Raw genomic sequence first — 57,373 nt, 5'->3', positions numbered from 1 at the left:
GCACGCGCACGAGGCGGGCGCGGACGCGCTGGTGCTGGAGGCGGCCATGGGCGGGCGGTCTGACGAGGCGGCGCTGTTCGCCCCGGCGGTCGTCGCGATCACCCCGATCTTCGGGGAGCACCTGGGCGTGCTCGGCGACACGGTCGAGGCGATCGCCGCCGAGAAGGCGGGGGCGGTCGCCCCGGGCACGCGGGCGGTCGTGTCGGCGCCACAGGAGCCCGCGGTCGCCGAGGTGCTGGACGGCGTGGTGGCCGCACGCACCGGCGGGGGCGCCGCCGTCGAGTACATGACCGGGGACGGCGTCGACGCGCCCGCCGCGGCGCTGCCGGACGGGCTGGGACGCGTGAGCGCCCTGGTCGGCGTCGCGGCCGGGCTGCGGCTGCTGCGGGCGGTCGGCGCGCCCGGGCCGCCGCGGACGCGGCTGCGCGACGTCCTGGCGTCGGTGCGGCTGCCGGGCCGCCTGTCGTGGCACCGGCTGCCCGGCGCGGACACCGACGTCCTGGCCGACGCGGCGATCGACGGCGTCGGCGTCGCCGCCGCCGTGGACGCCGCGCGCGCCCGCTGGGGCGGAATCGACCACGCCCTGGTCTGCCTGCCCGACCACAAGGACCTGGACGGCGCCGCGGCCGCGCTCGGATCGCTGCCGGTCACGTTCGTGCGGCTGCCTTACGCGCACCTGCGGTTCACCCGGCCGCTCCCGCCGCACTGGACGGTGATCGACGCGTCCGCCCTCACCCGCCGGCGCGTCGCGGCCCTGGGGCGGCGCGTCGTCGCCGTCGGCACCGTCTACTTCGTCGGCCTCGTGCTCGACCTGGTGGACGCCGACACCGAGCGGCTCTTCACCGCCGGCTGATCACTTCTCCAGGTCGGCGCGCATGCGGCGCATCAGCTCGGCCATCCGGGGGATCTCGTCGCCCACGGTCGGCAGGTTGGACGCCACGAACCCGAACGAGGACGGCGTCGCCCACGAGCAGTACACGTGCACGTCGGACAGGACGGCGAACGTGCCGCACATGCCGCGGCCGCCGCCCCGCCCCGGCCGCACCTCCCGCGTCGTGAGCACGGTGCTGGGGCGGGCCTTGCGCAGGAACGCGGCGGGATCGCCGATCTGGCCGGTGCCGCCGATGAACACCACGTTCTGCGTGCGCGCCGGCAGATCGGCGTACACGGCCGACACGTTGCCCGGCCGCTCCGCGCCGCCCGCGCGCACCGCCGCCGCGATGAACGGGTAGGCCGCGCTGGCGGCGGGCAGGCCGGGAGCGCGCTGGAGGCCGCCCGCGGACGCCGCCGCCGTGACGCGGTGCTTGGGGGCCTTCTGCCCGCCGGTGCGCTGCGCGGTGCCGCCGCCCGAGTTCAGCATGAACGCCCCGACGCCCAGTGCGGCCACGATCCCGACGGCCGCGGCCAACGCCAGGATCACGCCGGCGCGGCGCGCCGTGCGCCCTTTCGCCTGCGCCGCGGCGGGCTGCGGCCCCGTCGACACCACGGGATGCGCGCCGGACGTCACGGCGCCGTGCCCGCCCGTCGTCACCGCCGGGTGCGGACCGGACGTCACCGCGGGGTGCGCGCCGGACGTCACCGACGCCCCGTGCGCCATGGGAATGGCGTGCGGGCCGGTCGAGACGTCTTCGGCCGTCCCGGCCAGATCGGGAACGCGCTGGGGACCGGTGCCCGCCTCGGCGGGCGCCTGCATCCACCACGGTTGGGCCGGGGGCGCCACGGCGGGCTCCGGTCTCGTCGGCGCCGGGCCCGCCGCCGCGCCGTCGAGAGCGGGCATCTCCATGTCGACGGCCGTGGTGGGGACGGCGGACGCCACGGGAGGGGCGGACGCTCCCACGGGAGGAGGGGACGCGGGGACCGAACCGTCACCCGCCTCATCCGACGCATCGGAGCGATGCGGCGATTCAGCCAACGACCCTCCCGACAGTCACATCCAGCCCCGAAGTACGCGGATCACCACAACGATCACACGGGATGGTAACGCCGCCGGGCCGGGCGCGCCCCGCGTTCGGCACACCCGGCCCGGCGTCGCGTCCCGTCCGCGGGCGGCGCCTCAGGCGGCGGGCAGCGCGGCCAGCTGCGCCTCCAGACGCGCGATCTCGGCCTCGGCCTGGCTGAGCCGGTCGCGGGTCTTGGCGACCACGGCCTCGGGCGCCTTGGCGACGAACGACTCGTTGCCGAGCTTGCGGCGGGCCTGCTCGGCCTCCTTGCGGGCGTTGGCCAGGTCCTTCTCCAGGCGCTTGCGCTCGGCGGCCACGTCGATGGCCCCGTGGGTGTCCAGCCGGACGGTCACGCCCTCCACCGGCAGCGACGCGGTGGCCGAGAAGCCCTCGCCCGGCGCGTCCAGGCGCAGCAGCATCCGCACGCCCGGCTCGTGGGCGGCCAGCGGCGACTCGCCCCACTCCAGGGCGGCGGCGACCCGCTGCCCCGGCTTGAGGCCCTGGTCGGCACGGAACCGCCGGACCTCGGTGACCAGCCGCTGCAGCGACGCCACCAGCGCCTCGGCGTCCTCGTCGCGCCGCGCCCGGTCCGGCTGCGGCCACTCGGCCCGCACGATCGTCTCCCGGCCCGTCAGCGACGTCCACAGCTCCTCGGTGACGAACGGGACGACCGGGTGCAGCAGTCGCAGCAGGTTGTCCAGCACCTCGCCGAGGACGCGGCGCGTGGACTCGGCGGTCGCGGGGTCGTCGAGCTGGACCTTGGACAGCTCGACGTACCAGTCGCACACCTCGTCCCACGCGAAGTGGTACAGCGTCTCGCACGCCTTGGCGAACTCGAAGGACTCCAGGTGCCCGTCGACCTCGGCGATCACCTTCTGCAGCCGCGACAGCACCCACCGGTCGACGGTCGTCAGCCCCTCGGAGGGCAGCTCGCCGCGCACGTGCGCGCCGTTCATCAACGCGAACCGGGTCGCGTTCCACAGCTTGTTGCAGAAGTTGCGCGAGCCCTGCGCCCACTCGTCGGCCACCGGCACGTCGCCGCCGGGGTTGGCGCCGCGCAGCAGCGTGAACCGGGTGGCGTCGGCGCCGTACCGGTCGATCCAGTCCAGCGGGTCGACGACGTTGCCGAACGACTTGGACATCTTCTTGCCGTGCTGGTCGCGCACCATGCCGTGCAGCGCGATCACCTTGAACGGCTCGACCCCGTCCATCGCGTACAGCCCGAACATCATCATCCGGGCGACCCAGAAGAACAGGATGTCGTAGCCGGTGACCAGCACCGACGTCGGGTAGAAGCGCTCCAGGTCGGGGGTGCGCTCCGGCCAGCCGAAGGTGGAGAACGGCCACAGCGCCGAGGAGAACCAGGTGTCGAGGACGTCGGTGTCCTGGGTCCACCCGGCGGGCGGCTCCTCGTCCGGGCCCGGGCACATCGTCTGCCCGTCCGGCCCGTACCACACCGGGATGCGGTGCCCCCACCACAGCTGGCGGCTGATGCACCAGTCGTGCATGTTGTCGACCCACTCGAAGTAGCGGGCCGCCATCTCCGGCGGGTGGATCTTCACGCGGCCCTCGCGGACGGCGTCGCCGGCGGCCTTGGCCAGCGGCGCGACCTTGACGAACCACTGCAGCGACACCCGCGGCTCGACGACGGTGGAGCAGCGCTGGCAGTGCCCCACCGAGTGCACGTACGGGCGGACCTCCTTGACGATCCGGCCCTGCTGGCGCAGCGCGGCCACCACGGCGGGCCGCGCCTCGAACCGGTCGAGGCCCTCGAACGGGCCGTGCGCGGTGATGACGCCGCGCTCGTCCATGATCGTCAGCGAGGGCAGATCGTGCCGCCGCCCGATCTCGAAGTCGTTGGGGTCGTGCGCCGGGGTGACCTTCACCGCGCCGGTGCCGAACTCCGGGTCGACGTGCTCGTCGGCCACCACCGGGATGCGCCGCCCGGTCAGCGGCAGCTCGATCTCCCGGCCCACCATGTGCCGGTAGCGCTCGTCGTCGGGGTGCACGGCCACCGCGGTGTCGCCGAGCATCGTCTCGGCCCGGGTGGTCGCCACGACGATCTCGTCCTCGCCGGACCCGTACCGGATCGACACGAGCTCGCCCTCGCGCTCGGCGTGCTCGACCTCGATGTCCGACAGCGCGGTCAGGCAGCGCGGGCACCAGTTGATGATCCGCTCGGCCCGGTAGATCAGACCGTCGTCGAACAGCCGCTTGAAGATCGTGCGGACGGCGCGGGCGCGGGCCTCGTCCATGGTGAACGCCTCGCGGCCCCAGTCCACGCTGTCGCCGAGGCGGCGCATCTGCCCGAGGATCCGGCCGCCGGACTCGGCCTTCCACGCCCAGACCCGCTCCACGAACGCCTCGCGGCCCAGGTCGTGCCGGGACTTGCCCTCCTTGGCCAGCTCCCGCTCCACGACGTTCTGGGTGGCGATCCCGGCGTGGTCCATGCCGGGCACCCACACGGTCTCGTAGCCCTGCATGCGGCGGCGCCGCACCAGCGCGTCCTGGATGGAGTGGTCCAGGGCGTGCCCCATGTGCAGCGACCCGGTCACGTTGGGCGGCGGGATGACGATCGAGTAGGCCGGTCGGTCCGGGTACCGCGCCGGATCGGCGGCGAAGTACCCTGCCGATACCCAGCGCTCGTAGAGCCTGCCCTCGACGTCGGCCGGTTGATACTTGGTGGGCAGATCGACGTGGGCGGCCGTCCGGCCGCGCTCAGTGCTGGGCGTTGTCACGGGCCCAGATTCTACGGGCCCCGGGACGGTAGAACGCGCGGCCCTCGTGATGCGTCCAACTATCAGCCCCCTGCGGGCGGACGTCCGCGCCGTCCGGACTCTTCGAGGAGTGACATGAGCGGTTGGAACCCCCCACCCGCGCCGGGAGGCCCTCCCGGCGGAGGCATCCCCTACGGGCCCGGCCCGCAACCCCCCGGCTACCCGCCCGGCCCGATGCCCGGACCGTACGCGCCGCCGCCCCCGCGGCGGTCCTCCTCCGCGCCCCTGGTGATCGGGCTTCTCGCCGTGCTGGCCGTGGCGGTGGTCGCCGTCGTGGTGGTGGCCGTCGTCATGGTCGGCGGCGGTCCCAGCTCCATCAGCACCCCGGCCACGGCCGGCGGGTTGACCCGCAACTACTCCGCCGAGAGCCAGCTGGGCACGCAGATCAGCGCCCAGCGGTCGAGCCTGAGCAGGCTGGGCGGCTCGGACGTCGACGAGATCAAGACCGCGGTCTACGGCACGGGCACCGATCGGTACCTGTTCATCGGCGGCACCGGCAGCTTCGACCCCGACCGGCTGCAGAGCGACTTCCGGAACGCCATGAACGCCGTCGGCACCGGCAGCGTGTCCGTGATCACGATCCCGCTGGCCGACCCGGGCGGGGACGGCGAGGCGGTCTGCGCGTCGATCCGCGCCAGCGTGCCCGGCAGCTCCCTGTCGTACTCGACGGCCAGCTGCGTGTGGATGACCAAGAAGACCTTCGGGATGGTCACCCCCGCCCCGCAGACCACCACGACGCTGGGCGGCACGCGCAGCTACTCCTACGGCACCGTCGCCGATCAGATGCGCCGCATGCGCAAGGACGTGGAGAGCTGACCCGAAAATCCCGCCGGGATCGGGACACGGGTCCCCTGACGCCGGGTCGTCCCACCCGCGAGGCTGACCGCGGAGGTTCTGCCTCCGCGGTCCGCGGGCGCCGGGACGACGGGCACGACGGCAGGAGGTGTGATGGCGGCGGGAGTGGGGCGCGTCGCCGCCCTCGCCGCGGCGTTCGCCGCCGGTGCGGCGGCCGCGCACCTGGCCAGCATCCCCCGCCTGCACCGGCTCACCCACGACCTGCAGCGCTCGCGCCAACGCATCCTGGCCGCCCGCGAGGAGGAGCGGCGGCGGCTGCGGCACGACCTGCACGACGGGCTCGGCCCCACCCTGGCCAGCCTGGCCGTCTCCCTGGACGCCGCCCGCCTCACCCTGAACGGAGAGCCCGAACGCGTCGCGCCGCTGCTGTCGGAGCTGCGCGACCGGCTGGCCACGACCGTCGCCCAGATCCGGGAACTGGCGCACGGGCTGCGTCCGCCCGCGCTGGACGACCTGGGCCTCGCCGGGGCGGTCGAGGCGCTGGCCGCGGGCTGCTGCGAACGCGTCGACGTGCGGGTGGAAGGCCTCGGCAAGGACGCCGAGGTCCTGCCCGCCGCGGTGGAGGTCGCCGCCTACCGCATCGCGCGCGAGGCGTTGGCGAACGTCCGCGCCCACGCCCGCGCCGACGCGGTGCTGGTGCTGCTGAACCGGGACGCCGCCCTGCACCTGATGATCGCCGACTCGGGCGTCGGCCTGCCCGACCAGGCCGCCCGGGACGCCTCCGACGACCACCGCCCGCGGCGCCGCGGCGGCCTCGCCGCGATGCGCGAGTGGGCCGCCGAGGTCGGCGGCACCTGCCTCATCACCTCGCGGCCGGGCGCGGGCACCATCGTCTCGGCCCGCCTCCCCCTGGCCGTCCCCGACTACCATCGGCCTTCCGGCGAGTGAAGGCGAGCGGAGCGCGACGATGACCGAGCCGGAGCGGACCGGCGAGCCCATCCGGGTGCTGATCACCGACGACCACCCGATCTACCGGCAGGGCCTGCGGAGCCTGCTGCAGGCCCTCGGCGTCGAGGTGGTCGCCGAGGCCGAGAACGGCCCCGACGCGGTGCGGCTGGCCGCCGAACTGCAGCCCGACGTGGTCGTGATGGACCTGCAGATGCCCGGCGGCAACGGCATCGAGGCCACCCGCACCATCACCCGCACCAGCCCGCGCATCGGCGTGCTGGTGCTCACGATGTTCCGCGACGACGACTCGGTGTTCGCCGCCATGCGCGCCGGCGCCCGCGGCTACCTGCTCAAGGAGTCCGGCGCCGAGGAGATCGCCCGCGCCGTCCGCGCCGTCGCCGCGGGCGAGGCCATCTACGGCCCGGAGATCGCCCGCCGGGTGCTGGCGTACTTCACCGAGATGCCCGACCCCCGCCAGGCGGCCTTCCCGCAGCTCACCGAGCGCGAACGCGAGGTCCTGGAACTGATCGCCCAGGGCCGCAGCAACGCCGAGATCGCCGCCACCCTCTTCCTCAGCCAGAAGACCGTGCGCAACCACGTGTCGAACATCTTCATGAAACTCCACGTCGCCGACCGCGCCCAGGCCATCGTCGTGGCGCGCGAGGCCGGCCTGGGCGACCCCAACCGCCACACCACCCCCCGCTGACCCCCCGCGGCTGCACCCCCACAACGACGCCACCTCCCCAGTCGGCATCCCCAGAGCAGCCTCTGACGGGGACGCTTTGAAGACCGTTCAGGGCGGCGGCACGGCCCACCGCCGCTCCACCTGCCGGACGCCCCGGAGATCTTCCGGGCACAGGCCGGGGAAGCGGACTGCGGCGGCATCGCGGCCGCCGAACGGGCGCGGCCCTGCGCGCCGGTGCGGTCGCCGTCGGCCTCATCGCTCGGCGGCGGGCGCTGTCGGCAGCAATCTGATCGAGCTGGAGCTCTCGGAACTCCGACGAAGAGGCCCGAGCGAAATCGGCCGGCGCGTTCACGCGGCCTCAGCGGCGGGCCTTTGCGCACTGGCGCACGCACGGCGGCCCGAGGGCGACTCGCCCGCCTCGATCACTCCGCAGGGCGGGAATCAGGCACCGCGCGGCCCGTCAGGGCGAACGTCAAGCCGACTGAGCCGTGGCCGCACAGGGGTTCTGGGCACGCGCCAACCCGCCAAGACGTGGGTCCCAGGATGAAGAACGGCCAGTGACCGGCCGCAACCACCGCTTCGCTGGAGCCCTCAGGAATTCCCTGGAGCCCTCAGGAAGCAGCACGGGCACGGCGGAGGCGAGGTCAGCTCACCGAGCCGGGGTGCCCCGCCCCGCGTGCCCGGGTGCTACGCGGACTTCTCGCGGGGTTCGCGCTTGGCGCGTTCGCGCGGGACGAGGGTGGGGTTGACGTGCTCCAGCACGGCCTCGCGGGTGATGACGACGCGGGCGACGTCCTGGCGGCTCGGCACCTCGTACATCACCGAGAGGAGGACCTCCTCCATGATCGCGCGCAGGCCGCGGGCGCCGGTGCCGCGCAGGATCGCCTGGTCGGCGATGGCCTCCAGCGCGTCGGGGGTGAACTCCAGGTCCACGCCGTCCAGCTCGAACAGCCGGTGGTACTGCTTGACCAGCGCGTTCTTGGGCTCGGTGAGGATGTTGATCAGCGCCTGCCGGTCCAGGTTGTGGACGCTGGTGATGATCGGGAGGCGGCCGATGAACTCGGGGATCATCCCGAACTTCAGCAGGTCCTCGGGCATCACCTCGGCCAGCAGATTGCTGGTCTCGGCGTAGTCGTCCTTGGAGCGGATGACCGCGCCGAAGCCCATGCCCTGCTTCCCCACCCGGGACTCGATGATCTTCTCGAGCCCCGCGAAGGCGCCGCCGCAGATGAACAGCACGTTGGTGGTGTCGATCTGGATGAACTCCTGGTGAGGGTGCTTGCGGCCGCCCTGCGGCGGGACGCTCGCGGTGGTCCCCTCCAGGATCTTCAGCAGCGCCTGCTGGACGCCCTCGCCGGACACGTCGCGAGTGATCGACGGGTTCTCGCTCTTGCGGGCGATCTTGTCGACCTCGTCGATGTAGATGATCCCGGTCTCGGCCTTCTTGACGTCGTAGTCGGCCGCCTGGATCAGCTTGAGCAGGATGTTCTCGACGTCCTCGCCGACGTATCCGGCCTCCGTCAGCGCCGTCGCGTCCGCGATGGCGAACGGCACGTTGAGGAGCTTGGCGAGCGTCTGCGCGAGCAGCGTCTTACCCGAGCCGGTCGGCCCCAGCAGGAGGATGTTCGACTTGGCCAGCTCGACCTGGTCGTCCCGCCCGGTGTCGCCGGACTGGATGCGCTTGTAGTGGTTGTAGACGGCCACCGACAGCGCCTTCTTGGCGGCCTCCTGCCCGATGACGTAGGAGTCCAGGAACTCGTAGATCTCCCGCGGCTTGGGCAGGCTGTCCCACTTGAGGTCGGAGGACTCGGCGAGCTCCTCCTCGATGATCTCGTTGCAGAGGTCGATGCACTCGTCGCAGATGTACACGCCCGGACCCGCGATGAGCTTCTTGACCTGCTTCTGGCTCTTCCCGCAGAACGAGCACTTGAGCAGGTCACCACCGTCGCCGATGCGTGCCACCCAACTGTCTCCTTTTCGTGGGGCCGCCCGCCTGTGAGGATGCGGCGCAGCTCGGTTGCGTGTCCCGAAGGCTCTCGACGTTGGAATCGACGTTACCGTCTCCAACGGACTTGGTAAGCCCCTCGCCCGGAAGAAAGACGACCGGGCTGGGGGCCTCCCAGGTCCAGGTGCCGTCTCAGGACGACACTACCTCGGCCCTGCGCTTCCTGCTGACGAAGACATCGTCGATCAGACCGTACTCCTTCGCCTCGTTGGCGGTGAGGATCTTGTCGCGCTCGATGTCCCGCCGCACCTGCTCGACGCTCTTGCCGCTGTGCCGGGCCAGGATCTCCTCCAGCTGCTCGCGGATGCGCATGATCTCGCGGGCCTGGATCTCGATGTCGCTGGCCTGGCCGTAGGTGCCCTCGGTGGCCGGCTGGTGGATGAAGATCCGCGAGTTCGGCAGCGCCGCGCGCTTGCCCGGGGTGCCGGCCGCCAGCAGCACCGCCGCGGCGGAGGCCGCCTGCCCGATGCAGACCGTCTGGATGTCGGGCTTGACGAACTGCATCGTGTCGTAGATCGCCGTCATGGCGGTGAACGAACCGCCGGGCGAGTTGATGTAGATGCTGATGTCCCGGTCCGGGTCGATCGACTCCAGGGTGATCAGCTGGGCCATCACGTCGTTGGCCGAGGCGTCGTCGATCTGCACGCCGAGGAAGATGATCCGCTCCTCGAAGAGCTTGTTGTACGGGTTCATCTCCTTGACCCCGTACGTGGTGCGCTCGACGAAGGAGGGGACGATGTACCGGTTGTCCACGGGCATCGGCGCGCGCCCGCCCTGGATCAAGTCGTACGCGCCGGGCCGGATGAGCTCGCTCACTGGAAGTGCCTCCGCTTTCGTGCGGGTGATCAGGAGACGGGGCCCTCGGAGGGCACCTGGTTGGCGCTGAGCACCACGTGGTCGACGAAGCCGTAGTCGCGGGCCTCCTCGGCGGTGAACCAGCGGTCCCGGTCGGAGTCCTTCTCGATCTGCTCGACCGTCTGACCGGTGTGCGCGGCGATCCGCTCCGCCAGCGTCTTCTTGACGTAGAGCATCTGCTCCGCCTGGATCTTGATGTCGGAGGCGGTGCCGCCGATGCCGCCGGACGGCTGGTGCATCATGATCCGCGCGTGCGGCAGGGCGTAGCGCTTGCCGCGGGTGCCCGCGCACAGCAGGAACTGCCCCATCGACGCGGCCAGGCCCATGGCGACGGTCACGATGTCGTTCGGCACGTACTGCATGACGTCGTAGATCGCCATGCCGGCGGTGACCGATCCGCCGGGCGAGTTGATGTAGAGGGTGATGTCGCGCTGCCCGTCCTCGGCCGACAGCAGCAGAAGCTCGGCGCAGATGCGGTTGGCGATGTCGTCGTCGACCTGCTGGCCCAGGACGACGATGCGCTCACGCAGGAGGCGCTGGAACAGCTGCTCGCTGAGCGGCAGGAGGGGCGTCTCGGCGACCCTCGAGTGGATCGGCCACTGGTCGTTCGTCGGAGGCATGCTCACCGGTGTGTTCCTCCGGTCCTTTTATCGGTTCGGATGATTGGACATTAACGCGCTGGGGCGACCGTTCACGCCGGGAGGGCTGCCTTTTCGCTGGGGGCGTACCCGCGACGCCCGGAGCCGCCGGGACGCCTCGCCCTCCTGCCTTCCGCACACGGGGATCTTCGCGCACGTTAGGGGCGCTCAGCGCTCCCCTCCCGTTCCCCCTCTGCGGCTCCGCAAGCCACGGTGACGCCCGAACCCTGCCCTTCCGCCGCCCTGCACGCCTCCAACGGCGTCTACGGCCACGCGTCTGCGACCGCAGCTCCCAGTCATACAGTCGCCCGCCCATTGGTCTCGAACGGTCCGCACCTGACCAACTCCTGTAGGTAACGACATGGTCAGGCGAGCGCTTGACCGTTATGGGCGGGTCACAGAAGCAAGATGAGGAAGATGATGCGGCGCCAAATCAAGGCCATTGGGGATCGCGTGACAAGTATGAGCTGAGAGCTACGTCCGCCCCATGCCGGGCGCCCCTGGCGCTATGCGCGGTAACGGCCCGCGCGCGACGCTCTGCTGAGGCAGAAGCGTTGCACGACGCCCGACGAGGGACGCCCCGTTCGACCTGCGTAAGAACGCCGGGGCGCCGAGAGACTCCTCTGAGGTCGCGGCATCCGCCCACACCGGCTCTCTGCTGCTGGCGGTGCGTTCCTTCCCGCCTGCAAGTTAGGTAGCGATCTGGACGCCGGGAGACGCGCCGTCAGCTTGGCGAGGTACACGGTGCGGGCGGGGGACGAGCCGGTGTGGCGGGAGAGGTGATCGGCGCTGGCGATGTGCTGGATGCCCAGGCCTTCGAGGAGGCGATTGGCGACGCCGACGATTACAGGCCGCTCTCATGATCCTCTGCCGCCCGGCGGCGTTGTCGGGTCGATGGATTCACGCACGCTGGACGGCCTGGACTGGGTGTGTTGTTCGGACAGGTGGGTGACTCGGCTGGCTGGGCGGGCGGCGAACCAGGCCGCGGTACGGATCAGGAACGCGGCACAGGTGGCCGCGGTCTCGTCGGCCAGGATCTCGATGTAGGCCAGACGGGTCGTCCAGCGCGGTGTGCAGGTTGGAGGTCGCAGTCGCCGTCGCGGCGTTGGTTGGCACGACCCTGGCACGCCCGACAACCCGTGCCCGCCGCCGTCCGGGGGTTGCGGCCGAGTTCTTGACGTCGAACCAGGCCGCTGGGGCAATGGTGCTATAGCGGCGGATGGGGGCGCCGGCGGCCCAGTCGCACGCCTCCAGGGGCGCCACGCGGCTCCTGCTGGGTAGGCGTCTCCCGTGCAGCGCGGGCTGGGTCAAGGACGTGTGCGAGCCCGAGGCGTCGAGCGGACGGGCATGCTGAACGAGGCGCGGCGGTACGCGTCCAAGCGGATCTTCCACGTGGAGATCGAGGCGCGGCTGTCCACGGACAGCCCTGGCCACGCCTTGGCGGCTGGGAGCGATGCGACGCGCGTCGTGGTCGCTCGCGAGGGCAGGGCGGTTTGAAGGCCGCTGTTCGGCTCGAGGACTGCGCGTCGCCGGGCACGCGCGCCGCCCCGCGCTTGCGCACGATGGCCTGCCCGGCGACGACGGACGCGGCGGCGTGTTGAAACGTGCCGTCCTTGCGGACGTCAGGCGACGCTGGGCCGCCGGGCCCAGCAGTCCGACGGGCCGGGCGGCGCGCGCCGCCTGCCGGCGTCGCCCCGGAGGGCGCGCCGGTCAGGCGGGCGGCCGCACCGGCGTCGTCAGGAGTCAGTCCTTCTTGTCGCCCTGGTCGGCCTCGGCGCTCTCGGAGGAGGAGGTCTCCGCGGACGTCTCCGTCTCGGCGGTCTCCGCGGACTCGTCGGCCTCCTCGGACTCGGCCCGAGGCGGCTCGCCGCTCAGCTCGCGCTGGATCGCCTCGACGTCGAGCTCGTTGCCGGACTCGTCCTTGATCGTGATGTGCTCGACGACCAGGTTGAGGGCCTTGTTGCGCAGCACCTCGTTGACCACCGCCGGCAGCTGGTTGTTCTCGGTGAGGTACTGGGCCAGCTGCTGCGGCGGCACGTTCATCTGCATGGCCTGCGCGACGACGTACTCGCTGAGCTCCTCGTTCTGGACGCTGAGCTCCTCCTGGACGGCGAGCTGGTCGAGCACGAACCCGCCCTTGACCGCCTGGCGGGCCGCCTCGGCGACCTCGGCGTCGAAGTCCTCCTCGGACTTGTCCTCGTTCTTGAGGTAGTCGGCCTTGGTCATGCCCGCCATCTGCAGCTGCTGCTCGAGCTGCTGGTTGCGGCGCTTGATCTCCTCCTCGACCACCCGCTCCGGCAGCGGGATGTCGATCTGCTCGAGCAGGGCCTCGAGGGCGCGGTCGCGGGCCTGGGCGAGCTGCTGCATGCGCATCTGCCGCTCGAGGCGGGTGCGCACGTCCGCGCGCAGCTCCTCCAGCGTGTCGAACTCGCTGGCCAGCTGGGCGAACTCGTCGTCGAGCTCGGGCAGGTTCTTGACCTTGACGCTCTGCACGGTGGCGGTGATCTGGGCCTCCTCGCCGGCCCGCTCGCCGCCCTTGAGCGGGGCGGTGAAGGTGGTGCTCTCGCCCGCCTTCAGGCCGGTCAGGGCGTCGTCCAGGCCCTCCACCGACGCGTTGCTGCCGACCTCGTAGGACAGGCCGGCGGCGGAGGCGTCCTCGACGGCCTCGCCGTCGATCTCGGCCGCCAGGTCGATGACGGCGAAGTCGCCCTCCTGGACGGCGCGGTCGACGGTGGTGAGGGAGGCGAACCGCTCGCGCAGGTTGCCGATGGTCTCCTCGACCTTCTCGTCGGTGACGACCGCGTCGTCGACGACGACCTCCAGGCCGTCGTAGTCGGGGACCTCGAACTTGGGCCGGATGTCCACCTCGGCGGTGAACGCGAACTGCTCGCCGTCGTCGAGCCGGGTCACCTCGACGTCGGGCTGGCCGAGCACGTAGATCTCCGACTGCTCGACGGCGCGGCCGTACAGCTGCGGAAGCGCGTCGTTGACCGCCTCCTGCAGGACCGCGCCCCGGCCGACGTACTTGTCGATCAGCGGGGCGGGGACCTTGCCGGGCCGGAAGCCCTTGATCCGCACCTGACGCGCGATCTCCTTGTACGCCTTGTCGAGGTTCGGCTTGAGCTCGTCGAACGGAACCTCGACGGTGAGCTTGACCCGGGTCGGGGTCAGCTCCTCGACATCGGTCTTCACTGGGGTTGGTCTCCTTGATCGGGCGCTGTCTCGGCCGCGGCGTTCGACGCGTACTCAGCCGCCGGTGTCTCAGGCAGGCGCGGGCACGCCGACGAGGACTCCGCGCCTTCGCGCCGCCAAGTCTATGGGGTCGCGGCGGCGACTGCGGACATCGGACGGCCACTTTCGGCGGCCGGACGCGGCGATCCGCGTGCACCGAGGTCATGAACATATCGCGTACCGGTGGGCGTACCCAGCGGCAGGACGGTCAGTGCGGGGGGTGTGACATGGCGCACTCGACCCTCCATACTCGTGCGGGATGGATGGGACAGCTGCGGCCTTTGGGGCGACGGCGCTCTACTATTTCGGGTTCGCCCTCTTCCGGTTGGCCGCCGTACGGATGGAACGGCTGCGCGGCAACCGGATCCCGCGCATGCTCTGGGTGGTCCTGACCAACTGGATCTTCCTGTGCGGGCTGGCCCTGGTGCTGGGCGGGCTGGCGCTGCAGATCATCGCCATGGGCGAGCTGGCGCTGAACGTCGCCATTCCGATCTTCATGTCCGGGCTGCTGCCGCTGCTGGTCATCGCGACGGTCTTCTTCGGCGAGCGGCTGACCGGGCGGGAGTGGCTGAGCCTGCTGCTGGTCGGCGGGGCGATCGCGCTGCTGGTGGCGTCGGTGCGCGACGTGGCGCCGATCGACACGACCGATCTGCCGCCGTGGCGGCTCGCGGCGGTCGCCGTTCCGGCGCTGCTGGTGCCGCTGCTGATCCTGGTGCTGGAGGACGTGCGCCCGGACGGGCGGCACGCGCGTCCGGTGACGGGCATCGCCTACGGCCTGGGGGCCGGCTTCCCGGTGGGCACCGCCGAGCTGGCGATCAAAGGGTGGAGCGACGCGGGCGGCGCCGCCCCCGACGCGCTGACCACCCCGTACCCGTATCTGACGGTGCTGTCCGCGGCGGTCGGGTTCGGCATCATGGTCGCGGCGTTCCAGCGGTGCCGGGTGTCGATCGTGGCGACGGTGATGACCGTGACCGCCAAGTCGCACCTGCTGCTCATGGGCACGCTGCTGTACGGGGAGCCGTGGCCGCAGGACACGGTCCGCTCCGCGCTGCGGCTGGGGGCGTTGGCGCTGGCGGTGATCGCCGTGGCGCAGTTCCCCCGGCACCGCCCGATCGCCGAACCCGTCGGCGAGCCGGACGAGACGCAGCCCGCCCGCGACCCGTTCGGCGAGGCGCCGCTGTCGCGCGATCCGCTCGGGCAGGCCCATCTGGCCGCGCCGTACCTGCAGCAGCCGCCGGACGCGGCGCCTGCGCGCATCTCGTACGGAATCGATCCGCTCGGGCGCGGTCCGCGGTCCGACCAGGGTCCGACTCCGTCAGCCGATCCCGCGGCCGCCGCCTCCCAGGACGGCGACGCCGACCCGGGCGGCGGCGACACGCGGTTCTAGGGCGTCGCCCCGGCACCGCGGGAGGGCCGGGGCGCGCTCTGCACAGGTCAGCGGCGGCCCTTGCCTGAGCCGCTCATGCCGGGCAGGCCCTTGTCGAGTCCGGCGCGGCGCAGCGCCTCGGCCATCGCGCTGTTGTACACCGGGCCGCCGCCTCGGCGGCCGTCGCCGCGTCCGCCGCCCCGGCCCTGGCGGCGCTGGCGGTCGCCCTGGCCTCCGCGCCTGGCGCCCGCGCCGTTCCCGGCGCCGCCGGAGGGCGGGACCTCGTCGTCCAGGCGCAGGGTCAGCGAGATGCGCTTGCGCTGCAGGTCGACGTCCAGCACCTTCACGCGGACGATGTCGCCGGGCTTGACGACGTCCCGCGGGTCCTCCACGTACTTGTCGGACATGGCGGAGATGTGCACCAGGCCGTCCTGGTGCACGCCGACGTCGACGAACGCGCCGAACGCCGCCACGTTCGTGACCACGCCCTCCAGGATCATGCCGGGCTTGAGGTCCTCGAGCGTGTCGACGCCCTCCTTGAACTCGGCCGTCTTGAACGCCGGGCGCGGGTCGCGGCCGGGCTTCTCCAGCTCGGCGAGGATGTCGGTGACGGTCGGCAGGCCGAAGGTGTCGTCGACGAAGTCCTCGGGCCGCAGCGACCGCAGGACGGCGGTGTTGCCGATGAGCCCCTTGATGTCGGTGCCGGCGGCGTCCAGGATGCGGCGCACCACCGGGTACGCCTCGGGGTGGACGGCGGACGCGTCGAGCGGGTCGTCGCCGCCGGGGATGCGCAGGAAGCCGGCGCACTGCTCGAACGCCTTGGGGCCGAGCCGCGGCACCTCCTTGAGCGCGGCGCGGGTGCGGAACGGGCCGTTGGCGTCGCGGTGGGCGACGATGTTCTCCGCCAGCGTCTCGCCGATGCCCGACACGCGGGTCAGCAGCGGGACCGAGGCGGTGTTGACGTCCACGCCGACGGCGTTCACGCAGTCCTCGACGACGGCGTCCAGCGAGCGCGACAGCTTCACCTCGGACACGTCGTGCTGGTACTGCCCGACGCCGATCGACTTGGGGTCGATCTTGACGAGCTCGGCGAGCGGGTCCTGCAGGCGGCGGGCGATCGACACCGCGCCGCGCAGCGACACGTCCAGGTCGGGCAGCTCGCGGGCGGCGTAGGCGGACGCCGAGTACACCGACGCGCCCGCCTCCGACACCATGACCTTGGTGAGCTTCAGCTCGGGGTGGCGGGCGATCAGGTCGGCGACCAGCTTGTCGGTCTCCCGGGACGCGGTGCCGTTGCCGATGGCGACGAGCTCGACCCGGTGGGCGCGGGCCAGCCGGGCCAGGATCGCGATGGACTCGTCCCACCGGCGGCGCGGCTCGTGCGGGTAGATCGTCTCGGTGGCGACGACCTTGCCGGTGGGGTCGACGACGGCGACCTTGACGCCGGTGCGCAGGCCCGGGTCCAGGCCCATGGTGGCGCGGGTGCCGGCGGGCGCGGCCAGCAGCAGGTCGCGCAGGTTGGCGGCGAACACGCGCACCGCCTCGTCCTCGGCCTCCTGCCGGAGCCGGGTGCGCAGGTCGATGCCCAGGTGGACGAGGATGCGGGTGCGCCAGGCCCAGCGCACCACGTCGTTGAGCCAGCGGTCGGCGGGGCGGCCCTGGTCGGCGATGCCGAAGTGCCGGGCGATCATCGCCTCGTAGGAGCTGCGCTCGGCCGTCTCGCCGTCGGTCTCCTCGGGCTCCAGCTCGAGGTCGAGGACCTCCTCCTTCTCGCCGCGGAACAGCGCGAGGACGCGGTGCGAGGGCAGCTCGTCGAGCGGCTCGGCGAAGTCGAAGTAGTCGGCGAACTTGGCGCCGGCCTCCTCCTTGCCCTCGCGCACCTTCGACACCAGGCGCCCGCGCTCCCACATGCGCTCGCGCAGCGCGCCGATCAGGTCGGCGTCCTCGGCGAACCGCTCGACGAGGATCGCGCGGGCGCCCTCCAGCGCGGCGGCGGCGTCGGCCACCCCCTTGTCCGGGTCGACGTAGGCCGCGGCCGCCTCCCGCGGGTCGTTCGCGGGGTCGTTCAGCAGCAGGTCGGCCAGCGGCTCGAGGCCCGCCTCGCGGGCGATCTGCGCCTTGGTGCGGCGCTTGGGCTTGTAGGGCAGGTAGATGTCCTCCAGCCGGGCCTTGGACTCGGCGGCCATGATCTGCGCGCGCAGCTCGTCGGTGAGCTTGCCCTGCGACTCGATCGACTCCAGGATCGCGGCGCGCCGCTCGTCCAGCTCCCGCAGGTAGCGCAGGCGCTCCTCCAGGGCGCGCAGCTGCCCGTCGTCGAGGCCGCCGGTGGCCTCCTTGCGGTAGCGGGCGATGAACGGCACGGTGGCGCCGCCGTCGAGCAGCTCGACGGCGACGCGCACCTGCCCTTCGCGCACGCCGAGCTCCTCGGCGATGCGCTGGGCGATCGGCCTGGCGCCGGGGACGGCGCGGCCGTCGGCCGCCTGGGCAGGACTGGCTGTTGACGTAGTGGACGCTGTCACGTTCTTGGATTCGCTTTCTCCGCTGGGTTCGCGATGCATTGTCCAGGGAATCGCGCCGCTTGTCGCGCCACACGCACAGATCCCGTCCCGCACGCGGATGGCCCCCGTCACAGGCGCACCGGTGCACCGGTCACGGTCACGCGGGCAGGGCGCGGCGGTCAGGCGGCCCAGGGAGGGACGAGTCGATCGGTGCCCTTGGGGGCCATCGCGCACCCTGTGCCGACGCCGTCCGGGTTGCAGACCCTGGCCCCGCGCGAGCTCGGCGCCGACCGCCTGGCGGCGCTCGAGGAGGACCTGCGCGGCATGACGCCGGCCGGCTTCTTCCGTCTCGACGCCCCCGGCTGGTTCGGAAACGTCTGAACCGAACCCGGCGTCGCTGCGTACCATCGCGCGCCGGCCGGGGGCTGGACGCGCCGCGCGCGACGGGCCGCTCGACGAGCCGCCGCGGGCGCCGAACATACGTCCCCAGGCTGCCGCGCAGACCACCCGACGGGCGCGAACTCGGCGGTCGCAAGCTCTTGATGGCCCGCCCGGCCGGAGCTACCATCCAGCTAATTCTTAGGAAACTTTCCTAAGAGAGGGCCGAACGGACGCGCCGTGGCCTCCCGCTATGACCCCGCACTCACGACACCCGCACACGAATCCCGCACATGACACCCGCACTCCTCGACATCTCGCGCGCCTCGCGCACCCCGGGACATGGCGGCACGGCCCGCGCTCCTCGGCCGATCGGGGGTTCCGACCGGTTTCAGGGGACGAGCTGAACGGAGAACCATGTCCAGATCGGGTGGACGGCGGGCGCTCGCGCTCGCCGGCGCACTGACGATCGCGGCGGCCGGATCGGCGGTCGTCGCTCCCGCCGCCGCGACCGCCGCGGCCGCGGTCACCGCGACCTGTACCAAGACCTCGGACTGGGGCACCGGGTTCGAGGGCAAGTGCACGATCACGAACGGGACGGGCACGGCGATCTCCGGCTGGAGGCTGGAGTTCGACCTGCCGTCGGGCACCTCCATCGGAGCCACCTGGGACGCCAAGAAGAGCGTCTCGGGCGACCACTACACGTTCACCGACGCGGGCTGGAACGCCACCATCCAGGCCGGCGGCACCGCCTCGTTCGGCTTCAACGGGACCGGCTCCGGCTGGATCTCCGGCTGCACGATCAACGGCGCCGCGTGCGACGGCAGCGGGCAGCCCGGGGGCGACACCCAGGCGCCCAGCGCGCCGGGCAACCTGCGCTCGACCGGCAAGACCGCCACGAGCGTGACGCTGGCGTGGAACGCCGCCACCGACGACGTGGGCGTCACCGCGTACGACGTGTACCGGGGCGACACCAAGGCCGCCACCGTCACCGGAACCTCGGCGACCGTGTCGGGGCTGTCGCCCGACACCACCTACACGTTCACCGTCAGGGCCCGGGACGCGGCCGGGAACACCTCCCCCGCGTCCAACGCCGTCTCGGTCACCACCGACGCCGACGACGGCAACCCCGACCCCGGCCCGTCCGACCGCAAGATCATCGGCTACTTCGCGGAGTGGGGCGTCTACCAGCGCAACTACCACGTCAAGAACATCGACACCAGCGGATCGGCGGCCAAGCTCACCCACATCAACTACGCCTTCGGCAACGTGCAGAACGGCCAGTGCACGATCGGCGACAGCTACGCCGCCTACGACCGGTTCTACAGCGCGGCCGAAAGCGTCGACGGCCAGGCCGACACCTGGGACTCCGGCGCCCTGCGCGGCAACTTCAACCAGCTGCGCAAGCTGAAGAAGAAGTACCCGCACCTGAAGGTGCTGTGGTCGTTCGGCGGCTGGAGCTGGTCCGGCGGCTTCGGGCAGGCCGCCAGGAACCCCGCCGCGTTCGCCGACTCCTGCTACAGGCTGGTCGAGGACCCGCGCTGGGCGGACGTGTTCGACGGCATCGACATCGACTGGGAGTACCCCAACGCCTGCGGGGCGACCTGCGACAACAGCGGTCCGGACGCGTTCCGCGAGCTGATGGCGGCGCTGCGGCAGCGGTTCGGTCCGAACAACCTGGTCACCGCCGCGATCACCGCGGACGCCTCGTCCGGCGGCAAGATCGACGCGGCCGACTACGGGGGCGCGGCCCAGTACGTCGACTGGTACCTGCCGATGACGTACGACTTCTTCGGCGCGTTCGACGCCGACGGCCCGACCGCCCCGCACTCGCCGCTCACCTCCTACCCGGGCATCCCGCAGGAGGGCTTCAACTCCGACGCGGCCATCCAGAAGCTGAAGGCCAAGGGCGTCCCGGCGAGCAAGCTGCTGCTGGGCATCGGGTTCTACGGCCGCGGCTGGACGGGCGTCACCCAGAGCGCCCCGGGCGGCTCGGCCACCGGTCCGGCGCCCGGCACCTACGAGCAGGGCATCGAGGACTACAAGGTGCTCAAGGACCGCTGCCCGGCCACCGGCACCGTGGGCGGCACCGCGTACGCCCACTGCGGCAACCAGTGGTGGGGCTACGACACGCCCGCCACGATCGGCGGCAAGATGAACTACGTCAAGAACCAGGGGCTCGCGGGCTCGTTCTTCTGGGAACTGAGCGGCGACACCGGCAACGGCGAGCTCATCTCCGCCATGCGCAACGGCCTCGGCTGACTTTTCCCGGAACAGCCGCCGCACCTCCCGTCGGGTGAGCGTCGCTGCACTCCGCGCTCACCCGATGGGCCGGGCCCCTGACGGTTCCGCGACCGGCCGTCGGGGGCCCTTCCATGTGCGCACGGGACGCACACCGGGAGCGCCGCGCCACGACCGGTCGGAGGCGTCGGGTTCCCTCGCCGTTCCTGCAGGTAGATTCGGCCCTGTGGAAGCGCCGAACACCGTCGAGGCGGTTCTGTTCGACCTCGACGGCACGCTGATGGACCACGACGCGGCGGCGTCGGAGGCGGTCGTGCGGTCGCTCCCCGGATTCGACCCCGAGCGGGTGGCGTGCCGCTGGCGGGAGCTGACCGAGATCGCCATGGAGGGCTATCTGGCGGGCCGGCTCGACTTCATGGAACAGCGCCGGCTGCGGATCACGACGCTCGCCGCCGAACTCGGCCTCGGCGCTTGGGACGCCGACCGCGCCGACGCCTGGATGGCCGAGTACCAGCGGCGTTACCGGGACGCCTGGCGCGCCTACCCCGACGTCCGGCCCGTCCTGGAGGAACTGGGGCGGCGCGACCTGCTGCTGGGCGTCGTCACCAACGGGGACGCCGCCCAGCAGCGCGCCAAGATCCAGCGGATCGGCCTCGGCGCCGCGCTGCCCTACGTGGTGGCGTCCAGCGAGGCCGGAGCCGCCAAGCCCGACCCGGCGATCTTCCGGCGCGCCTGCGCCGGGCTGGGCCTGGCGCCGCACGCGGTGGTGTACGTCGGCGACCGTCTGGACGTCGACGCCCTCGGCGCCGCGTCGGCGGGCCTGCACGGCGTCTGGCTGGACCGCCCCCGCGAGATCGGATGTCCCGGCGGCGGGGCGGGCGACGGCGAGGCCGCCGGACCCGAGTCCGTCCCGGTCCCCCGCATCACCACTCTCACCAAGCTTCCCGATCTGTTCAGTTGGTTTTGAGCACGGCTTCGATGTCCAGCGTGATGTCGATGGCGTGGGCCAGCACCACCGCACCGCTCGCGACGGTCCCCTCGTCACCGACGCCGAAGTCGAGCCGGTCGATCCGGCCGGTGGCGGTGAACCCGGCGCGGGCGCCCTGGCTCGGATCCTTCAGGTAGTAGTCGGGACCGAAGCCGCCGAGCTCCAGGCTCAGCGTCACCGGCCTGGTCACGTCCTTGATGGTCAGCTCGCCGTCCAGCGCGAACGCCTCCCCGTCGGGCCGCACCCCGGTGGACCGGAAGGCGATCGTCGGGTACCGGTCGGTCTCCAGGAAGTCGGCGGTGCGCAGATGGGCGTCGCGATCGGCGTTGCCGGTGTCGACCGAGGCGGTCGCGATGGAGGCGGTCACCGTGGACCGCAGCGGGTCCTCCGCGGTGACGATCTCGCCGGAGAAGTCGGTGAAGCGCCCGCGGACCCGGGCGACCATGAGGTGCCGGACCGAGAAGCCCACGCTGGAGTGGACGGGATCGATGACCCACGTCCCGGCGATGTACCCGGGGATCTCGACAAGGTCGGCCGTCATCGTGTCTCCTTGAGTTCTCGACGGTAAGCCAGTTCCCATCCATATCCGACTTACGGAAGGGAACTGGAGCCATCCTGCGGAAAGGCGCAGCGGGCGCACAAGAAGGCACTTTTTTCTGCCGTGGTCACAGGGAGGGAACCATGGAGGTCGCACCGGACCCGAAAGAGTGCGGCGGGAAGGTCGCGACCCACGCGCGGGAGATCCTCGGCCGCGTGGGCGACAAGTGGTCGCTGTACGTGATCGCGCATCTGGGCACGGAGAGCAAACGGTTCACCCAGCTGAAGAAGGAGATCGACGGCATCAGCCAGCGGATGCTCACCGTCACGCTGCGCGGCCTCGAACGCGACGGGCTGGTGTCCCGCACCGTCTACCCGGTGATGCCGCCCCGCGTCGACTACGCCCTCACCCCGCTCGGCCGCACCCTGCTGGACGCCGTCGGCACCCTCGTCGCCTGGGTGGAGACGCATGTGGACGAGGTCATCGAGGCACGCGCCCGCTACGACGCCCGCGCCCGCGAAGAAGCCGCCCTGACCGCACGCTGAGGATGCGAGGGGGCGGGGGTCGGCCATCGCGTCCACGGTGATCTCGGCTCCAGGGTCAGCGCGGCCGCCCGCGGCCATGTCGGCGACGACACACGGCCGGCGACCGTATGCCGTCTGGCGCGGGCCTTGACGAACGTGGCAGGCAGCGCGTCGACGCTCAGCTGCCAGGCGACCACCGCGACGGCGAGCGGCTCCGCCGGGGCTGCAGTTGCGGCGCGCCCATCACCGACGAGCATCGCGACGTTCGCGACCCGTGCGCCGCGCGGCGCGGCATTCTCCCGGTTGTCAGACGAACCGGTTAGAACGGTCGCATGGCACACGTTCCACCGCTGGTCCACTCGGCCACCGCGGCGGGTCCGGCGTACCTGCTGGCCTGGGAGCGGCTCCCCGACGGCGCCTGGGGCGCCCGCATCGCCTGGATCGAGATGGAGGGCGAGTCGTGGAGGGGCCGGACCGCCCACGTCACCGCCGACGACATCGCCAAACTGGACGGCCAGGACTACTCCGCGGTCCCCCGCCGCGCCTCCTGACGCCGACCATCTCGCAGGCCGGGGGGCAGACGACCCTCGTCTCGGCAGCGCATTGCTGGGAGCAGCAACGCGGCCGTCTCGTGCGGGACGTGCCTGGAAGGTCGTGACGCATTCGATCATGACGTCCCGTCAGAGCCGGGCTCGAACCGAGACCAAGCGGACAACACGCCACCGAACGGCCGTCGGCCGCCGGGGCGGCGCAGAGGCCGGCCCTCGCGGTCGGCCTCGCTCGAGAAGCAGACTCTGCCGACCTTCCGACGAGCCGCCGGCACGCCCATACTCGTTGACGCGTCGATGTGTAAGGGTTGATGCATACTTGTCCCTTACCTAGGTTGGTCGGCATGAGCACCGATCGCCACACCGATGTACGGCAGGCCGTCGAGGACGACATCGCGGAACTGGTGCGCCTGCGGGCACTGCTGTTCGAAACCCTCGGCGGCGCCTTCCTCGATCGACCGTCGACGGGCGCCGAGTGGCGCGACGCGCTCACCGGCGTCCTGAAGCAGAAGCTCGCCGAGGACGACACGCGGATCCTGGTCGTGGACGGCGATGACGGCCTGGCGGCCTGCGGCATCGGCATCGTCCAACAGTGGCTCCCCAGCCCACAGGCGCACAACGGACGTGTCGGACACGTGATGGGCATGGTCACCGATCCGGCGTACCGGCGACGCGGCTACGGCCGAGCGATCATGAACGGCCTGCTCGAGTGGTTCCGGCAGCGCGACGTCACCCGCGTGAACCTGCACGCCTCTCCCGACGGCGCCCCGCTCTACCGCGAGCTCGGCTTCGTCGACCACCCCCATCCTTCGATGCACTGGTGTCCGTGACACGGTGGCCTCGCCCCTCCAGTGCTGATCCGGTCCGCACCGTCGAAGACGTCGCGAATCCGCTGCCCCTCCAACGCGCAGGGTGCCGTTCAAGCGTCCATGAGTGAGGCGCTTGGAACGCCCACGCGCACCGGACGTCCAACACTCGGCCCCACACTGCCGAGAGGTCGGCTGGAACCACGGCCGCCCAGCGCGGGGCATGGCCGACCGCTCCCGCAGCTACACCGCACCCGGCGGCCTCCCACCCGCCAGCCGCGTCACCAACCTCTCAAGACAGAACAGTCGGACGTCTTCACTGCGGGGAGCCCACTGCACGTCGTCCTCGCCGACCACAACGTCGGCGGCGCAGGTGCCGTCGGTGTGGGTGACGGTGCCGTCCGGCCGCACCTGGTGCGCCTGGACGCCGGGCCGCAGCGCGTCGGGTGGCAGCGCCTGGTGCAGGAGGGCGAGCAGGTCTGCGCGGTGAAGAGCGAGCCACGGGCCATGGCGGCGGATGAGCCGGTCGACGTCGTTGCGGATCAGCCAGGTTCCGTCGGCCCGCCGAACCCCGACGGGCGCATCGGCCACGGCGTGCGCGCGGACCCGGCCGCCCAGCCCCAGCGCCGCCAGCGCGCGAAGCGCGTTGGGCTGAATCGACAATCCGGCGCCGACCTCGGTGAACGCGGGCGCCTGTTCCAGAACGCGCACCTGCCAGCCGTGACGGTGCAGGGCGATCGCCGCGGCGAGTCCGCCGATTCCTCCGCCGATGATGAGCGCGTGCATGTCCGTCCTTCCACGGTGGGGTTGGTGTGTGCGGTCAGTGCAGTCCGCGCTTCCCCGGGGTCCAGAACGGCTTGACCTTGATCGAGCGCCGGTTCCAGCCGCGCTCGCGGACGAGGTGGTTGCGGATCATCTGGCAGGTGCGGGCCTCCCCGGCCACGTAGGCGGCGCCGTCGACACCGGGCAGTTCCAGGGCGGCCACCGCTTCCAGCAGGGTCGCGGACGATGCGGCCGGTGCACCGTGACGGTGCACGCGCCGCAGCCGGTGCGGGCCGGGTATCGGCACGTCGTGCTCGGGCGATTCGCTCTCCAGCACCCCGTAGACGCGGGCGGACGGCTCCAGCGCCCGCAGCATCGGCCCGAACGCGACACTGGCGGTCTCTTCCCCGACGAACAGGTGGAACGGTGCCGGGCGGATGAACAAGTCGCCTTGCGGCCACCAAAGCGTCACCCGGTCCCCCGGGGCGACCGTTCGCGCCCATCGCAGGCCGATGCCGTCCCCGTCGTGCAGGTGCACCCAGAGCTCGATCGCCCGCTCTTCGGGTGCCAGTTCCCAGATGGTGTACGTGCGCAGGGTCTCGGACGGGCGCAGCAGCCCTGACACCGACAGCGGATCGTTGATCTGGACCCGCACGTGTTGTCCGGGGACGTAGGTGAAGCCGATCGGCTCGTCGGTCGCCAGGCGGATCCGCCGCATCGTCGGCGTGACCGAACCGGTGTCCGTGACGGTGCCCTCCAAGCGGTACTTGGCGAACGCACCCGCCAGCGGATTGCGCATCCTCCCCGCCATGTCGGCTCTCCTTCCGCTCGCGGTGTCGGTGGACGGCGGCGGGGACAGGCTTCGCCACACGGCCGTCGCGGCCTCGAAAACCTGCCTACCGCGCACCTGACTCCTTAGACCCCCTAAAAGTTTTAGAGACTCTAAGGAAACATAGAGGCGTTAAGCTGTCAACGTCCCAGCGAACGGCACGAAGGGATCGCCATGGCCGCACGACCCGTCCGTCGACGCGAGAAACTCCGCCAGGCCACGCTCGCGGAGATCCGGGAGGCGGCGCGTCGACTGCTCGCCACCAAGGGCCCCGCGGCCGTGACGATCAACGCGGTCGCCCGCGAGGTCGGCATGAGCGGCCCGGCCCTGTACCACTACTTCGCCTCACACGACGACCTGGTCGCGGCGGTCACCGCCGACTTCCTGAACGAGCTGACCGCGACCATGGAGGCCGCCCGCGACGCCCACACCGCCGGTTCGCCCGCCGAACGGCTGCTGGCGACCTGCCGCTCCATGCGCGAGTGGGCCGTCGCCCACCCGGCGGAGTTCCGCTGGATCTTCGCCAGCCCCATTCCGCCGTCCGCGTCCGCCCGGAACAGCCCGGACTCTCCCCGCAACAAGGCGGCACGCGACTTCGAGCTGGTCTTCCTCCGGCAGATCGAGGAAGTGTGGGCCAGCGCCCCCTTCCCCGTCCCCGCACCTGAGGAGCTGGCCCCCTCCGTACGGGAGCAGCTGGACGCCTACGCCGTCTCCCTGGGTCGAGATCTGCCCATCGGGGCCCTCCACGTCGCGATGAACTGCTGGATCCGGCTGTACGGGCTGCTGTGCATGGAGGTCCTCAACCAGCTCGACTTCGTCTACTCCGACGTCGCCCCGATCTACGAGGAGACCCTCCGCGACATCACGGCCGCCCTCGGCCTCGACTACCACCCGCCGGCACCTTCTGAACCGGCCCCCACCCCGTCGCAATGAGCCGCCGCCGCAGCCTGCTTCGACCATGGGAGCGGGCCTGGCGCGACAACGTGGCACTGTCGTCGTCCACGCGCGCTTGGGGCCTCCGTCTCGCGCTCTGCCGCGAGTTCGGCATCGCCCCTGCCGAGACGGCCGACGGCACGAGATCTCACCAGCAGACGATCCTGGTCCGTCCCTGTGAGGTCGTGGTCAACCGCTTCCACAACAAGGACCTGACCACGTCGGAACGTCGCAGGTCGTCCATACGATCATTCGGGTGGATCTCGACGGATTGATCAGGGACCTGGCCGCACCGGACGAAGCGACCTGGAAACCGGCCTGGGACGCCTTCTTGGAACTCGGCGGCGCCGGGGTCGACGCGCTGGTGAGGGAACTGCTCGATGAGCAGTCGCCGCTGGACTGGGCTCGGGCGGGCTCGCTGCTGAGGGAGCTGGGCGATCCGGCGTTCTGCGCGGTCCGTGACGCCGTCGCCGCCGACCTGCCGGAAGAGCCGGCCCGTCGGGCACGCTGGACGTTCGGCGGTTTCCGGGGCGAGCACTGGGACCGTCTTCTGGAGTCGCTCGAACATCCCTCACCTGACGTCCGGGCGTGTGCGGCCCTCTGCCTGCAGAGGTTGAGACAGGGCGCCCTGCCCGCCTCCGGTGCCCTGATCCGACTGCTCGGCGACCCGGACGAGAACGTGCGACGGCGCGCCGCATGGGCGTTGGAAGCGATCGGTCCCGGAGTGCTCGACGAGCTGCGGGAGGTGCGCCGGTCGGGCCCGGCCGCGTACCGCTCCGCCGCCTTCAACACGATCATGAACATCGGCGGCCCCGAGGCCCTCTCTCCCGAGGACGAGATGCTGTGGCGGCGTTACCTCGGGGCCAAGGCCGCCGCCGACCGGCCGCAGTCGATCTGGGAGAACAGCTGCTTCGCCGTCCCCGGGAGTGATCAGGAAGGCATCCTGCGGACCCTGGACTTCTCCGATCCCAGCCCGATGTACTTCGATCTCGGGCTGGCCGTCGCCGACGGATCGTGGTGGACGGCGCCGCCGGTCGAGCATCCGGATCGGGCGGAGGCGTTCATCACCCCCGAACTCGACGGCTGGACGCTCATCGTCAGCGGCTGGTGCTATCCGGCGTGGGACGAGCAGTGGTACGCGCAGACACGCGACGCACTGCGACGGTTGAGCGCCCGGTTCGGCACCGCCTGGGGTTTCGCAGGCCGCGGCTATTGCGGGACGGCGGCGTGGGCCTTCGCCGAGAACGGCGACATCGCATGGGAGCGCGAGGTCACCGATGACGACGAATGGGGCGAGATCGACCCCACCGAGGGCATCGGCGCGGACGAGCCGCTCGGCATCGATCCCACCGAGCTGTCCGAGGAGACTCCCATGCGCGGCTCGGGCCTACGTGCATTGACTCCCTACGGCCGCGACGCTCCCCGCCACGAAGACGCCTGACGACCCCGCGTGCACCGCCCTGGCCCACTTCGCCTTGAAGCCCCGCGCCGCCCGCGCTCACGAGAACCCTCGCGAAGCCTTGATCCGCTCCTTCGACCTGCCCGACCAGGGCTGGCGCGCCCTCACCTCGTGCGCCTAGCCCTCCCTTCCACACGCCGCAAAGCTGCGACCCTCTCCAGGAGGGGGCAGAGCTTCCCCACACCAGCAGCACGCGGATGGAGTTTGCGTGCGGGCCCGACGCAGGCGGGACAACGCCGAAGCCGACCACGTGCACCTGCCGATGCGCTGGGGGCGCGCCGCCGTCTGTGTCAGCGGTGACGTCAGTGCTCCGACCGCCCTCGGCAAGCAGCGAGAGGTGACCAAGGGCGGCTCAGGGGAGGGAGGCGCGCGCCGGGGTCCTGAGAGGGCCTCCCATGGCGGCGAGCAGCAGTCTTAGCGTCGGAGGCATGGACATCACTTCACGTTCCGTGTTCATGGTCGGTGGAACATCGGGAATCGGCCTTGAGCTGGCGCGTCGCTTCCGGGAGGCAGGCAGCACCGTGGTCGTCGGCGGCCGTGACACCGAGGTACTGGCGAAGCTCACCGCAGAAGGGCTCGGCACGGTCGAGATCGACGTCACGGACGCCGATTCGGTGGCTCGCGCCCGCGACGACGTGCTGGAGGCGCATCCCGATCTCGACACCGTCGTGACGATGGCGGGGATCGGGGTGCCGGAGGATCTGTGGGATCCGGCGCATTTCGCCACCGCTCAGGCGATCGTCGAGGTCAATCTGCTCGGCACCATCCGCGTCATCGACGCCTTCACTCCGCATCTGCTCGCCCGCGGCGCCGGGACGATCGTCACGGTCAGCTCCGGGATCGCGTTCCTCCCGTTCCCGCCGATGCCGACGTACGGCGCGTCGAAGGCGGCGGTGCACGCCTACAGCGAGGCCCTGCGCGCGCAGCTCGCGGGCACCGGCGTCGAGGTCGCCGAACTGGTGCCGCCGGCGGTCGCAACGGGCATGGGCAGCGGCAACCCGCGTGCGCTCTCCCTGGACGCCTACGGGGCGGAGGTCATGGAACTGCTCGCGCAGGACCCCACGCCTCACGAGATCCTCGTGCGGGGCGTGCTCATGCATCGATGGGCCGAGCGCGACGGCACCTATGCTGAGCTCGTGGCGCAGCGTTCGCAGGCCCTCGCCACGCTGCCCGGCCGCACCCGGAACTGAGGTCGCCTGATGCCCGACGATGCGCAGAGGAATCGGCTCGGCGCCTACTTGAAGGCGCGGCGGGGCCTGGTCACTCCCGAGCAGGCGGGCATCCCGGCGGGAGGGGTCCGACGTGTGCCCGGACTGCGTCGCGAAGAGGTCGCGATGCTGGCCGGCATCAGCGCCGATTACTACCTGCGCCTCGAACGCGGCCGGGACACCCATCCCTCGCCGCAGGTGCTCGACGCGTTGGCGCGGGTGCTGCGGCTCGACGAGACCGAGCGCGCCTACCTGTTCGAACTCGCCGCGCCGTCGACGCGGAAGCGGAGGCGCCGCACGCCTCCGGAGCGGGTCCCCGCGCGGCTGCACCACCTCCTGGCCGCAGTCAATGTGCCCGCGTTCGTCGAGAGGCGCACCTTTGACGTCGTCGCCGCGAACGATCTCGCGATCGCTCTTTCGCCGCGACTGCGTCCAGGGCAGAACCGGTTGCGCTCGCTACTGCTCGACCCCGAGGAGCAGGCGTTCCACAAGGACTGGGCCGCCTCGGCCGTCGAAATGATCGCCGCGTTCCGCGAGCAGGCCGGGGCCCACCCCGACGATCCCCGCTTCGTGGAGCTCGTCGGCGAGTTGTCGCTGGCCAGCGGGCGCTTCCGGGAGCTTTGGGCACGCCATGACGTGCGGAGGCTCGAAGGCGGCACGGCGACCGTGCTGCACCCGGTCGTCGGTGAACTCCGGCTGCATCGCGACAAACTGCCCGTCGACGGGTTCCTCCTTGTGCTCTACTACGCCGAAGCGGGCAGCGAGAGCGCGGACAAGCTCGCGCTTCTCGCCTCTCTCGCCGGGTCGAACGAGCGCAGCTGACGCCGCGACGTGAGCAGACCGCCAGGCTCCGAGAAGACGTCCGTTAGTCCAGCCGAGGACCGGTCTGCTGTAAAGGTCGGCGGACGCCGCCGATAGTCGTGAGTACTCGCGGAGAACGGCTACGTCCTTCTTGGGTGACACGCGGGGCGGTTCACCGGCTCGTTGATCAACGCCCCTGGCGATCGCAGCTCGCCGCGTCGGCGGGAAGACTCACGGGCGCTCATCCAATGTCTTCGGGCACGTCTACTTCAGCCTGGTCCGAGCGCATCATCAGGCCGACGGCCGCGGTGGTGCCTTTCCGAACCGGAAGTCAAGCCCCGGCAGGAGGTGTCCTCATCGAGCCGGACGCCGGGGCGCCGCCCGCTCGCCGCTCCCCGTGCCGCCGCCCCGATTGCGCCGACGCCTCCGACCAGCACAGGTCCGCGCGGCACGGGGAGCTGCTACCGCGGATTGACGGCGACTCCCTTGAAGAACGTGTAGTGGAAGGTGCCGCCGGGGTCGGCGGTACGGCGCAGGTCGGCGATGCCCCGGTCCCAATCGGGCGCCGTGATCAGCCCGGTGGCCAGGGCGTCGTCCCGCACCGCCTCGACCATCGCGATGAAGGTGCTGCGTATGAAGCCCTCCACGAGCGCGGGACGGGTCCGGTCGGCGTAAACGGTGCGCGGGCCGACCACGATCTCCGTGTACCCGGCCTCGGACAGCAGAGGCTGCAACCGCCGTCCCACCAGAGCGTCCCCGCCCGCGGCGGCCTGCAGACGGACCAGGCACTCGATCGTGGCCTGCGCGTAGCGGCTGTCGGGATGGAAGAACGCCGAGCCGTGGTCGCCTTCAATCACCGTGATCGTGCCGCCCGGTGCGAGCACGCGGCGCAGCCCGGCCAGCGCCAGGGCCGGGTCCCGCAGATGCTCCAGGACGAAGCACACGAAGACATGGTCGAACGCCGCGTCGGGGAACGGCAGGTCAAAAAGGTCGGCGCGATGCCATTCGACGCGGGCGCCGGGTCGCTCGGCGGCGAGGCGGGCGCGGGCCCGTTCCAGCGATTCCTCGGACACGTCGATCGCCACGATGTGCGCGCCCGGGCTGTGCGCCACGAGGTGCACCGTTTGCGCGCCGACGCCGCATCCCACCTCGAGCACCCTGCTGCCGTCCGGGTAGGCGGTGTCGGAATGCAGCAGAGCGGCCAGCGTGTCGGCCTGGTCTCCGAGCCTGCGCGTTTCGCGTTCCGAATATCCGTGGACGTAGCGTCCGCCCGGAAGGATGTCGGTGTTCATGCCTGCCACCCTGCTGGCATTATGGCCCGATGCCCAGGTCCAATCGCGACCAGATCGACTGGTCCAAAACGTCCGGCGCCGACTTCCTGCAACTGGACGTGCGGGAAGCGCCGCCGGGCGGGCTGTCGGACTGGCTGGCACGGCGGCTGCGGCAGGCCATCGCGGACGGACGGCTGCCGATCGGGAGCCGGCTTCCGGCCACCCGTGTGCTCGCCGCGCAGCTGGGCGTGTCGCGCGGCGTCGTCACGGAGGCCTACCGGCGGCTCGGTGAGGACGGCCATGTCGTCGGCCGCGGACGCGCGGGCACGATCGTCGTCGCGGCGCCGGTGTCGACGTCGGAGGCGGCGGCGCCGGAACCGACCGCCGTCCCGCGGAAGACCTCCTCCGTGTTCGGCTCCACGCCCGGCGCCGACGTCTTCGACGCGCTGCGCACGTCCCCCGCCCGCATCGACCTGTCCCCCGGCCTGCCCGACCTCGCCGCGTTCCCTCGGTCGGCGTGGCTGCGGGCCGAGCGCGCCGTCATCAGCGAACTTCCGGCGGCCGATCTGGGCTACGGCGACCCGCGCGGCACACCCGCGCTGCGCCGCGCGGTCGCCGTCTGGCTGGCGGCCAACCGCGGGATCAAGGTCGCCCCGGAGGAGGTCGTCATCGTCGCGGGCACGGCCCAGGCGATCGGGCTCATCGCCCAACTGCTGCGTGACGACGGGATCACCGCCATGGCCGTCGAGGATCCAGGGTCACTCGGTGCGCGCATGCACCTCCGCTATTGGGGCCTAGACACCCCGCCCATCCCGGTCGACTCCGAGGGGCTGCGGGTGGACGCGCTGGACGACGCGCCGTCCGTCCTGCTCACACCGGCGCACCAGTTCCCGATGGGCGTGGTGCTGGGCGGAGAGCGACGACGCGCGCTGATGCGGTGGGCCGCGGCCGGAGGCCTGATCGTCGAGGACGACTACGACGCCGAACACCGCTACGACCGTCCACCGGTCGCCGCAGTGCGCGCCATGCTGCCCGAGCGGGTCTTCTACGCCGGGTCCGTGTCCAAGCTGCTGGCGCCGGCGCTGCGCATCGGCTGGCTGCTCGCGCCGCCCAGGTACCGGGACGCCGTCGTGGACGCCAAACGCTTCACCGACCTCGGCAACGCCGCGTTGCCGCAACTGGTCCTGGCGCGGCTCATGCAGTCCGGCGCCTTGGAACGCCAACTGCGTCACCTGCGCCGACGCCACCGCCGTCGCCGCGACGCCATGATCCGGGCGATCGCCGAGCAACTGCCGGACGCGTCCGTGCACGGCGCCGCCGCGGGCCTGCACCTGACGATCACCTTCGACGGCGCGTTCTCCGACGTGTCCCTGGCCGCCGCGGCGCTGGCCCGCGGCGTGCGGACGCAGCCGCTGTCCTGGCACGCCCAACGGCCGCACCGTCCGGGTCTCGTCCTGGGCCACGCCGCCAGCACCCCGACCGACATCACCGAAGGCATCGCCATCATCGCCGAGGAACTACGCCGACTCTGACCCTCCGCCCAACCCGCGGTCGTACCGACCACCGTCGCCGCCTGGGGCTGCCGGTACGCCGGTCGGGCCTCAGCCCGACTCATCGTTGACGGGGCCGCACTGAAGACGGCACGTGACAGGAACTCGTTGAGGCGGGGGCAGACCCAGGTGCGGAACGTCCCTCACTTGGGGATAGCGGTGTAGCCCGTGTTGCCGGCGCCTTCCGCCGCTCGCTGCAGGGCATTAAGGCGGGCCTGACCAGGCAAATTGATCACTGTGATGTGGCCGCGACGAAAGCGAACGCCCTTGCGCCAAGCCGACGATCCTCCTGGCGGCGCCCGCCGAGCGTGATGTGACAGGCGATCGCCTTCTTAGGCTGAGCGACATGATCCGGGCAGTGGTGTTCGACGTCGGCGAGTGTCTGGTGGACGAGACGCGGGAGTACGGCACCTGGGCCGATTGGCTCGGTGTCCCCCGGCACACGTTCTCGGCGGTGTTCGGCGCGATCATCGCCAGAGGACTGGACTACCGGGAGACGTTCCAGGTCTTCGCCCCTGGGTTCGATCTGACCGAGCAGCGGCAGAAGCGGGCTGCGGTCGGGGAGCCCGAGACGTTCGGTGAGGAGGACTTGTATCCGGACGCGCGTCCGACCTTGGCGAGGCTGCGGGCCGACGGGCTGTGGGTCGGGATCGCGGGGAACCAGACGGCGCGGGCCGGCGGCATCCTGCGGTCGCTGGATCTGCCCCAGGACATGATCGCCACGTCGGACGACTGGGGAGTGTCCAAGCCGGATCCTGCGTTCTTCGGCCGGGTGGTGGACGCCGCGCCGTGTGAGGCAAGCGAGATCTTGTACGTGGGTGACCGGCTGGACAACGACATCCGGCCCGCCGCGGCGATGGGTCTGAAGACGGCGCTGATCCGGCGGGGGCCGTGGGGCATCATCTGGCAGGACGACCCGGAAGCCGACCGCCTCGCGACGATGCGCATCGACTCGTTGGCCGAGCTTCCAGACCGGATCGCCGAGTTCAACGCCGAAGCGCGCTGAGCGTTTGCCAGTGCGGGACCGAAGCTGGTGGGCGGCCTCGCGCCTGCCCTTGCGGGCCCAGCCAGCGCGCTGTTTATTCGGTGATTCGGCGGGCGGAGCAGCCCTTGCCTCGCCGACAGCGCATCGGAGCGGGTGGCTGGAGGGCCGCCGCACGCGCACGCCACCCGCAGCTGGGCCTCACCTGCTCGAACACGGTCGAGCCACTGACATTGCCGACAATGACCAGCGCTGCCCAGCGGCACCCCTTCCAACCAGCACGTGACGGTCGTCGGGTCACCGCGCGTGCGGCTGGTCGCCTGTCCGCTTCGGTCAAAGGTCGGTGCGACGGGCGCAGGCATCAGGCCTGTGTCCCAAGAGCGGACTTCGGCAATGATCAGAGGCGGGGCGGCGCCTGGTCGAGCACACGCAGAACCTCGGCGAAGCTTTGGACGAGCGAGGTGAGCACGGCCTTGCCCTTCTCGGCCGTGCCGAGCGACGGGCGGCCGATGACCCCCGTCCGCGTGTACGCCTCCATCCCGGTCGTCAGGAGATGACGGCGGTCGTCGGCCAGGTGATCGGCGGACTCGTACCCGTGCCTGACCAGCTCCGGGGCGACGTGCAAGAGGATCGAGGTCTCGATCTCACCCGCGTGCATGTCTTCGCTGGTCGACGTGACGAGCCGTCCGGCCTTGCGGGCGTCGTCCCAGTCGGCTCGTTGCGGGAACAGCGCCATGCGCTGCCCTTTCGCGTTCGCCTCTTGGACGACGTTGCCGAGCACATAGTTGCCGCCGTGCCCGTTGACGATCGCCAGGGCGGACAGCCCCGAACGGGCAATGGACTCATAAACGTCAATGACAATCGAAAAAAGGGTACGGGCCGATATGCTGGTCGTTCCCGCCCATGCACCGTGCTCATGGGAACACGACAGTGTTATGGGGGGAAGCAGCAGAACGGGGTACACGTCCGCGAGTTCTCGGGCGATGGCGCACGCCACGACGGTATCCGTGATCAGCGGCAGATGGTCACCGTGTTGCTCGAAGCTGCCGACCGGCAGAATGGCGACGCGGGCGTCTCGGTGCCGCTCATCGGTGGCCGTCGCGGTGGGCAGGAGATGTTTCACGGTGTTCCCTTCGGATGCGGCGGCTCCGCGGGTGTCTCAACGGTGATATCGATCCTCCGTAGCAAGTCTGCCACTTCGGGGTCACGCGACCATCGCCCCAGCTTGTTCCGTGCACGCTTGAGCTGGACCAGCACCCTTGGCGAACCGAGCGACCGGGTAAGAGTCAACGCCTCGTTCGCGACCTTGCACGCCTTTTCGGGCTCCTCCACTGCGGCATAGGCGGCGGCGAGTCGGGCCAGGCAGAGAGCATAGTCGCGCATCTGGATGGACTGCTGAAGCTGTGACCGGCTCTCCTCGAAGATCGGCACTGCCGCGCCAGGGTGGCCGAGCATGGTCCACGCCGCGCCGGACTCCATCGCGACGTAAGCGGGAGTGCAGTAGCGGGCGCGGTCGCCTTCGTCCTGGCCCAACCCGTCAGCGGACTGGGCCAGCGCTTCCTCGGAGTCACGTTCGAAAGCGCGCCGATTTCGCAGCATGGCGTTCGCGTTCGCGCGTTGCCGGAGTACGACGGCGCGGAGTCGGGGCGTGAGCGCGTCGGCGTACTTGAGGGCCGACTCGGCGAGACTCAAGGCGAGTTCGGGGTCGCGCAGATCGGTCGAGATATTGCTCTTGCGCATGAGGATGTACGACGTGACGCGCGGGTCACCAAGCTCCAACGCGTAGTCTTGGGCCCGGTTCGTCCAGTACATCGCGGTTTTATGGTCGCCCGCGTCCTGATAGAGCCACCCGCAGAACTCGAGGAATTCACTCCCGACGTTGAGCGCCTCGATTCGGTCAGCTCCTCGCGCGGTGTGGCATATGCGCTCGATGACAGGGATCTGGCTGTGGACGGCCGGCAGCAAGAACAGGGCGCCCATGACAGCGTCCGCCTGGATGTAGGCAGTGAGCACTTGACGCAACCCGGCCAAGACAAAAGGGCTGGGCGCGTCGGGCAGCCTGGTCGGCGGCTGCGCGTCGGTCAACGACGGTTGCCGAGTCTCGGCGAGGGGGTTGCGAGGGGCGAGACCTAGGCGCACGCGGGCATGGTCAGGCATGTTCAGCCCGTCCGCAATGCGCTCGAACAGCTCGAACTTCTCTATGGGGCTGCCGGTGCCTCGCATGAGGCTGTTAACGCGGGGCTGGCCAATGGACGTGGCTGCGGCGATGCGGTGTTGACTCGCTCCGGCGTACCGCTTCGCGAGACGGAATAGGGCGCCCACGTCACGCGCTGAAAGAATCTTGTCGGTCTCGGGCGTGCGCCACACCCAGTCGGGCAGGTGGATCGGCTCGAAGGCTGATCCTGGCATTATCCGACCGCCCCTTTTTGGTCATTTTGTCCCGCTCTCCGCACGCTCCATGACGACAGCGAGCCTATATCTATTCGTTGGATTACTCCAGGATCTCGGTTTTCGTCCTTGTGATCTTGATCCTGGGCCGTATGAGCGATGCGCGAACGGCTGAGTGCGCGCGCTATGGAGGGCAGCGCTGGAGGCTGCCCCACCATCGGCGGGCGCTGCTGGTGTGTCCGATCGGTGCGGAGAACGGGGCTCGACGATCCCAGCGTCTGGAGTGCGCGCAGACGCGGAAGACGCGGCGTTGTGGTGAACCGCGGGACCGGCGACGCGACACGGCGACCTGGTGCCCCGGGCCTGGCTCTGCGGGCGGCCCTGACGTATGTCGACCCACCGGTCCCGCCTCGAACGTGCGGGAGGCGACATGGACAAGGCGAGCGACAGTCGGCCTGTGAACGGGTCGGAGCGGCGGCGGGTGGATGAACGGGTGGCTGCGCTGGTGACGGCCCTGAATGCGAGGGGCCTGGCGGGCAAGGCAGACAAGGACGGTGCGGTGCTGGCGGCGAACCCGGCCGGCGAGCCCGATGGCGGCGATCCGCGCGGGCGCGCGATGAGTCCGGGGCTGCGGCAGGAGGTTCGGTGCCTGCGCAACGCTCGTGACGGCGGGCGGTTGTGGTGGTACTGGGCTTGGGCTGGGCCGACCCGGCAGTCTCCTGCCGATCTGGAGCCGTTGTGTCCGGCGGCCGATGCCGAGATTGCGGCAGACAGGATCGCCAAGGTGCTGGCGGTGCCGTCAGCGGACGCGACGCGGCATGGCGGGCTGCGCGATGACGAGTGAGCGGGCGGGGCGAGTGGCGCAGCCAGTCGCCAGGGTGGACGCACGTACGGCCGCAGCACAGATCGAGCGTGAGTTTCCGGGGGTCGTGGCGTGGTTCGGCAGGGCGACGCGGACCTGGTGGGCGATGGTTCCGATCGGAAGCGGGTGGCGACTGGTGGAAGCGATCGACCCGGCGGAGCTGCGGCAGGCGATCCTGACACGGGCGATGTGGCCGTGGCCTGCGCACGCGGTGGTGGCGACGTCCCCGGCGACTGGCATGTCGAGGCGCACCCCGCAGGGCAGGTCAGGGTGACGACGGCGTGTCCGGTGGCGTGGCTGTGAGTGCGCGCCGCGGCGATCTGGTGCTGTCGCTGGAGGAGGTCGGACGCATTGCCGGACAGCCCGCCCCCACGCATGCGGCCACTTGACAGACGGCGAGGCCCAGGTGGGGAACCGTCCCTCACCTGGGCCTTCGCGACTGGAGCGGGCGACGGGAATCGAACCCGCGTAGCCAGTTTGGAAGACTGGGGCTCTACCATTGAGCTACGCCCGCGAGTGGATCGGTGAGGCCGGGCCTCACGATCGCCATCCAGTAGGTTACCGGGTTTCCGACGCTGTCGTGTCCAGGAACGGACCGGAAACGGATGAGCGGCGAAGGGCCGATCGCACTAGACTGCACGCGTCGCCGCTCGGGGCGTCGTCCTCCAGGCGGCGGACGGGCTGTGGCGCAGTTTGGTAGCGCACCGGCTTTGGGTGCCGGGGGCCGTGGGTTCAAATCCCGCCAGCCCGACGATCAACATCGGATCGACCCTGGACCCGCGATCGGGTTCAGGGTCGTTTGCGTCGGGGGCGGGCGGCCGAGGTCGGTGCTGAATGCTGACGGCCACGCACGCCGATCTGAGCTCGTCAGATGCCACTCCGGCCACCTGCGCGCGGAGTGTCCATGCGGATGCGGGCGACCACACGCGCCGACGACACACCCTCGCCCGTCAAGACTTTCACGGCCGACATTGGGGTGCAGGCGCCTGTGGCCTGGTCCGGCACGGCCTTCCGTCACTGCCGAAATCGGGTTCGCGTTGCCGTCACCCATCGGGGTGTATGCACCACCACTTGGTGAGGCGGTGGGTTGTTGCATCGACACGACTGCCGGGTGACCGGCGGCGGCCATACGCGGCGCCTGCGGCGCGGGCGGATCGCCCTCCTGCTCCTGGCGGTCGTGACAACGAGCGGGTGGTTCGGAGTCGAGCCGACCGAAGTTGTGGGCGCCGGCACCGGGGACGCCGTGGGACTGGCAGCTGAAAGTGCCCGTCGATACGAGTGTGGACGTGCTCGTCTACGACATCGATGGGTTCGAGAACGGCGCGGATGTGGTGCGGGAGCCGCGCCGCGAAGGCCGTCGCGTCATCTGCTGCATCAACGTCGGCGCCGCCGAGTCGTTCCATCCGGACTACCGGCTGTTCCCGCGCGAGGTGGTGGGCAAGGGGAACGGCTGGGAGGGCGAACGGTGGCTGGACATCCGGCGTATCGACGTCCTCGGCCACGTCATGGCCCGCGCTTCGACATGTGCCGCGCCAAAGGGTTCAACGCGGGCGAGCCGACCTGGTGGACGGGTACGCCTCCGACACCGGCTTCCCGCTCACGGTGGATGACCAGCTGCGTGACAACCGGTTCATCGCCCGTCTGGCGCACGAGCGCGGCCTTTCGGTCAGGCTGAAGAATGATCTTCCGCAGATTTCCGCGTTGCTCGACGACTTCGATTTCGCCGTGAACGAGCAGTGCGCACAACTCGACGAGTGCGATCGGCTGTCGCCGTTCATTCGTGCGGGCAAGGCCGTGCCGCATGTCGAATACGAGTTGGAGCCGTCCGCCTTCTGTGCGCAGAGCCGCCGTCTCGACCTGAGTTCGATGCGCAAACGCCTCGATCTTGATCACTGGCGCGCCCCTGTCCCTGATCAGATAATCCTCTGGGGCGGTAGTGGTGAGGAGTTTGCTTCGGTGTATTCGCGCAGAAGTGTGCTGGGGGCGTTCACAGCCGCGTCGGTGGCGCACGCCACCCCTGCCCAGGCGTCGGCCGCGCGGGTCCTGCGGGCGCCGGTGCTGCGGCCCGGGGATCGGGTGCGGGTGGTGTCGCCGGGCAGCACGCCCGACCCGGCGCAGGTCGAGCGGGGCGTCGAGATCCTGCGGAGCTGGGGGCTGACGGTCGAGCTGGGGCGGCATGTGTTCGACCGGTACGGCTACCTGGCGGGACGGGACGAGGACCGGCTCGCCGACCTCCAGGAGGCGCTCGCGGATCCACAGGTGCGGGGCGTGTTCGCCGCGCGCGGCGGCTACGGGACGCAGCGGATCGTCGACCGGCTCGATCTGCGGCCGCTGCGGCGCCACCCGAAGGTCGTCGTCGGGTTCAGCGACATCACCAGCCTCCAGGCGCGGCTGTGGCGGGCCTGCAGGCTGGTCACCGTGCACGGGCCCATGGTGGCCTGGAACGACCGGCGCACCGGGCCGGAGTCGGCCGAGGCGCTGCGGGCGGCGGTGATGACGACGCGTCCGGTGGTGCTCACCCGCGATCCGGCGGAGACGACGGCGCCGGTCATGGTGCCGGGACGGGCCCGCGGGCCGCTGCTCGGCGGCAACCTGACGCTGGTGGACGCCGCGATCGGGGCCCGCGACTTCCCCGGGCTGCGCGGCGCGGTGTTCTTCTTCGAGGAGGTCGGCGAGGCGCCGTACCGGATCGACCGGATGCTCACCCATCTGCGCCGCTCGGGCGCGCTGAAGGGCGTGCGCGCCATCGTGATCGGCCAGATCACCGGGAGCGACGCCGAGCCGGGCGAGTGGGACGCGGTGGGCGTCCTGCGGGACCGGCTCGGCGATCTGGGCGTCCCGGTGCTGGGCGGTCTGCGGCTGGGGCACGGGAACGGGCAGCTCACCGTGCCCCTCGGCGCGCAGGCCGTCGTCGACGCGGCGGCGGGCACGCTGACGGTGGAGCCCGCGGTCGCGGACTAGCTCACTCCCCGGCGTGCGCCTGGCGGACCGCGTCGATGTCGAGCTTGCTCATCGAGAGCATCGCCCGGGTGGCCCGGGCGGCCTTCTCCGGATCGGGGTCGTGGACCAGTTCGATCAGACCGTCGGGGACGACCTGCCAGGACACGCCGAACTTGTCCTTGACCCAGCCGCACTGCGACTCCTGGCCGCCGTCCTCGGTGAGGCGCTCCCAGTAGTAGTCCACCTCGGCCTGGTCGGCGCAGTGGATCTGGAAGGAGACCGACTCGTTGAACGTGAACTCCGGTCCGCCGTTCAGGGCGACGAACCGCTGCCCGTTGATCTCGAACTCCACCGTGACCACCGACCCGGGTTCACCCGGCCCGGCCTCGGTGTAGCGGGCGATCCGCCCGATCCGCCCGTCCTTGAAGATCGACGTGTAGAAGCGGGCCGCCTCCTCGGCCTGTCCGTCGAACCACAGGCACGTGGTGAATCCCTCGGTGGCCATCCCTACCTCCTATGGCTATCGGTCGACCTGTGTCGCAGGTATCGACCGCCCGCCGCCGGAGAACTCATCGTCCCGCGCGTGATCCGTCAGCTGTTGTCGCGGAACACTGCGTTCGCCTGGACGCTCGTCAGGTTCCGCTCCGCCGCTCATGCGCGGACGCGGCTTTCCGACGGAACGTCCGGCATCCGTGACAACGAGGCGCTGCAGGATGGGAGGACGGCGGTACCAGACGTGCTCGGCGCCGTTCAACCCCGTAAAGACCTTCTCCGGGACCAGACGGCTCTTGGTCCCGGCACTGCTCGCGCGACGGACGAAAGGACTTTGGCGCCGCGCGACCGCCGTCCGAACGGGACCAACGCCCTGCCGATCGGGAGTCTTGCGCGCCTATCGCGCCGGCGAGGCGGGGGATTGAGTCGGTGGTGACACAACTCCCCCCGGAGAAGGTGAGAAGGCGATGGCTGTCACCAGTCGCAAGGCAAGCGGCGGGCACCGGCCCCTGCGTCCGCACCTGCCGGAACCGCTGACGTCGCCCGCCGCACGGTACGTGTGGGCGGTCGCCCGGGTGGCGCTGGGCTGGGTGTTCGCCTGGGCGTTCCTCGACAAGACCTTCGGCCTCGGTCACGAGACCCCCGCCGCCAAGGCGTGGATCGAGGGCGGCAGCCCCACCGAGGGCTTCCTCAAGAACTCGCCCACCGGCCCGTTCGAAGGCCTCTACCACGACATGGCCGGACTGGCCTGGGTCGACTGGCTGTTCATGATCGGCCTGGCCGGGATCGGCACCGCCCTACTGCTGGGCATCGGCATGCGCATCGCCGCCGCCAGCGGCGCCCTGCTGCTGGTGATGATGTGGACCGCCGTTCTGCCGCCCGACAACAACCCCTTCATGGACGACCACCTGGTCTACGCGATCGTGCTGGTCGGCCTCGCGCTGGTCGGCGCGGGCGACACGCTCGGCCTCGGCCGGTGGTGGAGTAACACCGCCCTGGTGCGCCGCTTCCCGATCCTGAAGTGACCGCCCGGTAGCGGCCGGCCCCCCAGAGTGTGCCTGGCCAAAGGGGCCGGTGGCGTCGATGACGACGCCCCCGGCCCCTTCTTCTGCGCACCGGCCACCAGGTGCAGCCGCCTTCACAGCGTCCCCGCCGCGGCGGTACTCGCCGAGATCATGTGCGGATGCCGGCTTCGGCGCGCATCACGGCGCGCCGCCGTGACCGAACCGCCCAACGCCGACGCCCGTGTGCCGTCCCCTCGCGGCGACACCCAGCACCGACACGGTGGCCAGTGACGTTCCACCCGAGCGGAAGGACTTCGTCCTCTGCTTGCGCCGGGGCGGGGCTGATGTCGTGCCGGCAGAGCAAAAGCCCTACGGTCCGGGGCGCCCGGACTTCATGCCTTGGGAAGCAGGTGATGTCGGCTTCCATGACCGAGGCGGGAGGGCACGCGTTGCTGCGCGACGGTGAGATGGTCCATATCCGGCCGCTGGTGCGGCCGCCGCGGTCGTGGTGGCCGCCGGGCACGCGCCGGCGCTGCGGGTTTCGGCGTCCGCGACGTGCTCAGCAAAGCCGGGCCGTCGGACAGCGCGCTGGGCAGCACGAACCGGCGCGCGGACGCGTGGGGCCGTGCGCCGGTCGTGTGGTGATTCAGCGGTGGCCGCGGCGGGTCGGGACGTCGCCCTGGCGTCGCGGTTCGGCGTCGTGGCCGGGGCCGTGCGAGACGCCCACAGGCGGGCGGTCGGGCGAGTCCACCGGGATGCGGGCCGGACGGTCGGGCACGGCGGGTTCCGGCCGGCCCTCGACCAGCGCGACGTCGGGCAGCAGCCCGGTCTCTTCCAAGTACTGGCGGCCGCGCGGGGTGAGATCCCACGCGTTCTGGCGCCACTCCTTGCGCTTCCAGACCACGCCCGCCGCCAGCAGACGGCGGCCCACCCGGCTGATCTCGGTCTCGTCGGTGCCGAGCTCGGCGGCGAGCTGCTTGTTGGAGATGCCCTGGCGGCGGGCCACGGCGACCAGGAACCGCGCCGCGTGCCCGTCGGGGTGCAGCTTGAGCTGCAGGTTGGACGGCAGACGGCGCAGCGCCCACTGCACACAGTCGATCAGGCCGAGGATGCGGCCCCGGCGTTCTCGCTGGTCGCCGTCGAGGTGGGGGACGTCCAGATAGTTGCGGTGGAGCCACTGGAGGCCGTCCTGCACCTCGACGAGGGTCGCCTCGTCGGCGCTCAGCGAGGCATCGGTGATGATCATGCCGAGCGCGCTGAACTGGCCCTCGGTGATGACCTTGGCGTTCTCCATCGCGTCGAGCAGCTCCCTGGCCTGGCTCCGGCGGTCCCTTCCCGTCGCCGGGCCTGCGCCCGGAAAGTCTGCTCTCGTGTTCACGGCGTCCCCCAGGGTCTCGAGTCGGGCCGGACCATTCCAGAGTGCGCCCATGCCAAGTGAATGTCAAGTGACACTTTCGGCAGCTCCGCGGCGCCCCGGCGTCACGGCGAACGAGCAGGTCGGCCAGGTTCGGCGCGCGGCGCGCGCAACGGCGGCGAACCCCGCGGCCACGTTCTGTATCAGATGCCACTGAAGGACTTGGCACACTGGAGTTAGCATCTGGCGGACCCGAGTAACGCTTCTTGTCAATCCCCCGGGGGCGCGTATGACGGATCAGCCGGAGGCAGATGCCTATCCGGCCCACCCCGCCGATCCCGCTGATCTCTTCGTGACGCTGTACGACGCGCTTCCCGACGACCTGTTCGAGGGATGGACGGTCACCGAGTGGTCCGGCGACCCCGAGGTGCGCCGGCAGGCCACCGAACTCTCGGAGACCGTGCTGGACCTGGGCGAGCTGCCGCCCGAGACCACGGAGAAGATCATCACCGAGGAGGGCCACCGCGGGCGCTTCACCGTGCTGCTGGCCCTGGACATCGCCCTGGCCCACGCCAATCCCTACGGCCCGTATCACGGCAGCCCCGCGATGACCGCGATCCTCGTCCGTTACCTGACCGAAGGGCGGTTCAACAGCGAGGAGACGGACGGGGCGCTGCTGCCGCGCTGCGCCTACCCGGGCAGGCCGCGCGGACGCCGCGCCAAGGACGAGTTCTTCGGCGTGCACCGCGTCCCCGCCGACTACTGGGACGGCGTCGAGCACGAGGTGCTCCCGGCCGTCCACGACGCGCACTTCTCCAAGGACCGTCCGGTGACGGTCGGGTGCGCGCCGCTGCTGGAGACCTTCGACGACGTCGAGCTGTCGTTCGAGAAGCGGTTCGGCATGACGGTCTACCGGCTGCGTCCGGTCGACTCGCCCGGGCTCCGCACCCGCATCAAGACGATCATCCGGCGCCTCGACGAGGCCGGCGCGCAGATCGCGGTGCTGCCGGAGGCGTCCCTCGACGACACGCTGCTGGAGTACTGGAAGGAGGCCGCGTTCGACAGCGCCGGCCGCGACCGGGAGGCGCACCCGCTGCGCTACCTGCTGGTCGGCAGCGGCCCGCTGGGCTCCACCGAGCCGCCGCCCAACCGCGCCGTCCTGCTGGACCGCTGGACGGGACGGGAACTGCTCGCCCAGGACAAGCTGTCGGGGTTCACGCTGGACGCGCGGCAGATGCGCGAGTGGCGGCTGCCGCACGCGCCCGCCGAGGGCGTCGCCGAGGAGTACATCACCCCGGGCACCGGCGTCCGCCTGCTCGACTGCTCGCTGGGCAGGATCGCCGTGATGATCTGCGAGGACCTCAGCCGCTCCATCGTCTGGGACCGCGAGCTGCGGGCCTGCGGCGTGTCCCACCTGTTCGTGCCGATCTTCTCCAAGCCGATCCTGCCGTTCCGGTGGGAGCAGCAGGGCGCCGAACGGCAGGTCACGCTGCTGGGCAGCTGGGTGACGGTGGCCAACAGCCTGGCGGTCGGCGCCGCGATTCCGGAGACCGAGATCCCGCAGCCGCGTTTCACCTGCCTGGTGGCGGGGCCGCGCGGCCTGGAGCGCGAGACGTACGGCATGGACATCCAGTTCGGACGCGCCGAGACGGGCGACGAGCTCGGAATGGTGGATCCCGCCGACGGTTCCGAGACCGGCGAACGGGTGCTGCCGAGAGTGTTCCCGGGCGCCGTCTACAACATGTGGCACGACCACTGGCCGCGGTGCTGACGGCGGGCGCTCATTCGACGGTGAACTCGGTGGGGCTGGACGCCGACCCGCCGGGCGTGGTGACGACGAGCCGTCCGCTGGCGGCGCCGGGCGGCACGGCGACGCGCAGGCCGGTGTCGGTGACGTCCAGCGCGGGGGCGTCCACCCCGCCGAACCGCACCGACGAGGCCGAGCCCAGTCCGACGCCGCGGATCGTCACCAGGCGGCCGACCGCGCCCGACGACGGCTCGACCGCGTCGATCTGGGGGCGCAGCGCCTGGTCGCGGCCGGCCTGCGGCGGCGACAGCAGCGTGGCGAACACCGCGCGCAGCTTCTCGGCGGTCTCGCGGGAGAACAGGCCGACCAGCGCGGCCACCGCGGTGATCCCGTAGGGGTTGAGGTCGGCGGCGGTGCCCGCCGGGGCGGTCAGCCCCCCGCGCAGCACCAGGTAGACCATCAGCCCTAACGCGGCGCCGATGAACGGCAGGAACAGGTACATCAGCAGCCAGCTGCGGCGCAGCGACCGGTTGCCGACGTACCAGTACAGCGAGCGCAGGGCGTGCACCGTGGCGCCGATCGCCCCGGCGGCCGCCACGATGACGAACAGGCTGGTCTCCCGGGAGATCCGCGGGGTCCAGCCCGGGAGGCGGACGACCACGGTCTCGGCGGGCGCCCGCGTGCCGCCGTCGGGCGCGGCCTGGGGCGCGGGCGGCCACGCCTGGACGAGCACCACCCACAGCGCCGCCATCAGCAGCACGAGAATCCCCGCCACGAGCACGATGTCGCGCAGACGCGCGTGCCCGCTCCCGACCGGCGACTGGCCACTCACCCCCTGCACACCCCCTTCGGGGGGCATATCGGGGCGGTTCGGGATCGCGTTTCCCTGACGCCCTCGTGACCGGCGGCGCACGCGGCCACAGCCCCGAAAATTGGGCAAATACGGATATGCCTCGTGATCACCATGAGCCATTACACGTTGGTTGAGTCTTCGCCGAAGCGCAACCATCCGGCACGGCGCCGGTCCTAGCCTCCGCGCATGCGCCGATCATCATCAGCAGCACTCGCGGTCGCCGTCGCCGGGCTGGTCACCGCCGCCGGCGGCACGGCCGCCCGCGCGGAGCAGAACGCCTGCGGCACCGCCACGCACACGATCGCCGAGGTCCAGGGCGCCGGCGACGCCACGCCCGTGAACGGCACGACCGTCACCGTCGAGGGCGTCGTCACCGGCGACTTCCAGGGCGCCGACCAGCTCAAGGGCTTCTTCCTGCAGAGCACCGCCCCCGACGGCGATCCCCGCACGTCCGAGGGCCTGTTCGCCTACTCGACGATCCCCGTCGAGGAAGGCGACCGCGTGCTGGTGACCGGCAAGGCCGCCGAGTACAACGGCCAGACGGAGCTGTCGCCCGTGACGGCCGTGCGGGTCTGCGGCACCGGCCGTCGCGTCAAGCCGACCGGCGTGCGGCTGCCGCTGCCCCAGGGCGTGACGCTGGAACGGTATGAGGGCATGCTGCTGCGCTTCCCGCAGCGCCTGACCGCCACCGAGACCTACCGGCTCGGACGCTACGGAGAGGTCGCGGTGGCGGCCGGCGGCCGCCTGTTCCAGCCCACCGACCGCCCCGGCGCGCCCTCGCAGGCCGCCAACGACGCGCGCCGCCTGCTGATCGACGACGGCTCCGACGTCCAGAACCCGGCGGACGTGCCCTACACCAGCCCGCGCGTCCTGCGCATCGGCGACTCCACCGCCGGGCTGACGGGCGTGCTCGGCTACGGGTTCGGCTCCTACCGGCTGCAGCCCACCCGGCCCGTCGCGTTCGCCCGCACCAACCCGCGCCCGGTCCGGCCGCGCAACGTCGGCGGCGACGTGAAGGTCGCCTCGTTCAACACCCTCAACTGGTTCACCACGCTGGGCGCGCGCGGCGCCGACACCGCCGCCGAGCGGGAGCGGCAGCTCGCCAAGCTCACCGCCGCCCTCACGGGCCTGGACGCCGACGTGGTCGGGCTCATGGAGGTGGAGAACAACGGCGACACCGCCGTCGAGGCGCTGGTCGACCGGTTGAACGCCGAGGTCGGCGCGGGCGCCTACGCGTGGATCCCGCATCCCGGCCCCGGCACCGACGAGATCAAGGTCGCGCTGATCTACAAGCCGGGCCGGGTGAGGCCGGTCGGCGCGGCCCGCTCGTCGGACGCGCCGGTGTTCGAACGCCGCCCGCTGGCGCAGGCGTTCCGGCCCACCACGGGCGGCGCCGTGTTCACCGTGATCGTCAACCACTTCAAGTCCAAGGGCTGCGACGGCGCCACCGGCCCCGACCAGGACCAGGGCGACGGACAGGGCTGCTACACCGCCCGCCGGATCGCCCAGGCCCGGGCGGTCGCCGACCTGGCCGCGCGGGAGACCGCCCCGCTGGTGATCGGCGACCTGAACTCCTACGGCGACGAGGACCCGGTCAGGGTGCTCAAGGCCGCCGGCCTGGCGAGCCTGACCGAACGCTTCGTCCGGCCCGACCGCCGCTACAGCTACGTCTTCGACGGCCAGTCCGGCGAGCTCGACCACGCCCTGGCGGGACGGTCCCTGGCGCGCCGCGTCACCGGCGCCGACATCTGGCACATCAACAGCGACGAACCGCCGATCCTCGACTACAACACCGAGTACAACCCGCCGTCCCTGTACGAGCCGGACGCCTACCGCTCGTCCGACCACGACCCGGTGCTGGTCGGCCTGCGGCTGCGCTGACCGCCCGTGCGGCCGGGGCCGTCCGGCGCCGACGGCCCTGGCCGAGCGTTTGCTCGGGGCGTATGATCCCGGTCACATTCCCCTCAGTGATCGGATGTGCCGTGGAGACTACTGCCGCTTCGCCGAGGCTCGGGTTCGGCATCGGGACGGACGGGTCGTACACGCGCGGCGGGCAGGTGCTCGCGTTCGCGCTGGGCCTGTGGACGATGCTGGCGTTCCTGCCGCTGCTGTTCGTCGGCGCAATCCTCTACACGCGGGCCGAGGAGCGGTTCGCCGAGGACCCGCAGGGCGCGCGGCGCCTGGTGACGTGGTCGTGGCTGTGCGTGTCGGTGCTGCCGCTCGTGCCGGTCGCGATCGGCGCCGTGGTGTACGCGTTCGCCGCCTGACCGCGGGGCGCCCCGCGCGGCCGCCGGGGCGCGGACGGCCGCGGGAAGAGGACAGGGGCCGCGTCGGTTGACACCCGTCATGAGCGTCCCTCCGTTCTCGGTTCTGGATCTGGCCCCCGTCGCCAGCGGCTCCACGTCCGCGCAGGCCCTGCGCAACACCCTCGACCTGGCCCGGCGCGCCGAGGCGCTCGGCTACCGGCGGTACTGGCTGGCCGAGCACCACGCCATGCCCGGGATCGCCAGCTCGGCGACGGCGGTGCTGATCGGGCAGGTGGCGGCGGTCACCGAGCGGATGCGGGTCGGCTCCGGCGGGGTCATGCTGCCCAACCACGCGCCGATGGTGATCGCCGAGCAGTTCGGGACCCTGGAGGCCCTATATCCGGGGCGGATCGACCTCGGCCTCGGCCGGGCGCCCGGCACCGATCCCGCCACCGCCCGCGCGCTGCGCCGCTCCCCCGACGCGCTGTCGGCGGACGACTTCCCCGAGCAGGTCGCCGAGCTGCGCGGCTACTTCCGTCCCGACAGCGCGGTCACCCCGGCGGCGGGCAACGAGCCGCCCGTGTGGCTGCTGGGCTCCAGCGGGTTCAGCGCCCGGCTGGCGGGGCTGCTCGGGCTGCCGTTCGCGTTCGCCCACCACTTCAGCGCCGAGAACACGCTGCCCGCGCTGCAGATCTACCGCGAGTCGTTCCGTCCGTCGCCGGACCTGGACCGGCCGTACGCGATGATCGCGGTGTCGGTGACCGCGGCCGAGAGCGACGAGCGCGCCCGGGAGCTGGCCGCCCCGCAGGCGCTGTCGTTCCTGCGGCTGCGGCAGGGCCGCCCGGGGCCGCTGCCCACGCCGGAGGAGGCGGCGGCGCACCCGTACACGCCGCTGGAACGCGAGATCATCCGGTCCCGGATGGAATCCCAGGTGGTCGGCGGCCCGGACACGGTGCGGCGGCAGATGGACGCGCTGGTGGAGCGGACCGCGGCCGACGAGGTCATGGTCACCACGATGGTGTACGACCACGCCGACCGCGTGCGCTCCTATGAGCTGCTCGCCGAGCTCTACGACCTCGAGCCCGAGCCCGTCGCGTCGCCGCGTTAGCCGCGGCCTCCCGCACCCGTCGTCCAGAACGCTCCTCGAGGAGGACTCGTGATCACCAGCAGGAGCAGGAAGCGCACCACCGCGTCGTACGCAAGCTGTCGCGCCGCGGGCGCGGGGACAGCGGAGGGATAGCGTGAGGCCATGAACGTGACCCCATTCTGGCTGGCCGGTCGGCCCGCGACCGGTGACGACGAGCTGACCGTTACCCACCCTTACGACGGGCGCGTGGTGGGCGCCGCGGCCGTCCCGACGCCGGCGCAGGTGGAGGAGGCGGTCGCCGCGGCCGCCGCGGTGCGCGCCGAGGCCGCGGCGCTGCCGCTGCACGTGCGGGCCGAGGCCCTGGCCCACGTGTCGCGGCGGCTGGCCGAGCGGTCCGAGGAGATCGCCCGGCTGATCACCGGCGAGAACGGCAAGCCGCTGATGTGGGCGCGGACCGAGGTGGCGCGGGCGGTCTCCACGTTCCGGTTCGCCGCCGAGGAGACCCGCCGGTGGAGCGGCGCCGCCCAGCGGCTGGACACCGACCCGGCGGCGGCCGGCCGGATGGCGTACATCGCGCGGGTGCCGCGGGGGCCCGTGCTGGGCATCACGCCGTTCAACTTCCCCCTCAACCTCGCCGCGCACAAGGTCGCCCCGGCGATCGCGGTGGGCGCGCCGATCGTGGTCAAGCCGGCGCCGGCCACCCCGCTGTCGGCGCTGCTGCTCGGCGAGCTGCTGGCCGAGACCGAGCTGCCCGCCGGGATGTTCTCCGTCCTGCCGCTGCCCAACGACCGCGCCGGCGGCCTGGTGGACGACCCGCGGCTGCCGGTCGTGTCGTTCACCGGGTCGGTGCCGGTCGGCTGGTCGATCCGCGACCGGGTGCCGCGCAAGCACGTCACGCTGGAACTGGGCGGCAACGGCGCCGCGGTGGTGCTGCCGGACGCCGACCTGGACTGGGCCGCGTCCCGCATCGCCCTGTTCTCCAACTACCAGGCCGGGCAGAGCTGCATCGCCGTGCAGCGGGTCTACGTCGACCGTTCGGTGCGGGACGTCTTCCTGCCCAAGCTGGTGGACGCGGTCAAGGGCCTGGTCACCGGAGACCCGTGGGACGACGCGACCCAGGTCGGGCCGCTGGTCAGCGAGGACGCCGCGCGGCGGGTGGAGAGCTGGGTGAACGAGGCGGTCGCCGCGGGCGCCCGCGTGCTGGCCGGCGGCACCCGCGAGGGCGCCGCCTACGCCCCCACCGTGCTGGCCGACGTGCCCGCGGACGCCAAGGTGGCGCGGGACGAGGTGTTCGGGCCGGTGCTGCTGGTGCAGCCGGTGGACGGGGTGGACGAGGCGTTCCGCCTGGTCAACGACTCGAAGTTCGGGCTGCAGGCGGGCGTGTTCACCCGCAACGTGGACATCGCCTTCCGCGCCTTCCGCGAGCTGGAGGTCGGCGGCGTGGTCATCGGCGACGTGCCGTCCTACCGGGCCGACCAGATGCCGTACGGGGGCGTCAAGGACTCGGGCGTGGGCCGGGAGGGCCTGCGCTCGGCGATGATCGACTACACCGAAGAGAAGATCATGGTGCTGACCGGCCTGCCGCTGTGAGCGCGCCCGGCGGGCGGCCCGCGGGTGCGGCCGCCCGCCGGGCCTCGCGTCCGCCGTCACGGCCGCCGTCCACCCGGCACCCCTCTCCCCAGAAAAATCCTTTTGCAGGATATTTGCATCTATATAACGAAACAGAATGTATCGGGCTTAGTACGCCATGTTGCTGTTTCGGCCTATTTGTCGGGGGTAGTGCGGCCACAAGCCGGTTGAGGCGAGGGGCAGGACGCATGGACTTCCGCAAGGGGCTGGTCACCGGAGCCGCGATCTACCTCGGCGCACGCGGCGGGATGGCGGCGGCGCGCCGGTGGGAGCTGGGCCGGCGGCTGGAGCGGGCCGTCACCACACGGATCGACGCCCGGCTCGAACGCGCGGTCCGCACGCTGACGGCCAAAGCCGAGCACGGCGGACCGCTCATGAAGGGCGCGCTGGCGGGCGTGCGGCGGCTGAGCGAGGGCCGCTCGCCGACGCGCGCGGTGCTCAGCGCGGTGTGGACGGTGCTCAAGGAGACGATCGCGGGCGTCTTCGGCGGCGGCGCGAAGGCGAAGGTCGTCAACATCGTGGAGCACATCGACATCGGCGCGCCGCGGCGGGTCGTCTACGACCAGTGGACGCAGTTCGCAGACTTCCCCTCCTTCATGAAGAAGGTGCACAGCGTCAACCAGGAATCCGACGAGAAACTCACCTGGACCGCCCAGATCTTCTGGTCCACCCGGACCTGGGAGTCCACCATCACCCAGCAGATCCCCGACGAGCGGATCGCCTGGCAGTCCAAAGGCGCCAAGGGACACGTCGACGGCAGCGTCACCTTCCACGAACTCGCCCCCGACCTGACCCGCGTCCTCGTCTCCCTCGAATACCACCCCAAGGGATTCTTCGAAAAGACCGGCAATATCTGGCGCGCCCAAGGACGGCGCGTACGGCTGGAACTCAAGCACTTCCGGCGCCACGTCATGAACCACGTCCTCACGCATCCCGAACAGGTCCACGGCTGGCGGGGTGAGATCCGGGACGGCCAGGTGGTCGACGGGCACCGGGGCGAGGCGCGGAGGATTCCGCAGACATCGACGTAGGCGGAGGTCGACACATCATGAAGTTCGCCAAAGCAACGACCGGGGCGGCCCTATGGCAGCTGGCCAAACGGGTCGGCGGCAAGAAGCAGTCGCCGGTCGACCGGGTCACCGACGCGCTCACCGGCGGCGGCAAGTTCCCGCTGCCCGTCAACCGCACCACGGCCACGGCGGGCGGCGCGCTGCTCGGCCTCGGCGCCGCCATCGCGGCGGCCAGGGCGGCGAGCCGTCTCAGCCGGCGCGCACCGGCCCAGGAGACCTCGGCGTCCGGGAGCGGCGCACCGTCCACGGCCGAGACCGAGAAGGCCGCGGGGAGCGCGCCCGAGAAGGCGCGCGGCGGCAAGGAGTCCGGCGGGACGGAGCGCAAGCCCTCGGCCGGCGGTCTCAAGCGGCTGTTCGGCAAGGCGCCGGAACGCGCCGAAGGCGCGGGACGCGGCGGTCGCGGCGGCGGCAAGAAGATCAAGGTCACCAATATCGTCGAGCACATCGACATCGGCGCGCCGCGGCGGATGGTCTACGACCAGTGGACGCAGTTCGAGGACTTCCCCTCCTTCATGAAGAAGGTGCACAGCGTCAACCAGGAATCCGACGAGAAACTCACCTGGACCGCCCAGATCTTCTGGTCCACCCGCAGCTGGGAGTCCACCATCACCCAGCAGATCCCCGACGAGCGGATCGCCTGGCAGTCCAAAGGCGCCAAGGGACACGTCGACGGCAGCGTCACCTTCCACGAACTCGCCCCCGACCTGACCCGCGTCCTCGTCTCCCTCGAATACCACCCGAAAGGATTCTTCGAGAAGACCGCCAACCTCTGGCGCGCGCAGGGACGCCGCGTGCGACTGGAACTCAAGCACTTCCGGCGCCATCTCATCAACCACGTCCTCAGCCACCCCGAAGAGCTCGAGGGCTGGCGCGGCGAGATCCGCGACAGCGAGGTCGTCAAGTCGCACGAGGACGCGCTCGCCGCAGAAGGCAAGACGCCGCGCCGCGCGAAGAAGCACGAGGAACACGCGGAAGAGCGCGCGAAGGAGAAGGAGTACGAGCAGGTCTGAGCCCCGCTGCGCGGCGGACGGCGCGGTCAGCCCGACCGGCCGAGCCGCCGGTGGCGGGCCGCGCGGACGGCGCGGTCGGCGGCCGGCAGGTGCGCCAGCTCGCGTTCGAGGACGGCGGCGACGCGGCGGCAGAACGCGTCGGGTTCGTCGGCGGCGTCGGGGCGCTCGGCGACGACCGCGTCGACGATGCCGTCGCGCAGCAGGTCGCGCGAGCGCACGCCCTGCGCCGCGGCCGTCTCGGCGGCCCGGTCCACGGTGCGGTGCACGATCGCCGAGGCGCCCTCGGGCGGCAGCGGCGACAGCCACGCGTGCCGCGCGCACAGCACCCGGTCGGCGGGCAGCAGCGCCAGCGCCGCCCCTCCGGTGCCCTCGCCCAGCAGCAGGCACAGCGTCGGCGCGGGCAGCGTGATCAGCTCGGCCAGGCAGCGGGCGATCTCCCCGGCCAGGCCGCGCTCCTCCGCCTCGACCGACAGCACGGCGCCGGGGGTGTCCACCACGGTCAGCAGGGGCAGGCCCAGTTCGGCGGCCAGCCGCATGCCGCGCCGGGCGACGCGCAGCCCGGCCGGTCCGAGCGGGTGGCCGGAGCGCTGGCTGCGCCGGTCCTGGCCCACGATGACGCAGGGGGACGACCCGAAGCGGGCGAGCGCGAGCAGCAGCCCGGGGTCGGCCTCGCCCTCGCCCGTCCCCGACAGCGGCGTCACGTCGGACGCGCCGTGCCGCAGCAGGTCGCGGACGCCGGGGCGCTCCGCGCGCCGCGTGCGCACGATCGACTCCCAGGCGGGGACGTCCGGCGGATCCTCGAAGAGCTCCTCGGCGGGCTCGGGCGGCGGCCGCCGGCCGCGCTCCCCGGCCCCGCACAGCACGTTCAGCGCGGTGGCGGCCCTCTCGGCGAGCTCGTCGGCCCTGACGACGGCGTCCACCACGCCCTTGGCGGCCAGGTTCTCGGCGACCTGCACGCCGTCCGGGAACGGCTCGCCGCGCAGCGCCTCGTGCACGCGCGGCCCCAGGAAGCCGATCAGCGCACCCGGCTCGGCGGCGGTGACGTGCCCGAGCGACCCCCACGACGCCAGCACCCCGCCGGTCGTGGGGTGCCGCAGGTACACCAGGTAGGGCAGGCCGGCGGCGCGGTGCGCCATCACGGCGGCGGCGATGCGCGCCATCTGCACGAACGCGACCGTGCCCTCCTGCATGCGGGTGCCGCCGGACGCGGGCGCGGCCAGCAGCGGCAGCCGTTCGCGGGTCGCGCGTTCCACGGCGGCGACGATCCGGTCGGCGGTGGCCACGCCGATCGACCCGGCGAGGAAGGCGAACTCCGACACCACCAGCGCCACCCGCCGCCCGCGCAGCCGCCCCTCGCCGGTGATCACGGCCTCGTCGCACCCGCTGCGCTCGCGGGCCGCCGCCAGCTCGCGGGCGTAGGGGGAGCCCGGCTCGGCCGCGTCCGCGGGGGGCCGGTCCCACGGGACCCAGGTGCCGGGGTCGAGGACGTGGGCGACCAGCGCCGCGGCCCGCATGCCGCGCCGCGCGCCGCCGAACGACCGTTCGACCGGGGCCGCGCCCGAGGACGAGGCCGCGGCGGAGGAACGGGACGGTCGTGATCGCGGCCCGCCGTTCATGCTGGAAGCGTAGCGGCGGGGTCAAGCGCCGGGCGCGGTCAGGTGCGCTCGGGGGGGACGGGCGAGCGGCAGCCGCAGCAGCAGGCGGGCGCCCTTGTCGCTGTCGGCCACGTGCAGGCTGCCGCCGTGGGCGATCGCGATGTCGCGGGAGATCGGCAGGCCGAGGCCGGTGCCGCCGTGCTCGCGGCGCCGGGCCCCGCCGAGCCGCTGGAAGCGCAGGAACACCCGTTCGCGGTCCTCGGGGGCGATGCCGGGCCCGTCGTCGAGGACCTCCAGCTCGGCGGTGCGCCCCTCGGCCCGCACGTTCACCCACACGCGGCTGCGGGCGTAGTGCTCGGCGTTGTCCAGCAGGTTGACCAGCAGCCGGCGCAGGTGGTCGGGGCTGCCCAGCACCAGCACCCCGGGCTGCGCGGACAGCTCGACGGGCACCTCCGAGCGGCGCCGCTCCAGCTCCTCGGCGGCCAGCTCGCCCAGGTCGACCGGGCGCCGCTCGATCTGCACGCCCGCCTCCAGGCGCGCCATGAACAGCAGGTCGGCGACGATCCGCTGGAGCCGGTCGGCGTCGTCCAGGGCGGCGCGGGCGACCTCGGGCCACTGCTCGTCCTCGGGGTTCTCCAGGGCGTCCTCCAGCTGGGCCCGCAGGCCGGTCAGCGGGCTGCGCAGCTCGTGCGAGACGTCGGCGGCGAACGCCCGCTGCCGCTCGACGGTCCGCTGCAGGCGGATCAGCGCCAGGTTGATCTCCTCGCCGAGCTCGGCCACCTCGTCGGCGCCGCCGGGCACGCTCACCCGGCCGTACGGCTCGCCCCCGCTGATCGCGGCGAGTTCGGAGCTCATCACATGGAGCGGTCGGAGGGCGCGCCGCACCGCGCCCCACACCAGCCACGCCGTCAGCGCCATGGACAGCGGGACGAGCAGCACCAGCGTGATGACGAGCATCCGTCCGACGGCGGCGTGCTGGTACTCGGGGGTGCCCGCGTAGACGGTGCGCCAGCCGGCGCGCGCCCGCACCCGCGTGGCCGAGACGAAGACCTTGCTGGGAACGCCGGGGACGGTCACCCGCTCGGTCGCGATCTCCCCGGGGCGGGACGGATGCAGGTCGGAGATCGGCGGATACCCGGCCAGCGCCGCGCTCGCGGCCAGCACATGGTCGTGGTCGTCCACCGACTGGAGCAGGTTGTACCCGTCCACCTCAGACTGCAGCGCGTCCCCGCGCGGGTCGTGCAGGCGGACGGTGGCGGCCAGTTCGTGGACGGCGTCCCGCCCGCGCTGGCGCACTTGGTCGTCGGTGGTCCAGCGCAGCGTCAGATAGAACGCCGCCACGCCGAGCGACAGCAGCAATCCCATGATCACGGTCGCGACGACCGTCACCCGCAGCCGCAGCGACCATTCGGACAAAGGCGGGAAGAGCAGTCGGCGACGTGGCATCCGTGGCGCCCTCCCGTCCCAGACCGCCTACGACCTGTGCGCCGCGGTTCCCGAGGGCCGGGGGGCATGCCGAAACGGGAACACCGAACGATCGGCAGGACCCGTTATACCGAGGGACGGGGCGGCGAAACCTGGCGAAGCGTGCCGACGGGGACGCCGCATCCAGGGCCGACCCGCGGGACGTCGCCGCCGGTGACCGGGACGGGCCGTGCCTCCACCGCCCCGGTCACCGGACAGTCCCCGCCGTTGGAGCGCCCCGCACGGCGGGGACGACCTGCTCGGCCCACTGCGCCAGCACGGCGTCGGGGGCGACGAGCCGTTCCTCCGGCAGCGCCAGTCCCGGTGTGGGGACCGTCGCGCCCAGCTCGACGAGCAGGGGTCGAAGGTGGACCTCCACGGCCAGCGCGTGCTCCGGGGCGCCGACCACCAGCAGCGGCAGCGCCGTCGTCCCGACGAGCGCCCGGTGCGGCAGCAGGTCGAGGAACGCCTTGAGCAGCCCGGTGTAGGCGCCCTTGTAGACGGGACTGGCGACCAGCAGCAGATCGGACGCGCGGACCCGGTCGAGCGCGTCGGTCACCTCCCGCGGCGTCGGCGACTCCAGCACCGCGGGGCCGAGCGCCGACAGGTCGACGACGTCGACCGCGTCGGGCAGTCCGGCGGCGCGGACCACCGCGCGGGCGGCGGCCACCGCGACGGACGCGGTGCGGGAGGCGGGACGCGGGTTGCCGACGACGACCGTGAAGCTCACGTCCGCCATCCTGGCGAGGATTCCCCACTAAGTCAACAGGTATTACCTGTTTTGTCGGCGGATGCCGACCGACCTGGCCGAACACCGGCGACAGGAGGGGTCCGCGGCGACCCGGGACGTGGATTGGAGGCGGATCGATGCCCGCGCGAGCGGTACCTCCCACCCCTAGAGCGCCGCCCGCGCGGACATCGCCTTCGGTGCCGCCGACCGGCGCCTCGCGCGCCGAGGAGGTTCCGGCGAGGCCGGCCGGTCGCCGATCCGGGAACCACTGTGCCGAACGTTCATGCACGCGGTGCTACATCGAAGTGACGATCACGTTTCGGCCCGTGTTTGCGCGTCCGTCCCCCTCGACCGGGGATCCGGCACCATACTTGGTCCCTATCGGGGCAGGCCGTAAATGGGCGTCGAAAGGGGTCACGAGGTACGGCATGGAAGCGCACGCATCCGGCTCCCCCCAGGGAAGCGGCTCCCCCGCCGACGACGTACGCCCCCTCGAACCCACCGACCCCCGATCGGTGGGCGGCTACACCCTGCTCGGCCGGATCGGCTCCGGCGGGATGGGCACCGTGTACCTGGGCCGCGAGCCCGGGACCGACCGGCGGGTCGCGGTCAAGACCATCCATCCGCACCTGTCCGCCCGGCCGTCCTACCGCCGCCGGTTCCGCGACGAGGCGGTCCTCGCCGGGCGGGTCGCCTCGTTCTGCACCGCGCGGGTGCTGGCGCACGGCGAGGAGGACGGCCGTCCCTACATCGTCAGCGAGTACGTCGGCGGCATCTCGCTGCAGCACCGCATCACCTCCGGGGGCCCGCTGCCGCCCGCCGACCTGCACGGCGTCGCCGTGGGCGTGGCGTCGGCGCTGGCCGCCATCCACGCGGCGGGCCTGGTGCACCGCGACCTCAAGCCCGCCAACGTGATGCTCACCCTGTCCGGCTGCCGGGTCATCGACTTCGGCATCGCCCGGGCGCAGGACTCCCCGTCCACGACCACCACCGGCGGCACCGTGCTCGGCACGCCCGGCTGGATGGCGCCCGAGGTGCTGTCCGGCGGCGCCGCCACCCCGGCCGCCGACGTGTTCGCCTGGGGCTGCCTGATCGTGTACGCGGGGACGGGGCGGCTGCCGTTCGGCGACGGCCAGCCCACCGAGGTCGCCCTGCGGGTGATGCACGAGCAGCCCGACCTGTCCGGGCTGCCGCCGACCCTGGAGCCGGTGGTGCGCGCCGCGCTGGCCAAGGACCCCACGGCCCGGCCGTCGGCCGCCGATCTGCTGCTCACGCTGGTCCGGCAGACCGAGGCCCCGCCGGAGGCCGCCGCGGCCGCGCCCGGCCCGGCGGCGCCCGGCCCGGCG

The 57,373-nt window shown here is 71.8% G+C and carries 49 protein-coding genes, 2 tRNA genes and 1 pseudogene (1 of these 52 cut by a window edge); 32 read left to right on the top strand and 20 right to left on the bottom strand.

What is annotated here, in order from left to right:
- A protein-coding gene (locus AR3_RS14140; protein ID WP_067914276.1) for a folylpolyglutamate synthase/dihydrofolate synthase family protein crosses the window boundary here: on the top strand, positions 1-853 show its 3' portion. It extends 407 nt beyond the left edge of the window; 853 of the gene's 1,260 nt are visible here — the last part of the coding sequence; its start codon lies off the left edge, out of view; it ends in the stop codon at positions 851-853.
- On the opposite strand, the gene AR3_RS14135 is transcribed toward AR3_RS14140, so the two are convergent.
- Positions 854-1,837 carry a hypothetical protein gene (locus AR3_RS14135; protein ID WP_146150303.1) on the bottom strand — a complete coding sequence of 328 codons (984 nt, stop codon included), beginning with the start codon at positions 1,835-1,837 and terminating at the stop codon, positions 854-856. It abuts the gene before it with no gap.
- 216 nt (positions 1,838-2,053) lie between these two features.
- Positions 2,054-4,678, bottom strand: a complete 2,625-nt coding sequence (locus AR3_RS14130; RefSeq protein ID WP_067914244.1) for a valine--tRNA ligase — start codon at positions 4,676-4,678, stop codon at positions 2,054-2,056.
- Positions 4,679-4,792: 114 nt separating this feature from the next.
- Between AR3_RS14130 and AR3_RS14125 the strand changes: the two genes are divergently transcribed.
- The 3 genes from AR3_RS14125 to AR3_RS14115 all read left to right on the top strand — a co-directional run bounded on the left by AR3_RS14125 (position 4,793) and on the right by AR3_RS14115 (position 7,166).
- Entirely contained in the window at positions 4,793-5,533 is a 741-nt protein-coding gene (locus tag AR3_RS14125) for a hypothetical protein (RefSeq protein ID WP_146150302.1), read from the top strand.
- Between the two features lie 132 nt (positions 5,534-5,665).
- The gene (locus tag AR3_RS14120; protein WP_083951487.1) at positions 5,666-6,460 is read left to right on the top strand and encodes a sensor histidine kinase; all 795 of its coding nucleotides are present in this window, start codon (positions 5,666-5,668) and stop codon (positions 6,458-6,460) included.
- Positions 6,461-6,479: 19 nt separating this feature from the next.
- Positions 6,480-7,166 (top strand): response regulator transcription factor, encoded by a 687-nt coding sequence (locus AR3_RS14115; protein WP_067914237.1) that lies wholly within the window; start codon positions 6,480-6,482, stop codon positions 7,164-7,166.
- 666 nt (positions 7,167-7,832) lie between these two features.
- Here AR3_RS14115 and clpX read toward each other — a convergent pair.
- From clpX to AR3_RS14100, 3 genes are all read right to left on the bottom strand, one after another.
- Positions 7,833-9,107 carry an ATP-dependent Clp protease ATP-binding subunit ClpX gene (gene clpX, locus AR3_RS14110; protein ID WP_067914234.1) on the bottom strand — a complete coding sequence of 425 codons (1,275 nt, stop codon included), beginning with the start codon at positions 9,105-9,107 and terminating at the stop codon, positions 7,833-7,835.
- 175 nt (positions 9,108-9,282) lie between these two features.
- Positions 9,283-9,909, bottom strand: coding sequence for an ATP-dependent Clp protease proteolytic subunit (locus tag AR3_RS14105; RefSeq protein ID WP_067914270.1), 627 nt, complete (start codon positions 9,907-9,909; stop codon positions 9,283-9,285).
- A gap of 86 nt (positions 9,910-9,995) precedes the next feature.
- Entirely contained in the window at positions 9,996-10,625 is a 630-nt protein-coding gene (locus tag AR3_RS14100) for a ClpP family protease (RefSeq protein WP_067914267.1), read from the bottom strand.
- 1,335 nt (positions 10,626-11,960) lie between these two features.
- Here AR3_RS14100 and AR3_RS30560 point away from each other — a divergent pair.
- On the top strand, positions 11,961-12,140 hold the full coding sequence (locus AR3_RS30560; RefSeq protein WP_146150301.1) for a hypothetical protein: 180 nt from the start codon (positions 11,961-11,963) through the stop codon (positions 12,138-12,140).
- Positions 12,141-12,386: 246 nt separating this feature from the next.
- Here the strand turns inward: AR3_RS30560 and tig are convergent, their stop codons facing one another.
- A complete protein-coding gene (gene tig / locus AR3_RS14095; protein ID WP_067914231.1) occupies positions 12,387-13,835 on the bottom strand; it encodes a trigger factor in 1,449 nt (482 codons plus the stop codon).
- 298 nt (positions 13,836-14,133) lie between these two features.
- Between tig and AR3_RS14090 the strand changes: the two genes are divergently transcribed.
- Complete coding sequence (locus tag AR3_RS14090) at positions 14,134-15,261, top strand: DMT family transporter (protein WP_146150300.1); 1,128 nt, start codon at positions 14,134-14,136, stop codon at positions 15,259-15,261.
- A gap of 47 nt (positions 15,262-15,308) precedes the next feature.
- Here AR3_RS14090 and AR3_RS14085 read toward each other — a convergent pair whose 3' ends face one another.
- Positions 15,309-17,684, bottom strand: coding sequence for a Tex family protein (locus AR3_RS14085; RefSeq protein WP_067914264.1), 2,376 nt, complete (start codon positions 17,682-17,684; stop codon positions 15,309-15,311).
- 264 nt (positions 17,685-17,948) lie between these two features.
- Between AR3_RS14085 and AR3_RS31735 the strand changes: the two genes are divergently transcribed.
- The 3 genes from AR3_RS31735 to AR3_RS14075 all read left to right on the top strand — a co-directional run bounded on the left by AR3_RS31735 (position 17,949) and on the right by AR3_RS14075 (position 21,324).
- Complete coding sequence (locus AR3_RS31735) at positions 17,949-18,119, top strand: hypothetical protein (protein WP_217998534.1); 171 nt, start codon at positions 17,949-17,951, stop codon at positions 18,117-18,119.
- Positions 18,120-18,533: 414 nt separating this feature from the next.
- Positions 18,534-20,378 carry a glycoside hydrolase family 18 chitinase gene (locus AR3_RS14080; protein ID WP_067914226.1) on the top strand — a complete coding sequence of 615 codons (1,845 nt, stop codon included), beginning with the start codon at positions 18,534-18,536 and terminating at the stop codon, positions 20,376-20,378.
- A 205-nt stretch (positions 20,379-20,583) separates the two neighbouring features.
- The gene (locus AR3_RS14075; RefSeq protein ID WP_067914224.1) at positions 20,584-21,324 is read left to right on the top strand and encodes an HAD family hydrolase; all 741 of its coding nucleotides are present in this window, start codon (positions 20,584-20,586) and stop codon (positions 21,322-21,324) included.
- Here AR3_RS14075 and AR3_RS14070 read toward each other — a convergent pair.
- Positions 21,311-21,886, bottom strand: a complete 576-nt coding sequence (locus AR3_RS14070; protein WP_067914221.1) for a YceI family protein — start codon at positions 21,884-21,886, stop codon at positions 21,311-21,313. The genes AR3_RS14075 and AR3_RS14070 overlap by 14 nt on opposite strands.
- A gap of 140 nt (positions 21,887-22,026) precedes the next feature.
- On the opposite strand from AR3_RS14070, the gene AR3_RS14065 reads away from it, so the two are divergent.
- The 3 genes from AR3_RS14065 (at position 22,027) to AR3_RS14055 (ending at position 23,785) form a co-directional block, all read left to right on the top strand.
- Entirely contained in the window at positions 22,027-22,428 is a 402-nt protein-coding gene (locus tag AR3_RS14065; RefSeq protein ID WP_067914218.1) for a winged helix-turn-helix transcriptional regulator, read from the top strand.
- A gap of 311 nt (positions 22,429-22,739) precedes the next feature.
- Positions 22,740-22,958, top strand: a complete 219-nt coding sequence (locus tag AR3_RS14060; RefSeq protein WP_067914215.1) for a hypothetical protein — start codon at positions 22,740-22,742, stop codon at positions 22,956-22,958.
- A 341-nt stretch (positions 22,959-23,299) separates the two neighbouring features.
- Positions 23,300-23,785, top strand: coding sequence for a GNAT family N-acetyltransferase (locus AR3_RS14055; RefSeq protein ID WP_067914212.1), 486 nt, complete (start codon positions 23,300-23,302; stop codon positions 23,783-23,785).
- Positions 23,786-24,004: 219 nt separating this feature from the next.
- Here AR3_RS14055 and AR3_RS14050 read toward each other — a convergent pair whose 3' ends face one another.
- Complete coding sequence (locus AR3_RS14050) at positions 24,005-24,547, bottom strand: FAD-dependent monooxygenase (RefSeq protein WP_067914209.1); 543 nt, start codon at positions 24,545-24,547, stop codon at positions 24,005-24,007.
- Positions 24,548-24,581: 34 nt separating this feature from the next.
- On the bottom strand, positions 24,582-25,334 hold the full coding sequence (locus tag AR3_RS14045) for a siderophore-interacting protein (protein WP_067914207.1): 753 nt from the start codon (positions 25,332-25,334) through the stop codon (positions 24,582-24,584).
- Between the two features lie 192 nt (positions 25,335-25,526).
- On the opposite strand from AR3_RS14045, the gene AR3_RS14040 reads away from it, so the two are divergent.
- The 4 genes from AR3_RS14040 to AR3_RS14025 all read left to right on the top strand — a co-directional run bounded on the left by AR3_RS14040 (position 25,527) and on the right by AR3_RS14025 (position 29,774).
- Positions 25,527-26,285 (top strand): TetR/AcrR family transcriptional regulator, encoded by a 759-nt coding sequence (locus AR3_RS14040; protein WP_067914205.1) that lies wholly within the window; start codon positions 25,527-25,529, stop codon positions 26,283-26,285.
- 256 nt (positions 26,286-26,541) lie between these two features.
- The gene (locus AR3_RS14035) at positions 26,542-27,726 is read left to right on the top strand and encodes a HEAT repeat domain-containing protein (RefSeq protein WP_067914201.1); all 1,185 of its coding nucleotides are present in this window, start codon (positions 26,542-26,544) and stop codon (positions 27,724-27,726) included.
- A 446-nt stretch (positions 27,727-28,172) separates the two neighbouring features.
- Positions 28,173-28,934 carry an SDR family oxidoreductase gene (locus AR3_RS14030; protein WP_067914198.1) on the top strand — a complete coding sequence of 254 codons (762 nt, stop codon included), beginning with the start codon at positions 28,173-28,175 and terminating at the stop codon, positions 28,932-28,934.
- Positions 28,935-28,943: 9 nt separating this feature from the next.
- Complete coding sequence (locus AR3_RS14025) at positions 28,944-29,774, top strand: helix-turn-helix transcriptional regulator (RefSeq protein ID WP_067914195.1); 831 nt, start codon at positions 28,944-28,946, stop codon at positions 29,772-29,774.
- Positions 29,775-30,214: 440 nt separating this feature from the next.
- Here AR3_RS14025 and AR3_RS14020 read toward each other — a convergent pair whose 3' ends face one another.
- Positions 30,215-31,045, bottom strand: coding sequence for an L-histidine N(alpha)-methyltransferase (locus AR3_RS14020; RefSeq protein ID WP_067914192.1), 831 nt, complete (start codon positions 31,043-31,045; stop codon positions 30,215-30,217).
- Between the two features lie 29 nt (positions 31,046-31,074).
- Between AR3_RS14020 and pdxR the strand changes: the two genes are divergently transcribed.
- Complete coding sequence (pdxR, locus tag AR3_RS14015; protein WP_067914189.1) at positions 31,075-32,556, top strand: MocR-like pyridoxine biosynthesis transcription factor PdxR; 1,482 nt, start codon at positions 31,075-31,077, stop codon at positions 32,554-32,556.
- Positions 32,557-32,920: 364 nt separating this feature from the next.
- A complete protein-coding gene (locus AR3_RS14010; protein WP_067914260.1) occupies positions 32,921-33,580 on the top strand; it encodes an HAD family hydrolase in 660 nt (219 codons plus the stop codon).
- A 373-nt stretch (positions 33,581-33,953) separates the two neighbouring features.
- Here AR3_RS14010 and AR3_RS14005 read toward each other — a convergent pair whose 3' ends face one another.
- Together AR3_RS14005 and AR3_RS14000 are read right to left on the bottom strand one after the other, a co-directional pair.
- Entirely contained in the window at positions 33,954-34,679 is a 726-nt protein-coding gene (locus tag AR3_RS14005; RefSeq protein WP_067914186.1) for a creatininase family protein, read from the bottom strand.
- The gene (locus tag AR3_RS14000) at positions 34,676-35,965 is read right to left on the bottom strand and encodes an NsdA family TPR-like regulatory protein (protein WP_067914183.1); all 1,290 of its coding nucleotides are present in this window, start codon (positions 35,963-35,965) and stop codon (positions 34,676-34,678) included. Before AR3_RS14000 ends, AR3_RS14005 begins: the two co-directional genes overlap by 4 nt.
- Positions 35,966-36,374: 409 nt before the next feature.
- Between AR3_RS14000 and AR3_RS13995 the strand changes: the two genes are divergently transcribed.
- Positions 36,375-36,788 (top strand): hypothetical protein, encoded by a 414-nt coding sequence (locus AR3_RS13995; RefSeq protein WP_067914180.1) that lies wholly within the window; start codon positions 36,375-36,377, stop codon positions 36,786-36,788.
- Between the two features lie 458 nt (positions 36,789-37,246).
- On the opposite strand, the gene AR3_RS13985 is transcribed toward AR3_RS13995, so the two are convergent.
- Positions 37,247-37,320: transfer RNA gene (locus tag AR3_RS13985), tRNA-Gly, on the bottom strand.
- Between the two features lie 163 nt (positions 37,321-37,483).
- Between AR3_RS13985 and AR3_RS13980 the strand changes: the two genes are divergently transcribed.
- The 4 genes and pseudogenes from AR3_RS13980 to AR3_RS13970 all read left to right on the top strand — a co-directional run bounded on the left by AR3_RS13980 (position 37,484) and on the right by AR3_RS13970 (position 39,767).
- Positions 37,484-37,557, top strand: a tRNA-Pro gene (locus AR3_RS13980).
- A gap of 511 nt (positions 37,558-38,068) precedes the next feature.
- Positions 38,069-38,416: an endo alpha-1,4 polygalactosaminidase gene (locus tag AR3_RS32920; protein WP_390098768.1), complete on the top strand. Its 348-nt coding sequence runs from the start codon at positions 38,069-38,071 to the stop codon at positions 38,414-38,416.
- Positions 38,331-38,642: pseudogene (locus tag AR3_RS32915) on the top strand (endo alpha-1,4 polygalactosaminidase); the annotation flags it as partial. The gene AR3_RS32920 and the pseudogene AR3_RS32915, both read left to right, overlap by 86 nt.
- A gap of 120 nt (positions 38,643-38,762) precedes the next feature.
- Positions 38,763-39,767 carry a S66 peptidase family protein gene (locus AR3_RS13970; protein WP_169803832.1) on the top strand — a complete coding sequence of 335 codons (1,005 nt, stop codon included), beginning with the start codon at positions 38,763-38,765 and terminating at the stop codon, positions 39,765-39,767.
- A 1-nt stretch (position 39,768) separates the two neighbouring features.
- Here the strand turns inward: AR3_RS13970 and AR3_RS13965 are convergent, their stop codons facing one another.
- Positions 39,769-40,251, bottom strand: a complete 483-nt coding sequence (locus AR3_RS13965) for a VOC family protein (protein WP_067914175.1) — start codon at positions 40,249-40,251, stop codon at positions 39,769-39,771.
- 454 nt (positions 40,252-40,705) lie between these two features.
- On the opposite strand from AR3_RS13965, the gene AR3_RS13960 reads away from it, so the two are divergent.
- A complete protein-coding gene (locus AR3_RS13960; protein WP_106258836.1) occupies positions 40,706-41,263 on the top strand; it encodes a hypothetical protein in 558 nt (185 codons plus the stop codon).
- A gap of 625 nt (positions 41,264-41,888) precedes the next feature.
- Here the strand turns inward: AR3_RS13960 and AR3_RS13955 are convergent.
- Positions 41,889-42,536 carry a MarR family winged helix-turn-helix transcriptional regulator gene (locus AR3_RS13955; RefSeq protein WP_067914172.1) on the bottom strand — a complete coding sequence of 216 codons (648 nt, stop codon included), beginning with the start codon at positions 42,534-42,536 and terminating at the stop codon, positions 41,889-41,891.
- Positions 42,537-42,948: 412 nt separating this feature from the next.
- On the opposite strand from AR3_RS13955, the gene AR3_RS13950 reads away from it, so the two are divergent.
- Positions 42,949-44,367 carry a carbon-nitrogen hydrolase family protein gene (locus AR3_RS13950; RefSeq protein WP_067914169.1) on the top strand — a complete coding sequence of 473 codons (1,419 nt, stop codon included), beginning with the start codon at positions 42,949-42,951 and terminating at the stop codon, positions 44,365-44,367.
- A 10-nt stretch (positions 44,368-44,377) separates the two neighbouring features.
- Here the strand turns inward: AR3_RS13950 and AR3_RS13945 are convergent, their stop codons facing one another.
- On the bottom strand, positions 44,378-45,175 hold the full coding sequence (locus tag AR3_RS13945; RefSeq protein WP_169803834.1) for an IPT/TIG domain-containing protein: 798 nt from the start codon (positions 45,173-45,175) through the stop codon (positions 44,378-44,380).
- A 207-nt stretch (positions 45,176-45,382) separates the two neighbouring features.
- On the opposite strand from AR3_RS13945, the gene AR3_RS13940 reads away from it, so the two are divergent.
- The 6 genes from AR3_RS13940 to AR3_RS13915 all read left to right on the top strand — a co-directional run bounded on the left by AR3_RS13940 (position 45,383) and on the right by AR3_RS13915 (position 52,238).
- Positions 45,383-47,077 (top strand): ExeM/NucH family extracellular endonuclease, encoded by a 1,695-nt coding sequence (locus AR3_RS13940; RefSeq protein WP_067914163.1) that lies wholly within the window; start codon positions 45,383-45,385, stop codon positions 47,075-47,077.
- A gap of 101 nt (positions 47,078-47,178) precedes the next feature.
- Complete coding sequence (locus AR3_RS13935; RefSeq protein WP_146150299.1) at positions 47,179-47,463, top strand: hypothetical protein; 285 nt, start codon at positions 47,179-47,181, stop codon at positions 47,461-47,463.
- Between the two features lie 79 nt (positions 47,464-47,542).
- On the top strand, positions 47,543-48,550 hold the full coding sequence (locus AR3_RS13930; protein WP_067914158.1) for an LLM class flavin-dependent oxidoreductase: 1,008 nt from the start codon (positions 47,543-47,545) through the stop codon (positions 48,548-48,550).
- A gap of 141 nt (positions 48,551-48,691) precedes the next feature.
- Entirely contained in the window at positions 48,692-50,119 is a 1,428-nt protein-coding gene (locus AR3_RS13925; protein ID WP_067914155.1) for an aldehyde dehydrogenase family protein, read from the top strand.
- Positions 50,120-50,346: 227 nt separating this feature from the next.
- A complete protein-coding gene (locus AR3_RS13920; protein WP_067914152.1) occupies positions 50,347-51,189 on the top strand; it encodes an SRPBCC family protein in 843 nt (280 codons plus the stop codon).
- A 17-nt stretch (positions 51,190-51,206) separates the two neighbouring features.
- Positions 51,207-52,238 carry an SRPBCC family protein gene (locus tag AR3_RS13915; RefSeq protein ID WP_067914150.1) on the top strand — a complete coding sequence of 344 codons (1,032 nt, stop codon included), beginning with the start codon at positions 51,207-51,209 and terminating at the stop codon, positions 52,236-52,238.
- 26 nt (positions 52,239-52,264) lie between these two features.
- Here the strand turns inward: AR3_RS13915 and AR3_RS13910 are convergent, their stop codons facing one another.
- From AR3_RS13910 to AR3_RS13900, 3 genes are all read right to left on the bottom strand, one after another.
- Positions 52,265-53,752 carry a carboxyl transferase domain-containing protein gene (locus tag AR3_RS13910; RefSeq protein WP_067914148.1) on the bottom strand — a complete coding sequence of 496 codons (1,488 nt, stop codon included), beginning with the start codon at positions 53,750-53,752 and terminating at the stop codon, positions 52,265-52,267.
- A gap of 123 nt (positions 53,753-53,875) precedes the next feature.
- Positions 53,876-55,279 carry a sensor histidine kinase gene (locus AR3_RS13905; protein ID WP_106258830.1) on the bottom strand — a complete coding sequence of 468 codons (1,404 nt, stop codon included), beginning with the start codon at positions 55,277-55,279 and terminating at the stop codon, positions 53,876-53,878.
- Positions 55,280-55,505: 226 nt separating this feature from the next.
- Positions 55,506-56,036 (bottom strand): NADPH-dependent FMN reductase, encoded by a 531-nt coding sequence (locus AR3_RS13900; RefSeq protein ID WP_174545449.1) that lies wholly within the window; start codon positions 56,034-56,036, stop codon positions 55,506-55,508.
- 419 nt (positions 56,037-56,455) lie between these two features.
- On the opposite strand from AR3_RS13900, the gene AR3_RS13895 reads away from it, so the two are divergent.
- On the top strand, positions 56,456-57,373 hold a 918-nt coding region (locus AR3_RS13895; RefSeq protein ID WP_169803833.1), incomplete at its 3' end, for a serine/threonine-protein kinase.

Source organism: Actinomadura rubrobrunea NBRC 15275 (assembly GCF_001552235.1).
In the GTDB taxonomy this organism is placed as follows: domain Bacteria; phylum Actinomycetota; class Actinomycetes; order Streptosporangiales; family Streptosporangiaceae; genus Spirillospora; species Spirillospora viridilutea.
Note: the sequence above shows the minus strand (reverse complement) of the source record. Positions and strands in the feature narration are given on the sequence as shown.

Bases quoted from the DNA above. Each gene is read 5' to 3' on its own strand.
- AR3_RS14125 (WP_146150302.1), top strand. From the start codon at position 4,793: ATGAGCGGTTGGAACCCCCCACCCGCGCCGGGAGGCCCTCCCGGCGGA.
- AR3_RS14120 (WP_083951487.1), top strand. From the start codon at position 5,666: ATGGCGGCGGGAGTGGGGCGCGTCGCCGCCCTCGCCGCGGCGTTCGCC.
- AR3_RS14115 (WP_067914237.1), top strand. From the start codon at position 6,480: ATGACCGAGCCGGAGCGGACCGGCGAGCCCATCCGGGTGCTGATCACC.
- AR3_RS14105 (WP_067914270.1), bottom strand. From the start codon at position 9,909: ATGCCCGTGGACAACCGGTACATCGTCCCCTCCTTCGTCGAGCGCACC.
- AR3_RS14100 (WP_067914267.1), bottom strand. From the start codon at position 10,625: ATGCCTCCGACGAACGACCAGTGGCCGATCCACTCGAGGGTCGCCGAG.
- AR3_RS14090 (WP_146150300.1), top strand. From the start codon at position 14,134: ATGGATGGGACAGCTGCGGCCTTTGGGGCGACGGCGCTCTACTATTTC.
- AR3_RS14080 (WP_067914226.1), top strand. From the start codon at position 18,534: ATGTCCAGATCGGGTGGACGGCGGGCGCTCGCGCTCGCCGGCGCACTG.
- AR3_RS14070 (WP_067914221.1), bottom strand. From the start codon at position 21,886: ATGACGGCCGACCTTGTCGAGATCCCCGGGTACATCGCCGGGACGTGG.
- AR3_RS14065 (WP_067914218.1), top strand. From the start codon at position 22,027: ATGGAGGTCGCACCGGACCCGAAAGAGTGCGGCGGGAAGGTCGCGACC.
- AR3_RS14060 (WP_067914215.1), top strand. From the start codon at position 22,740: ATGGCACACGTTCCACCGCTGGTCCACTCGGCCACCGCGGCGGGTCCG.
- AR3_RS14055 (WP_067914212.1), top strand. From the start codon at position 23,300: ATGAGCACCGATCGCCACACCGATGTACGGCAGGCCGTCGAGGACGAC.
- AR3_RS14050 (WP_067914209.1), bottom strand. From the start codon at position 24,547: ATGCACGCGCTCATCATCGGCGGAGGAATCGGCGGACTCGCCGCGGCG.
- AR3_RS14045 (WP_067914207.1), bottom strand. From the start codon at position 25,334: ATGGCGGGGAGGATGCGCAATCCGCTGGCGGGTGCGTTCGCCAAGTAC.
- AR3_RS14040 (WP_067914205.1), top strand. From the start codon at position 25,527: ATGGCCGCACGACCCGTCCGTCGACGCGAGAAACTCCGCCAGGCCACG.
- AR3_RS14030 (WP_067914198.1), top strand. From the start codon at position 28,173: ATGGACATCACTTCACGTTCCGTGTTCATGGTCGGTGGAACATCGGGA.
- AR3_RS14025 (WP_067914195.1), top strand. From the start codon at position 28,944: ATGCCCGACGATGCGCAGAGGAATCGGCTCGGCGCCTACTTGAAGGCG.
- AR3_RS14020 (WP_067914192.1), bottom strand. From the start codon at position 31,045: ATGAACACCGACATCCTTCCGGGCGGACGCTACGTCCACGGATATTCG.
- pdxR (WP_067914189.1), top strand. From the start codon at position 31,075: ATGCCCAGGTCCAATCGCGACCAGATCGACTGGTCCAAAACGTCCGGC.
- AR3_RS14010 (WP_067914260.1), top strand. From the start codon at position 32,921: ATGATCCGGGCAGTGGTGTTCGACGTCGGCGAGTGTCTGGTGGACGAG.
- AR3_RS14000 (WP_067914183.1), bottom strand. From the start codon at position 35,965: ATGCCAGGATCAGCCTTCGAGCCGATCCACCTGCCCGACTGGGTGTGG.
- AR3_RS13995 (WP_067914180.1), top strand. From the start codon at position 36,375: ATGGACAAGGCGAGCGACAGTCGGCCTGTGAACGGGTCGGAGCGGCGG.
- AR3_RS13965 (WP_067914175.1), bottom strand. From the start codon at position 40,251: ATGGCCACCGAGGGATTCACCACGTGCCTGTGGTTCGACGGACAGGCC.
- AR3_RS13960 (WP_106258836.1), top strand. From the start codon at position 40,706: ATGGCTGTCACCAGTCGCAAGGCAAGCGGCGGGCACCGGCCCCTGCGT.
- AR3_RS13955 (WP_067914172.1), bottom strand. From the start codon at position 42,536: ATGGAGAACGCCAAGGTCATCACCGAGGGCCAGTTCAGCGCGCTCGGC.
- AR3_RS13940 (WP_067914163.1), top strand. From the start codon at position 45,383: ATGCGCCGATCATCATCAGCAGCACTCGCGGTCGCCGTCGCCGGGCTG.
- AR3_RS13930 (WP_067914158.1), top strand. From the start codon at position 47,543: ATGAGCGTCCCTCCGTTCTCGGTTCTGGATCTGGCCCCCGTCGCCAGC.
- AR3_RS13925 (WP_067914155.1), top strand. From the start codon at position 48,692: ATGAACGTGACCCCATTCTGGCTGGCCGGTCGGCCCGCGACCGGTGAC.
- AR3_RS13920 (WP_067914152.1), top strand. From the start codon at position 50,347: ATGGACTTCCGCAAGGGGCTGGTCACCGGAGCCGCGATCTACCTCGGC.
- AR3_RS13915 (WP_067914150.1), top strand. From the start codon at position 51,207: ATGAAGTTCGCCAAAGCAACGACCGGGGCGGCCCTATGGCAGCTGGCC.
- AR3_RS13910 (WP_067914148.1), bottom strand. From the start codon at position 53,752: ATGCGGGCCGCGGCGCTGGTCGCCCACGTCCTCGACCCCGGCACCTGG.
- AR3_RS13905 (WP_106258830.1), bottom strand. From the start codon at position 55,279: ATGCCACGTCGCCGACTGCTCTTCCCGCCTTTGTCCGAATGGTCGCTG.
- AR3_RS13900 (WP_174545449.1), bottom strand. From the start codon at position 56,036: ATGGCGGACGTGAGCTTCACGGTCGTCGTCGGCAACCCGCGTCCCGCC.